The sequence below is a fragment of the Pseudomonas sp. GM84 genome (assembly GCF_000282535.1).
Lineage (GTDB): Bacteria > Pseudomonadota > Gammaproteobacteria > Pseudomonadales > Pseudomonadaceae > Aquipseudomonas.
The window spans coordinates 1-56,977 of sequence record NZ_AKJC01000070.1 but is presented as its reverse complement, the minus strand read 5'-3'; the positions used below and the strand labels follow the sequence as shown (position 1 = coordinate 56,977).

Annotated in this window: 53 protein-coding genes and 6 pseudogenes (1 of these 59 cut by a window edge); 32 read left to right on the top strand and 27 right to left on the bottom strand. The window is 54.0% G+C overall.

What is annotated here, in order from left to right; translation table 11 throughout:
* Positions 1–606: the 5' portion of a LysR family transcriptional regulator gene (locus PMI38_RS04130; protein WP_008091065.1), read on the bottom strand. 297 nt of this gene lie to the left of the window's left edge; only the first 606 of its 903 coding nucleotides appear in the window; its start codon is at positions 604–606; the stop codon falls past the left edge of the window.
* A 114-nt stretch (positions 607–720) separates the two neighbouring features.
* Between PMI38_RS04130 and PMI38_RS04125 the strand changes: the two genes are divergently transcribed.
* From PMI38_RS04125 to PMI38_RS04115, 3 genes are read left to right on the top strand one after another with little or no spacing between them, the layout of a single operon-like run.
* Positions 721–1,965: a CaiB/BaiF CoA transferase family protein gene (locus tag PMI38_RS04125; protein WP_008091062.1), complete on the top strand. Its 1,245-nt coding sequence runs from the start codon at positions 721–723 to the stop codon at positions 1,963–1,965.
* A gap of 24 nt (positions 1,966–1,989) precedes the next feature.
* Entirely contained in the window at positions 1,990–2,406 is a 417-nt protein-coding gene (locus tag PMI38_RS04120) for a PaaI family thioesterase (RefSeq protein WP_008091060.1), read from the top strand.
* Positions 2,407–2,435: 29 nt separating this feature from the next.
* Positions 2,436–3,266 carry an HpcH/HpaI aldolase/citrate lyase family protein gene (locus PMI38_RS04115; protein ID WP_008091058.1) on the top strand — a complete coding sequence of 277 codons (831 nt, stop codon included), beginning with the start codon at positions 2,436–2,438 and terminating at the stop codon, positions 3,264–3,266.
* A gap of 57 nt (positions 3,267–3,323) precedes the next feature.
* Here the strand turns inward: PMI38_RS04115 and PMI38_RS27855 are convergent, their stop codons facing one another.
* Entirely contained in the window at positions 3,324–4,376 is a 1,053-nt protein-coding gene (locus PMI38_RS27855; protein ID WP_008091057.1) for a zinc-dependent alcohol dehydrogenase family protein, read from the bottom strand.
* 109 nt (positions 4,377–4,485) lie between these two features.
* Positions 4,486–5,967 carry an aldehyde dehydrogenase gene (locus PMI38_RS04105; RefSeq protein WP_008091055.1) on the bottom strand — a complete coding sequence of 494 codons (1,482 nt, stop codon included), beginning with the start codon at positions 5,965–5,967 and terminating at the stop codon, positions 4,486–4,488.
* Between the two features lie 617 nt (positions 5,968–6,584).
* On the opposite strand from PMI38_RS04105, the gene PMI38_RS04100 reads away from it, so the two are divergent.
* From PMI38_RS04100 to PMI38_RS27440, 5 genes and pseudogenes are all read left to right on the top strand, one after another.
* The gene (locus tag PMI38_RS04100; protein ID WP_081502507.1) at positions 6,585–7,121 is read left to right on the top strand and encodes a PaaI family thioesterase; all 537 of its coding nucleotides are present in this window, start codon (positions 6,585–6,587) and stop codon (positions 7,119–7,121) included.
* Positions 7,111–7,971 carry a LysR family transcriptional regulator gene (locus PMI38_RS04095; protein WP_008091052.1) on the top strand — a complete coding sequence of 287 codons (861 nt, stop codon included), beginning with the start codon at positions 7,111–7,113 and terminating at the stop codon, positions 7,969–7,971. The genes PMI38_RS04100 and PMI38_RS04095 overlap by 11 nt, the downstream gene beginning before the upstream one ends.
* A gap of 136 nt (positions 7,972–8,107) precedes the next feature.
* The gene (locus PMI38_RS04090; RefSeq protein ID WP_008091051.1) at positions 8,108–8,818 is read left to right on the top strand and encodes an AzlC family ABC transporter permease; all 711 of its coding nucleotides are present in this window, start codon (positions 8,108–8,110) and stop codon (positions 8,816–8,818) included.
* Positions 8,815–9,111: an AzlD family protein gene (locus PMI38_RS04085; protein ID WP_008091049.1), complete on the top strand. Its 297-nt coding sequence runs from the start codon at positions 8,815–8,817 to the stop codon at positions 9,109–9,111. The genes PMI38_RS04090 and PMI38_RS04085 overlap by 4 nt, the downstream gene beginning before the upstream one ends.
* A 50-nt stretch (positions 9,112–9,161) precedes the next feature.
* Positions 9,162–9,277: pseudogene (locus PMI38_RS27440) on the top strand (hydrolase); the annotation flags it as partial.
* Positions 9,278–9,352: 75 nt separating this feature from the next.
* Here PMI38_RS27440 and PMI38_RS04080 read toward each other — a convergent pair.
* The 4 genes and pseudogenes from PMI38_RS04080 to PMI38_RS04065 all read right to left on the bottom strand — a co-directional run.
* Positions 9,353–10,252, bottom strand: a complete 900-nt coding sequence (locus PMI38_RS04080) for a LysR substrate-binding domain-containing protein (protein WP_008091046.1) — start codon at positions 10,250–10,252, stop codon at positions 9,353–9,355.
* Positions 10,253–10,339: 87 nt separating this feature from the next.
* Complete coding sequence (locus PMI38_RS04075) at positions 10,340–11,269, bottom strand: dihydrodipicolinate synthase family protein (RefSeq protein ID WP_008091045.1); 930 nt, start codon at positions 11,267–11,269, stop codon at positions 10,340–10,342.
* 21 nt (positions 11,270–11,290) lie between these two features.
* Complete coding sequence (locus tag PMI38_RS27000; RefSeq protein ID WP_238540161.1) at positions 11,291–12,004, bottom strand: ribonuclease activity regulator RraA; 714 nt, start codon at positions 12,002–12,004, stop codon at positions 11,291–11,293.
* Positions 12,005–12,038: 34 nt separating this feature from the next.
* A pseudogene (locus PMI38_RS04065) lies at positions 12,039–12,797 on the bottom strand (SDR family oxidoreductase); the annotation flags it as partial.
* 410 nt (positions 12,798–13,207) lie between these two features.
* On the opposite strand from PMI38_RS04065, the gene PMI38_RS04060 reads away from it, so the two are divergent.
* From PMI38_RS04060 to PMI38_RS04055, 4 genes are all read left to right on the top strand, one after another.
* On the top strand, positions 13,208–14,539 hold the full coding sequence (locus PMI38_RS04060; RefSeq protein WP_008091042.1) for an MFS transporter: 1,332 nt from the start codon (positions 13,208–13,210) through the stop codon (positions 14,537–14,539).
* Positions 14,540–14,638: 99 nt separating this feature from the next.
* Positions 14,639–15,328 carry a fumarylacetoacetate hydrolase family protein gene (locus tag PMI38_RS26375; protein WP_008091040.1) on the top strand — a complete coding sequence of 230 codons (690 nt, stop codon included), beginning with the start codon at positions 14,639–14,641 and terminating at the stop codon, positions 15,326–15,328.
* Positions 15,329–15,397: 69 nt separating this feature from the next.
* A complete protein-coding gene (locus PMI38_RS26370; protein WP_008091038.1) occupies positions 15,398–16,429 on the top strand; it encodes a hydroxyacid dehydrogenase in 1,032 nt (343 codons plus the stop codon).
* A gap of 670 nt (positions 16,430–17,099) precedes the next feature.
* A complete protein-coding gene (locus PMI38_RS04055) occupies positions 17,100–17,894 on the top strand; it encodes an OBAP family protein (protein WP_043272974.1) in 795 nt (264 codons plus the stop codon).
* Between the two features lie 201 nt (positions 17,895–18,095).
* Here PMI38_RS04055 and PMI38_RS04050 read toward each other — a convergent pair whose 3' ends face one another.
* The 3 genes from PMI38_RS04050 to PMI38_RS04040 form a co-directional block, all read right to left on the bottom strand.
* On the bottom strand, positions 18,096–18,659 hold the full coding sequence (locus tag PMI38_RS04050; RefSeq protein WP_008091034.1) for an isochorismatase family protein: 564 nt from the start codon (positions 18,657–18,659) through the stop codon (positions 18,096–18,098).
* Positions 18,660–18,861: 202 nt separating this feature from the next.
* On the bottom strand, positions 18,862–19,296 hold the full coding sequence (locus PMI38_RS04045) for an NUDIX domain-containing protein (protein ID WP_050548558.1): 435 nt from the start codon (positions 19,294–19,296) through the stop codon (positions 18,862–18,864).
* A 99-nt stretch (positions 19,297–19,395) separates the two neighbouring features.
* Positions 19,396–22,038, bottom strand: a complete 2,643-nt coding sequence (locus PMI38_RS04040) for an ATP-binding protein (protein ID WP_050548557.1) — start codon at positions 22,036–22,038, stop codon at positions 19,396–19,398.
* Positions 22,039–22,199: 161 nt separating this feature from the next.
* On the opposite strand from PMI38_RS04040, the gene PMI38_RS04035 reads away from it, so the two are divergent.
* Positions 22,200–22,580 carry an NUDIX domain-containing protein gene (locus tag PMI38_RS04035; protein WP_008091030.1) on the top strand — a complete coding sequence of 127 codons (381 nt, stop codon included), beginning with the start codon at positions 22,200–22,202 and terminating at the stop codon, positions 22,578–22,580.
* A gap of 122 nt (positions 22,581–22,702) precedes the next feature.
* Here the strand turns inward: PMI38_RS04035 and PMI38_RS27435 are convergent, their stop codons facing one another.
* Together PMI38_RS27435 and ligD are read right to left on the bottom strand one after the other, a co-directional pair.
* A complete protein-coding gene (locus PMI38_RS27435) occupies positions 22,703–22,993 on the bottom strand; it encodes a hypothetical protein (RefSeq protein ID WP_008091029.1) in 291 nt (96 codons plus the stop codon).
* A 361-nt stretch (positions 22,994–23,354) separates the two neighbouring features.
* Positions 23,355–26,138: a DNA ligase D gene (gene ligD / locus PMI38_RS04025; protein ID WP_238540160.1), complete on the bottom strand. Its 2,784-nt coding sequence runs from the start codon at positions 26,136–26,138 to the stop codon at positions 23,355–23,357.
* A gap of 198 nt (positions 26,139–26,336) precedes the next feature.
* Here ligD and PMI38_RS04020 point away from each other — a divergent pair.
* Together PMI38_RS04020 and PMI38_RS04015 are read left to right on the top strand one after the other, a co-directional pair.
* A pseudogene (locus tag PMI38_RS04020) lies at positions 26,337–27,539 on the top strand (zinc-dependent alcohol dehydrogenase).
* Between the two features lie 19 nt (positions 27,540–27,558).
* Positions 27,559–27,792, top strand: a complete 234-nt coding sequence (locus PMI38_RS04015; RefSeq protein WP_008091025.1) for a PLD nuclease N-terminal domain-containing protein — start codon at positions 27,559–27,561, stop codon at positions 27,790–27,792.
* A gap of 91 nt (positions 27,793–27,883) precedes the next feature.
* Here the strand turns inward: PMI38_RS04015 and PMI38_RS27430 are convergent, their stop codons facing one another.
* Positions 27,884–28,150, bottom strand: coding sequence for a hypothetical protein (locus PMI38_RS27430; RefSeq protein WP_008091023.1), 267 nt, complete (start codon positions 28,148–28,150; stop codon positions 27,884–27,886).
* 420 nt (positions 28,151–28,570) lie between these two features.
* On the opposite strand from PMI38_RS27430, the gene PMI38_RS04010 reads away from it, so the two are divergent.
* Positions 28,571–29,428 carry an SDR family oxidoreductase gene (locus PMI38_RS04010; protein WP_008091021.1) on the top strand — a complete coding sequence of 286 codons (858 nt, stop codon included), beginning with the start codon at positions 28,571–28,573 and terminating at the stop codon, positions 29,426–29,428.
* 30 nt (positions 29,429–29,458) lie between these two features.
* Here PMI38_RS04010 and PMI38_RS27265 read toward each other — a convergent pair whose 3' ends face one another.
* Positions 29,459–29,623 carry a hypothetical protein gene (locus tag PMI38_RS27265; protein ID WP_177324898.1) on the bottom strand — a complete coding sequence of 55 codons (165 nt, stop codon included), beginning with the start codon at positions 29,621–29,623 and terminating at the stop codon, positions 29,459–29,461.
* A 184-nt stretch (positions 29,624–29,807) separates the two neighbouring features.
* Here PMI38_RS27265 and PMI38_RS04005 point away from each other — a divergent pair, with 184 nt between their 5' ends.
* From PMI38_RS04005 to PMI38_RS27425, 5 genes are all read left to right on the top strand, one after another.
* Positions 29,808–30,311 (top strand): CinA family protein, encoded by a 504-nt coding sequence (locus PMI38_RS04005; protein WP_043272972.1) that lies wholly within the window; start codon positions 29,808–29,810, stop codon positions 30,309–30,311.
* 11 nt (positions 30,312–30,322) lie between these two features.
* Entirely contained in the window at positions 30,323–30,829 is a 507-nt protein-coding gene (locus PMI38_RS04000; protein ID WP_008091016.1) for a hypothetical protein, read from the top strand.
* A 9-nt stretch (positions 30,830–30,838) separates the two neighbouring features.
* Entirely contained in the window at positions 30,839–31,282 is a 444-nt protein-coding gene (locus PMI38_RS03995) for a DUF421 domain-containing protein (RefSeq protein ID WP_008091015.1), read from the top strand.
* Between the two features lie 536 nt (positions 31,283–31,818).
* Complete coding sequence (locus tag PMI38_RS03985; protein WP_043273008.1) at positions 31,819–33,573, top strand: glycoside hydrolase family 15 protein; 1,755 nt, start codon at positions 31,819–31,821, stop codon at positions 33,571–33,573.
* Between the two features lie 143 nt (positions 33,574–33,716).
* On the top strand, positions 33,717–33,965 hold the full coding sequence (locus PMI38_RS27425) for a hypothetical protein (RefSeq protein WP_081502506.1): 249 nt from the start codon (positions 33,717–33,719) through the stop codon (positions 33,963–33,965).
* A 19-nt stretch (positions 33,966–33,984) separates the two neighbouring features.
* Here the strand turns inward: PMI38_RS27425 and PMI38_RS03975 are convergent, their stop codons facing one another.
* On the bottom strand, positions 33,985–35,031 hold the full coding sequence (locus tag PMI38_RS03975) for a peptidase M42 (RefSeq protein ID WP_008091011.1): 1,047 nt from the start codon (positions 35,029–35,031) through the stop codon (positions 33,985–33,987).
* Between the two features lie 162 nt (positions 35,032–35,193).
* On the opposite strand from PMI38_RS03975, the gene PMI38_RS03970 reads away from it, so the two are divergent.
* Positions 35,194–35,607 carry a low affinity iron permease family protein gene (locus PMI38_RS03970; protein WP_008091010.1) on the top strand — a complete coding sequence of 138 codons (414 nt, stop codon included), beginning with the start codon at positions 35,194–35,196 and terminating at the stop codon, positions 35,605–35,607.
* 138 nt (positions 35,608–35,745) lie between these two features.
* The gene (locus tag PMI38_RS03965) at positions 35,746–36,150 is read left to right on the top strand and encodes a response regulator (protein ID WP_050548563.1); all 405 of its coding nucleotides are present in this window, start codon (positions 35,746–35,748) and stop codon (positions 36,148–36,150) included.
* Here the strand turns inward: PMI38_RS03965 and PMI38_RS03960 are convergent.
* From PMI38_RS03960 to PMI38_RS03935, 6 genes are all read right to left on the bottom strand, one after another.
* Positions 36,116–36,547, bottom strand: a complete 432-nt coding sequence (locus tag PMI38_RS03960) for a response regulator (protein WP_008091009.1) — start codon at positions 36,545–36,547, stop codon at positions 36,116–36,118. The genes PMI38_RS03965 and PMI38_RS03960 overlap by 35 nt on opposite strands.
* 288 nt (positions 36,548–36,835) lie before the next feature.
* On the bottom strand, positions 36,836–37,276 hold the full coding sequence (locus PMI38_RS03955; RefSeq protein ID WP_043272968.1) for a hypothetical protein: 441 nt from the start codon (positions 37,274–37,276) through the stop codon (positions 36,836–36,838).
* Complete coding sequence (locus PMI38_RS03950; RefSeq protein WP_008091008.1) at positions 37,273–37,497, bottom strand: DUF2188 domain-containing protein; 225 nt, start codon at positions 37,495–37,497, stop codon at positions 37,273–37,275. The genes PMI38_RS03955 and PMI38_RS03950 overlap by 4 nt, the downstream gene beginning before the upstream one ends.
* Positions 37,498–37,700: 203 nt before the next feature.
* Complete coding sequence (locus PMI38_RS03945; protein ID WP_008091005.1) at positions 37,701–37,994, bottom strand: DUF6555 family protein; 294 nt, start codon at positions 37,992–37,994, stop codon at positions 37,701–37,703.
* Positions 37,995–38,565: 571 nt separating this feature from the next.
* On the bottom strand, positions 38,566–39,861 hold the full coding sequence (locus PMI38_RS03940) for an NAD(P)/FAD-dependent oxidoreductase (protein WP_008091003.1): 1,296 nt from the start codon (positions 39,859–39,861) through the stop codon (positions 38,566–38,568).
* Positions 39,862–39,869: 8 nt separating this feature from the next.
* Entirely contained in the window at positions 39,870–40,958 is a 1,089-nt protein-coding gene (locus PMI38_RS03935) for a polyamine ABC transporter substrate-binding protein (RefSeq protein ID WP_008091001.1), read from the bottom strand.
* Positions 40,959–41,566: 608 nt separating this feature from the next.
* Here PMI38_RS03935 and PMI38_RS27850 point away from each other — a divergent pair.
* The 4 genes and pseudogenes from PMI38_RS27850 to PMI38_RS27420 all read left to right on the top strand — a co-directional run.
* Positions 41,567–41,881, top strand: a pseudogene (locus PMI38_RS27850) (DUF3732 domain-containing protein); the annotation flags it as partial.
* A 103-nt stretch (positions 41,882–41,984) separates the two neighbouring features.
* Complete coding sequence (locus PMI38_RS26355) at positions 41,985–43,718, top strand: caspase family protein (RefSeq protein WP_008091000.1); 1,734 nt, start codon at positions 41,985–41,987, stop codon at positions 43,716–43,718.
* Between the two features lie 78 nt (positions 43,719–43,796).
* Complete coding sequence (locus PMI38_RS03925; protein WP_157214841.1) at positions 43,797–44,585, top strand: hypothetical protein; 789 nt, start codon at positions 43,797–43,799, stop codon at positions 44,583–44,585.
* 247 nt (positions 44,586–44,832) lie between these two features.
* A pseudogene (locus PMI38_RS27420) lies at positions 44,833–45,074 on the top strand (IS5/IS1182 family transposase); the annotation flags it as partial.
* Positions 45,075–45,337: 263 nt separating this feature from the next.
* On the opposite strand, the gene PMI38_RS03920 reads toward PMI38_RS27420, so the two are convergent.
* Together PMI38_RS03920 and PMI38_RS26345 are read right to left on the bottom strand one after the other, a co-directional pair.
* The gene (locus tag PMI38_RS03920) at positions 45,338–48,277 is read right to left on the bottom strand and encodes a DEAD/DEAH box helicase (protein ID WP_043272965.1); all 2,940 of its coding nucleotides are present in this window, start codon (positions 48,275–48,277) and stop codon (positions 45,338–45,340) included.
* A gap of 384 nt (positions 48,278–48,661) precedes the next feature.
* On the bottom strand, positions 48,662–48,901 hold the full coding sequence (locus tag PMI38_RS26345) for a hypothetical protein (RefSeq protein ID WP_177324897.1): 240 nt from the start codon (positions 48,899–48,901) through the stop codon (positions 48,662–48,664).
* Positions 48,902–49,082: 181 nt separating this feature from the next.
* On the opposite strand from PMI38_RS26345, the gene PMI38_RS03915 reads away from it, so the two are divergent.
* A complete protein-coding gene (locus PMI38_RS03915) occupies positions 49,083–49,376 on the top strand; it encodes a hypothetical protein (RefSeq protein ID WP_050548555.1) in 294 nt (97 codons plus the stop codon).
* 17 nt (positions 49,377–49,393) lie between these two features.
* Here PMI38_RS03915 and PMI38_RS03910 read toward each other — a convergent pair whose 3' ends face one another.
* The 4 genes from PMI38_RS03910 to PMI38_RS03895 all read right to left on the bottom strand — a co-directional run bounded on the left by PMI38_RS03910 (position 49,394) and on the right by PMI38_RS03895 (position 51,455).
* A complete protein-coding gene (locus PMI38_RS03910) occupies positions 49,394–49,789 on the bottom strand; it encodes a hypothetical protein (protein ID WP_050548554.1) in 396 nt (131 codons plus the stop codon).
* Positions 49,790–49,852: 63 nt separating this feature from the next.
* The gene (locus tag PMI38_RS03905; RefSeq protein WP_043272963.1) at positions 49,853–50,584 is read right to left on the bottom strand and encodes a metallophosphoesterase; all 732 of its coding nucleotides are present in this window, start codon (positions 50,582–50,584) and stop codon (positions 49,853–49,855) included.
* Positions 50,585–50,670: 86 nt separating this feature from the next.
* Positions 50,671–51,075, bottom strand: a complete 405-nt coding sequence (locus PMI38_RS03900; RefSeq protein ID WP_008090990.1) for a DUF6957 family protein — start codon at positions 51,073–51,075, stop codon at positions 50,671–50,673.
* A gap of 2 nt (positions 51,076–51,077) precedes the next feature.
* Positions 51,078–51,455: a hypothetical protein gene (locus tag PMI38_RS03895; RefSeq protein ID WP_238540159.1), complete on the bottom strand. Its 378-nt coding sequence runs from the start codon at positions 51,453–51,455 to the stop codon at positions 51,078–51,080.
* Positions 51,456–51,713: 258 nt separating this feature from the next.
* Here PMI38_RS03895 and PMI38_RS03890 point away from each other — a divergent pair, with 258 nt between their 5' ends.
* The 4 genes and pseudogenes from PMI38_RS03890 to PMI38_RS03875 all read left to right on the top strand — a co-directional run bounded on the left by PMI38_RS03890 (position 51,714) and on the right by PMI38_RS03875 (position 56,820).
* Entirely contained in the window at positions 51,714–52,196 is a 483-nt protein-coding gene (locus PMI38_RS03890; protein ID WP_043272961.1) for a helix-turn-helix domain-containing protein, read from the top strand.
* A gap of 716 nt (positions 52,197–52,912) precedes the next feature.
* On the top strand, positions 52,913–53,572 hold the full coding sequence (locus PMI38_RS03885) for a hypothetical protein (RefSeq protein WP_008090987.1): 660 nt from the start codon (positions 52,913–52,915) through the stop codon (positions 53,570–53,572).
* Positions 53,573–54,505: 933 nt separating this feature from the next.
* A pseudogene (locus PMI38_RS03880) lies at positions 54,506–55,510 on the top strand (polyamine ABC transporter substrate-binding protein); the annotation flags it as partial.
* A gap of 14 nt (positions 55,511–55,524) precedes the next feature.
* Complete coding sequence (locus PMI38_RS03875; protein ID WP_008090985.1) at positions 55,525–56,820, top strand: NAD(P)/FAD-dependent oxidoreductase; 1,296 nt, start codon at positions 55,525–55,527, stop codon at positions 56,818–56,820.
* Positions 56,821–56,977 lie beyond the last annotated feature (157 nt).

Below are 56,977 nucleotides of genomic sequence, written 5' to 3'. Positions count from 1 at the left end.
GCTCATGGCGACGCGCAAGTGATCAGCCGCCAGGAAGTCGTTTAAGGTCAAATCCTTTTCGGCCAGCGGGTGGTCTGAACGCATGACGCAGACCATCTGATCTTCGAATAACTGCTCGCTGCAGATACTGTTGTTGTGCCTGAGTTGCATGCTGATCGCGAAATCCAGCTGATCTGTTTCTAGGGCCTTGATTGTTCGTTCAGGTGACATGTGCAGTATGTCGAGCGTGATTTTTGGTGCTTGGCTAGCCAATGCAGCAAGCATGTCGGGTAGCAGTAAATACCCGGTGAGGTCGGACATGCGCCCCGTAAACTCACGCTCAGTCGTTGCAGGGTCGAACGCCACGTCACTCGTCATAAGGCGCTCCGTTTGTCTAAGGATTTGCCGAACCGCCTCCCCAAGTTCTAATGCTCGAGGCGTCGGTTCCATCGTGCCACCGGAACGGATGAAGAGCTCATCTTTGAACACGTGCCTTAATCTGGCCAAGGCATTGCTCATCGCGGGCTGAGTCATGGGAATTCTCATCGCCGCCCGGGTGACGTGCCGCTCAGCCATCAGAGCATCGAAGATGACTAGCAAATTCAGATCGATCGATCGTAGATTCATGTACGCCTCCACAGGGAACGTTATCACTCAAAAAAATAGTAGCATCAGAACAATCGATCACGCCAATGAAGACCCTCCTGTATTCTGGAATCACTTATACCGGAGGAGCAAAAAATGAATCAACAACAAGCTCTTGATAGTAAAGGTAAAAAACTACTTTTAGGGGTGACGATCCTTGACCTTACCCGGGTCGTCAGTGGGCCCTTCGCGACCATGCAGCTCGGCGATCTCGGTGCACGAATCATCAAAATTGAAGAGCCACTGCGCGGCGACGATAGCCGCGCGTTTGGCCCTCCCTTCATCGAGGGCGAAAGCGCTTATTTTCTGTCTGTAAACCGCAATAAGCAGAGCGTGGCAATTGACCTGAAAACAGCTGAGGGTAAGCGGCTTTTACTACAGATTGCGGCCAAGGCAGACGTCATCATCGAGAATTTCAGGCCAGGAACTATGGAGCGCCTTGGACTGAGCAGCGATGTGCTCAAGACGGTAAATCCAGCACTGATTCATTGCTCCATTTCTGGCTTTGGTACATCGGGGCCCGATGCGCAGCGACCTGGATACGATCTTATTCTGCAGGGCGAGTCAGGCATCATGGATATCACGGGTGAATCCGACCGGCAGCCCACCAAGGTGGGGACTTCGATCGCCGACATGATCGCTGGCTTGTACGCGGCGCAGGCCATCACCGCGGCCCTCCACCATCGTTTGGTGAGCGGCGAAGCCCACAGCGTCCACATTTCAATGCTCGACTCACTGGCGTCACTGCTCACGTTCAATGCCGGCATCTATTACGCGACAGGTGAATCCCCTACCCGCCGCGGCAACGAACATCCAACCATTTGCCCTTACGAGACCTTCCCTACCGCTGATGGCTGGTTGAACCTTGCAGTTGCAAACGACAAGTTCTGGGCCCTGTTTTGTCAGGTGACGGATGCCCAGTCCTTGGCCAATGATCACCGCTTCAAAACAGCACCTGAGCGTGTCTCGAACCGAAACGAACTGCGTCCGTTGGTTGCAGAAATCCTCAAGCAGCATGATCGCGCCCACTGGATGGCCGTCTTCAGCAAAGCAGGTATTCCATGCGGTGAAATCAAAAGCGTGGGAGAAGTCTGTGAAGCCGAGCAGCTGCGGTCTCGGGGCATGATTATTGAGATGACCCACCCCACGGCAGGTACCGTGGTGAACATCGACAGCCCAATACGGGTTGATGATGTGAACGGTGATGGTGATATCGCTCCCCCCCTGCTGGGACAGCATACCCAAGACATCTTGCTTGAGATGACCGGGGTATCCCGAGAGGAGATCGAAGCACTCGAGCGCGATGGCATCGTGAAAACCTGGAAGCAGACCGCTCCCTGATTAAATTCGAATGAGGAAGTTATTGTGAACGAGAACCAGGCCAAGGACGCTTTCCAGCAAGCATTGAGCAGCTATTCCCAAGACTTCGGTACGTTCTTCTTGGCCCGCTTGCTGGCGCTGGAGGTTGAGTATGACGACCATACCTGCCGCGTGACCATGCCGGTGAAGGATTTTGAATTCAATCCCCAGGGCAGTCTTCACGGTGGTGTAATTGCTACCGTACTGGATATTTCGATGGGCCACCTGATCAACCGCCATGTAGGCCCAGGCGCCACACTGGACATGAATGTCCAGTATCTCAAGCCGGCACGTAGCGGGCAGGTTGTAGCAACTGCCACCTTCATTCGCCAGGGACGACAAATCTGCTTCGTACGGTCTGAGATGAAGGACGCCGACGGTGCGCTGATTGCAAGCGCTACGTCTACCTGGAAAGTACTCTAGAGCCTCAAATGCCCTATGGAGGCGAAGCCATGGCAAGCACCACCCAGGTTGATCAATGCATTACGAAAGCTCGATCGCTTTTGTTCGTACCGGGGGATCGCCCGGAAAAATTCCGCAAAGCGATGCTTAGCCAGGCCGACGTCGTAATCATTGACTGGGAAGCCTCAGTTATCCCAGAACGAAAGGCCTATGCAAGGGAAGCGACAAGTGCTTTCCTCAACTCAGCCTTCTGTTCCAAACGGCCCGTTGCCATCCGGGTCAACCCAGCCAGGGGGCCAGAGCTCGAACTTGATCTTGCGGTCGCATCGACCCTTGCAATAAGCGGGCTTTTTTTGACCATGGTCGAGACCTCCGCGGATGTCACGAAAGTTGGCAATTATGCTCCGGCGCACTGGGAGCTAGTGGCGATGGTGGAGACTGCAGTGGGAGTGTTCAATGTCTCGGCCATATCACTGACTCCAAGGGTCAGCCGCCTGGCATTCGGGAACATGGATTACCAAACTGATCTGCGGCTCGGCGACGTACACGAGGCAATGATCTACCCGAGTTCGGTGATCACCCTTGCATCTCGCTGTGCTGGACTACCCTCACCCATCGCCGGCGTGACCGCTGATTTTTCCAGCCCAGATCGATTCATTGCCGATGCCTCTTTTGAGCGATCGATGGGATTTGGTGCCAAGTTGTGCATCCATCCTAAGCAGATCGCCTGGTGCAATCGGTCTTTTGCCACCACCCAAGCCGATATCCAATGGGCAAAGACTGTAATTGAAGCGACACGGGACACCTACGCTACCCAGGTAGATGGCGTCATGATCGATCGTCCAGTCATCGAAAGAGCGCGTCGAATTCTTGAAGACTAATGTCCACCAGTGGGCCCCTGAGCGTTGTATGCCCTGAGTCAGGGGCCGCAGTGCGATTCAGACTGGGATCAGCACTCCCTTCCCCGTGGTCTGCGTATCGAAAATTTCATAGGCCTGCTCCGCTTGCTCGAGTGGCCAACTGTGAGTGAAGAGTCCGTCTACATCGACTTTTCGTTCAGCGATGAATCGTGCACATGAAGCTTGGCCAACTTTACTGAATGTCCAGCTCCCCATCACAGTGAGCTGCTTGCGATTCAGATCATTGCTCACGTCAATTGTGACCTCGCCCCCTTCCCCCACGAAGACTACCCGGCCCCATTTACGCGTTGAGCGTATAGCTTGCAGCCGAGCGCTGGCCACACCTGAGCAATCCATAGCACAGTCTGCGCCGTGGCCATTGGTGATATCGAAGATCGCATCCACAACGTCGAGGTCGCCGAGGGCATGTAGGCAGAATTTAGCTCCCAGCACGGCTGCCTGCTGCAGTCGTTCTTTGCTGACGTCGACAGCGATCACCTCAACGCCCATCGCTAGAGCCAGTTGGGTCGCGCTCAATCCGACCGGGCCTTGGCCAAACACGACCAGTGTCTCGCACCCGCGTATGCCAAGCCTGTCTAGCCCACCCCAGGCTGTCCCGGTACCGCATGAGATGGCCGCCCCCGCCTTGAATGAAAGGTCATCCGGGAGGGCTACCAGCGAGTTCGCCGGCACCTTCATGTACCTGGCGTGAGCTCCATCACCGTTCGCTCCAAATGTCGTCGCGCCTTCGTCGCACATCTGAGTCCAACCGGTACGACATTGGCCGCAGCAGCCGCAGCCAGCATAGTGATGGTTCATCACTCTGGCGCCTATACGTGCAACAGAATCTACGACCCCCTGGCCAACCTCCACTATCACGCCACAAGGTTCATGCCCAGCGATCACAAGAGCACCATCCGTACGGCCGAGGCCAATTGAATTTGCTCCATTGGCTGCCCGATAGTATTTGAGATCCGTGCCGCACATGCCTGATGCCCTAATCTCCAAGATAACCTCACCTGGGCCGGGGGATGGATCAGGCACATCCCTGAGCTCTAACTGCCTATTCCCGAGAAAATATACTGCTTTCATAGCGAACTTCCTTCGGTTGATGGTAGAAGCTTTAAAACCTCCAGGTGCGACAGAGCTGAGAGGCGGCGTGATTTCCGCCTCCCGGCAAGTGCTGAGCGATTTGAGTGCGTTAGCTAAGACGCATGATGAAAGGGTTAGTGACTGCTTCAGTGGAATTGTTGATCCAGACAGTCTTGGTTTGCATGTAAGACTTGATCATCTCCTGACCACTCTCACGTCCTAGCCCGCTGGCTTTCATGCCTCCGAAAGGTGCGATGTAGCTCAGGGCGCGGTAAGTGTTGACCCACACAGTTCCCGACTTGAGCTTTTGGCTGATGCGGAACGTCCTGGACATGTTTGTCGTCCATACGCCAGCAGCCAAGCCAAACGGCGTACCGTTCGCAATGGCGATGGCATCCTCTTCTGTGTCGAAAGGAATGACCGCGAGCACAGGGCCGAAAATCTCTTCTTGCGCGAGTCGCGATTCATTCGATACGTCTCGGAAAACGGTAGGTTGAATAAACAAGCCACCAGACGCATCCGTGTGCGGATTGCCGCCATATGCCAGCTCGGCACCGTCATCCATTGCCTGCGAAATCATGCCCAGCACCTTCTGATAGTGAGGGGCATTGGCAACCGGGCCCATCTGCGTGTCAGGGTCGACCGGATTGCCCAACTTGATACCTTCGGCAATCGTGCATATGGCTTGGAGAAACTCTTCATACACTTCCCGTTGAACCAGCAGTCGGGAACCTGCCATGCAGGTTTGGCCAGTCGCAGCGAAGATGCCCGAAGCTACACCTGCCGCAGCGGCCTGCAAGTCTGCATCGGCGAAGACGATATTGGCGGATTTGCCACCCAGCTCGAGTGTCGCGTGCTTGAGGTTGGCACCTGCACTGCTGCTTATTGCCCGGCCGGTAGCTTCAGAACCGGTGAACGCGACCTTGGCGACATCGGGGTGACTGACCAAGCGCTGGCCCGCACCACGGCCGGTACCCGTCAAGACGTTCACGACACCAGCAGGGAACCCTGCTTCCTCAAACAAATCAGCGAAGGCCAGAGTGGAAGCACTGGCAAACTCCGAAGGTTTGATGACAAACGTATTCCCTGCGGCCAGGCCAGGCGCCAACTTCCAGGTGAGTAACAACAATGGGGAATTCCAGGCCGTGATGGCTGCGATGACCCCGAGTGGTTCCCAGTTGGTGTACACGAAGTGGTCAGCCTTATCGATAGGCAGCACCCCACCCTCGATCTTGTCGGCCAAACCACCAAAGTAGTAGTACCACTGGGGAATGTATTTGAGCTGAGCGAGCATTTCGCTCAGCAACTTGCCGTTGTCCCGCACCTCCAGCTCGGCCAGACGCTCTGCGTTCTCGGCAATCAAGTCGCCGACGCGTCGGAGGAGTGCGCCACGAGCCGTGGGTGTTAGGCTACGCCAAGCGTCCGATTGGAATGCGTCGCGCGCCGCTTCGACAGCCCGATCGACATCGACCTCGTCACTGTCAGGGATCTCGCACCAATCCTCGTTCCGGTAAGGATCCAGGCTGCGAAGCCATTTACCAGAGGCCGCTGGGCATTTTTCCCCACCAATCAGATTTTCAAAACGCTTCATGCAACTAATCCCACTTTATTTACGAATACAATTAGGACGCCGCCAAGCGTTAGCATGTCCGACATAAAACTGTTCCAGCATAGTAGTTGGATTAGACAGGTGGTTGAAATCTGATTTGTGAATATAGCTATCATTCCAAAAAATGACCGACAACGAACTCAGTTGCTCAATCAACTATACCGTGAGGAGCATTGCCCCTCAGGCAGAACCGAGCGCCCTCAACCACCCGTCTCATGACGAGAAATGACGTCAGTCGAAACTCATTCGGCAGTTTTAACCTGACGTGAACTCATCCTGTGCTGAGAAAGTGAATGGCATGATCCCCTGCGCTCAGCTAAGTCAATCAATGTCATCTTTCGTCACGCTGCAGCTCACAAAGTCGATTTCGACGTCGCGCCACTCGCCTAAATCGTGGAGAATAAACCCATTTTCAAGAATCTATCGTGTATCTGTTCCAGGGAATAAGGCGGTGGCCGCGTCGAACTCAAGCTACTTGAAGGGAATATGCCTAGCTGGAATTGCGCAGGCGCCCCAATCGTTAGGCGTGCTGTACTTGTGGCAGACGAGCACCTAAATCCCTGGTTGGAGCGGGGAGACTATCAAACAAGGAAATCTACATGGATGAGTTGTGGGCACGTGTCAGCGAAAGTTTTGATCGGCAACCCTTGATGCGCACCCTCCAGGCGTACCTACATAAGGTCGAGCACGGTGAGGTTCAGATCGAGCTGGCGTACTCCGAGGACATAGTCCAACACAACGGGTTCGTCCATGCTGGCGCCGTCGCGAGCGTGTTGGATAGCGCATGCGGATATGCGGCCCTCACAGCGTTGCCTGATGGATATGATGTGGTGACTGCCGAGTATAAAATCAATTTGCTTCGACCTGCGTTGGGCCAGCGATTCGTTGCCATCGGCAAGGTTCAGAATTCAGGCAAAAGTCTGACTGTGTGTACCGGAGAGATACTAGCGTTCAAGGAAGACGGGAGCTCAAAGGTCGTTGCGCTGATGCAGTCCACCATCGCTAACATCCCGCCTTCTGCTGATGCTTCTGCGTCCCTTCCTGCATCAACTAGCAGGGCAGCAGTACGGCAGCCTGCAGTGGTAGCTGATGCGGTACACGTGAACCCTTCCAACAGGAAAACCGATGCAATCTAAAGATCTGCAGATCGACTGGCTGCAGGCATTTGTGGCCATTGTCGACTCTGGTTCAGTGACCGCTGCTGCGCGACAAATCCATCGATCGCAATCCGCTGTGAGCATGCAGCTGAAAAAGCTTGAGACGAGCGTTGGCCGCCAGCTTTTGGTGCGCGGCCCTCACAGCCTTTCGCTGACACCGGCAGGTTATGACCTACTGACACATGCCCGGCGCTTGCTGGAATACCATGCAGCAACATTGGCTGCGCTTCACGGCGGCCATCTTTCGGGGCGAGTTTCATTCGGCGTATCCGATGACTATGCAAGGCGTTATGCCATGCCTGTACTCGGCAGTTTCGCCGCGCGCCACAGCGAGGTTGAGATCACTGTCGTATGCGAGCAGAGCACTTCCCTGATCGCGAAGGTTGAACGGGGCCAGCTTGATCTAGCGCTAGTCTGCCGTGACCGGCCGCACAGAGGCACCTTCTTATTCAAAGAACCTCTGGTGTGGGCCGCATCACGGGATCACCAGGTCTGGCTGAAAGACCCAGTGCCCATTGCCCTGCATGAAGTGGGAGGACGGATCCGGACGGAGATCCTGAACGGGCTCTCATCACGGCAGCGAAATTATCGGGTTGTGTACAACAGTCCTAATATTGCTGGTCAGCTTACCGTCGCGTCTGCAGGATTGGCCGTCATCGCGATCACCCGCTGTGCGGTTGATCCAGAGCTCGAGATCCTTGGAGATGAGCATGGCTTACCTCCGCTGCAGGATATAGAGATGGCCATTCTGAGGAGTGAGGAGTCCGGCCATTCTCGTGCGGTCAGTGCGTTCTACAGCTTTGTCATAGACGTTCTAAGGGATTCGTAGCTGGTGACTTAACGCTATTATTCGTTTTTCGAATGCAGCCAATCCGCATAATGCGTTTTTATTGAACAAAAAATATTGTCAGGCTTGTCAGCGCTGTCGGGCAGTCTGCCTGGATGATGGTCATGAGAGTAGCGTGATGCTGGACAACCACACTAGATCAGAAATATCCCGCGGGCTAAGGGATGCCGGCCCGCTTTTGCTTGCCGTTGCGCCTTACGGAATGGTGCTGGGCGCTCAGGCTTCGCACATAGGCTTTGACCCACTTTCAATCGGCTTGATGACAGGGTTGAATTTCGCCGGAGGCTCGGAATTTGCTGCCTTACGTTTTTGGAGTGACAGCCCTCCTTTCTTCTTGTTGGTTCTCCTGACCTTTTTGATCAACAGCCGACACATCGTGATGGGGGCAGTACTGGCCCCCTACATGAAACACATCCCCTTACGAAAGGCGATTCCCGCTCTGTTCTTCATGGCTGACGAGGGGTGGGCGGTATCCTACGCCGACACACTGCGGCGCTCAGTAAATTCCAAGGAGCCTGCGTTTAGCTGGCCCTATTACTGGGGAGCATGTGTGCCGTTTTATCCAGTGTGGGTCGGGTTCTCCTGCCTGGGTGCCGCATTGGGCCCGATCCTGGGCGATGTGGAGCGCTTCGGGTTCGCTATGGCTCTGCCGGCAGTCTTCATCGTACTGTTGAAAGGCATGTGGAAAGGTTTCAGAAAAGCCAGGCCATGGGGCGTGAGCCTTGTCGTATCTGCTGGATGTTCTGTGCTTTTGCCTAGCGGTTGGTATGTATTGGTCGGCGCTCTCGCGGGGATCGCTACAGCCTACTACTGGAGCGCGTCTGAATGATAACGGCTAACGGAGTGATGGTGATCGCCGGCATGGCGGTTGCGACTTATTTGACCAGGGTTTTAGGTTTTCTTCTGCTACGCAATAGAAAGCTTAGCGCGAACACAAAATCTGTTCTTGAAGTAGCGCCAGGATGCGTGATTGTTTCGGTCATCGCGCCCTACTTCGTCTCGTCTGAACCTCAGATTTGGATCGCACTAGCCGTCACCATCGCGGCTGCTACGCGCTTTTCTATGTTAATCACAGCTGCAATAGGTGTCGCCACTCTGGGCATGCTCAACCAGTTACTTTAGGGTTGATACCGGCTGCCCGATCGACTTGACGGGTTGACCTGCTGCTACAAAAAGCTTTATCGGGACTCAGCGGTTTGGGCGTCGCCTACGCGTACACCATGGTGCACAAAGCGCCTGAGCGCGTTCAGCATGCCTGACCTTTGCGCCAGTTGCTGCACCTGTCTGATCGGGCAGCAGTCCCTGTTGGGGCTGCGCGTTCGGCATGTTGTAGGTTGCGTAGACGGGCTAAGCGTGGCCATTATCAGTCACTCGTTTCTAGCTGTCCCAGCAGCCAATCTCTGAACGCTACCATCGGCTTGTGATTGATTTTGTGTGGTGGAATGAGAAGGTAATAGCCGGTTCCTGTCGGCGGGGTAGACTCGAAAGGAATCCGGAGAGTACCGCTGGCTAACTCGTCTCTAATCAGGAAGCGAGGCATGAGCCCCACGCCAATCCCCGCAGAAACAGCTTGGATCAAGTGAGTTGTCAGCTCGAACTGGGGGCCAAGTTTTAGCTTGTCAGGTTTCTTGCCTTGGGTTTTGAACCATTCGATCCATAAATTCGGTCTTGCAGCAACCTGAAGAAGCTGTACAGAACGCAGGTCGTCAAGTTCTTCAAGATTTTTCGATGAGCTTTTCGCTCCTCCTGTAACAGGAACCAGCTCTTCGTCAAAAAGCTTGTAGGAAACGACATCGTGCCACAAGCCATCGCCTACAGAAATGGCCGCATCGAGCCCTGTGCTCGCAAACTCCACGGTGCCGACGCGAGAATGAATGTGAATGAGAACCTCGGGATGCTTGGCATAGAAGTCACTCATCCGAGGCAGGAGCCATTTCGTACCAAACGCAGGGAGAACTCCTAGGTGCAGAGAGCCACCACCGCTACGGTAGGCGAAAGCCTGAACGGTCGCATCACGAATCCGAGCTAATCCACCAGCGATCTCAACGGAGTAGATCTTCCCTACCTCGGTAAGGGTAATGTGACGTCCGATCCGATCAAACAACGGGACACCGATGAGCTCCTCAAGGGACTGCACCTGTCGACTCACCGCGCTCTGAGATAGGCTGAGTTCTTCAGCTGCTCGAGTAAAGCTGCCATGCCTGGCAGAGGCTTCGAATGCTAATAGAGACGACATGGAAGGGTTCAGCGTTCTGGGATTCATACTGACCTGATGGACATCTGTTCTCTCTCAATTCTAACCGCCAAAGAGATGGTCAGCCATCAAGGCTGACCAGTTCAAGCATCAGCTTCATACCTCAGCGCGTTTATCATGACGGGCAAGGCGTTTCAGCAGGAAGTCGACTTCACGTCGAGCAGTATCGGACATTGGGCTTGCAGGCCGACGTTGCGCAGCGCTCGAAATGATGCCCCGGCGCATCATGATGTACTTGCGCACGGCCAAACCTGCTCCGGGCTGTTGCTCATAGCGAAGCAACGGTAGATGGGCATCAAACAGATCATGCGCTTCGTCTACCTTGCCGGCAGCGGTGAGGTTGACCATGTCGCAAAGCATGTCTGGGAATGCGTAGCCAGTATTAGCTCCGTCGACGCCACGAGCCAGTTCAAAATCAAGGAATAGGCCATTGTTGCCTACCATGATGGAAATCGGTCGCATGCTGCCCTCTTCTTCGAACCGGCGGAGCGTCGAGATCTTTTCGAGCCCTGGCCAGTCTTCGTGCTTGAGCATCACGCAAGAAGGGAGGTCTGCAACAATCCTGCGGATAACAGAGTTTGACATCTGTACCGAGAAGGTCAGTGGATAGTCCTGCAAGACAAATGGGACGTCCGCGCCAATGGCTTCGACCGCCTGGGTATAATAATTGACGATCTGATCGTCAGTGCGAAGGGTATTGGGAGGCGCGATCATAACGCCGCCCGCGCCGAGCTCCATGACGTCTCGAGTCAAGCTTCGCATTGAGGCGAAGCCTGGAGCCGACACGCCTACAATCACTGGCAAATCACCTGCACGCTTGATCATGCGCTTGGCGATCTCTAGGGACTCATGCTGATCTAATTTTGGTGCTTCACCCAACTGCCCAAGTACGGTCAGCCCTGTGCAGCCGATTTCTTTGTAGAAGTCGACCATGCGATCAATCGATGTGTAATCAACAGCACCGTCATCGTGAAACGGCGTAGGGGCAATGGGGTACACGCCTTGGGCATCAGCTGTAAGTTTCATATTGTTCTCCATATCGAACTGTCAGGTGGCCTGGTGGGGGGCTTGTAACGTGGCGTGATACTCCTGCCTCGTCGCATCACTCGGTGGATAGAGGCCAGGCAGCGCTGCCCCCTCGCCTACACGTTTCATCACCCACTCTTCAAAGTGTTCTGTTTGAGTCGCTTGTTGGATCACCTCGGCGATCCTTTCAAATGGAATTACGACTACGCCATCTTCATCACAAACCAGTACGTCACCAGGGCTCACAGTCACGCCAGCACAATGAATCAGCTCTTGCACCCCGACCAGCATCAAGGCATCGATGGGTAATGGAGCCGCTACACATTTCGCCCAGACAGGGAATCCTGCTGCACGAATCCCGGCAGCGTCGCGAACCGCACCGGAGCTGACCAATCCATTCGCTCCTAGGTATTTCATACGAGAGCACAACACATCACCGACAACACCCACCCTCCCCAACAGGCCAGTGTCACAGACGACAATGCTTCCGGCTGGCATCTCTTCGATTGCAGTCCTGGTGTTCCCACCAGGAATCAGATCCGCTCTGATAGGAGTAAAACGAAGTGTGTAGGCTGTGCCGACAACCCTTTGAGCGTTCTGACCGGGAAGCGCAACCGGCCCTTCCAGCCAGGTATTGGGTATACCCATCTTCGATAACGTGGCAGACAGCGTTGCGGTCGGCAAACGCTTCAGTTGCGCCGTTTGCTCTGTGGACAATAATGGCGTAGTAGTCACGGCGTTCCCTCAAACTGGAGATCAGACCACCATCAATTCGAACGGTGGAGCCAGTGAGGTATCCGGCGAGACCACTTGCCAGAAACGCTACTACATCCCCGTATTCCTTCGGATCGCCGTATCGACCGACGGCAATGGCAGCAGTGCTCTCTTTACTGACTTCTTCGACCGAGCGGCCTTCGCGCTTAGCTTTGGCTTCGTCAAGGAAAGTGATTCGACCAGTCGCGATTCGACCAGGGAGGACGATGTTGACAGTCACACCATCGTTACCAACCTCTTTGGCCAAGGTCTTAGACCAGCCAACCAGCGAGAGACGCAGTGCGTTGGAGATCCCTAGGTTCGGGATCGGGGAAACCACGCCGGACGACGTGCTGGTGATCACGCGACCCCATTTACGCTCGCGCATACCTGGCAATACGCGGTCGGTGATTTTGATGACCGAAACCACCATGCTTTGGAAGTGAGTGCTCCAGACGCCTGCATCTTGACTGTGAGCAGTGGTCGGGGGTGGCCCACCGGTGTTGTTGACAAGGATATCGACTGGGCCCAGCTCAGCCTCAATCGTGGCAATTTTTGTTTCGATATCCTCAAGGCGTGCCAAGTCCCATTGGATTGCATACGCTTGAGCCCCATGCTCTTTGAGGAGGTTTACGGTTTTCTCAGCAGCATCAATGCTGATGTCAGCTACGGCTACCTTTACACCCTCTTTAGCCAGCGACAGGGCAATGGCTCCGCCAAGCCCACCGCCGCCGCCCAGCACCAAAGCGATCTTATTTTTGATCTGTAGATCCATGTCACACCTCCAGCATGCACCCACAGGGTATGAGTGCTCACAGGCTGCATGTTAGGTATGGATAATCATTAGGCTCAAACGGCAAAAACTCATGCAGTTCATGCGCTTTCAGAATGAATAGGCGTTTACACAGCTGTAGGAAGCAGATTTTTTGGGGTTTAGCCGAACGGTTTCGGCGTCGCAGCATGCGATTTAAGCATGAAAAAATAAACGCTTCAGTCAGGTCAGCATGCAGAAAGCGCATGCTTAGAAGCATAATTTTACGGTTTGGAACTGGTCATTCATGTGTCAGCCTGTGTCCATCGAGTCGCTATGGTGCCTCATTGGGTCTGCCTAATGCCTAGGTGTGGACTGAGGTGATAGCGCCGAGCAAGCGAGACAGTATCCAGATAAAAACAATAGGTACCGTTATGAATGATGAAACCGAGAAGCGAATTACTCGCAAAATTTTCCTTCGACTGCTACCACTGCTGGTAATGCTTTACATCATCTCCTACCTAGATAGAGTCAATGTGGGGTTCGCCGCCCTCACTATGAACGCGGACATTGGCCTCAGTGCCGCCATCTATGGCCTAGGGGCAGGCCTGTTCTTTGTTGGATACTGCCTGTTTGAGGTGCCGAGCAACCTGCTCATGACCAAAGTCGGTGCAAGGCGCTGGATCGCAAGGATTTTGTTTACTTGGGGATTGATTGCGACCTGTATGGCATTCGTGGAAGGCCCCAAAAGTTTCCTAGCCATGCGATTTTTGCTTGGTGTAGCTGAGGCAGGCTTCTTCCCTGCCGTTATCCTTTATCTTACCTACTGGTTCCCGGCACGCTACCGTGCTCGTATTATTTCGACGTTCATGCTTTCTATACCGATTGCCTTGGCAATTGGTGCCCCAATCTCTACAGCTCTTCTGAGCATGGATGGAATACTCGGCCTTAAAGGATGGCAATGGCTCTTCATAATTGAAGGCATTCCAGGTGTGCTTCTGGTCGGCGTCGTATTGAAGTATCTGCCAGACTCGCCAAAGCAAGCCGCTTGGCTTTCTGATGAGGAGCGCGCGTGGTTGAGTGATGAATTAGAGAAAGACATTAAGGCTCAGCCTCCAAAACTAGATGAGAAAGCCTCTATCTGGCGAGTATTTCGTGAACCGGCAGTCTTAGCTTTGTGTGCTATCTATTTTTGCGCCACCGCGACAAATCTCGGACTTTCAATGTTCATGCCGCAAATAATTAAGCAGCAAGGTTTCGCTGGGATGGAAATTGGATTTATTGCTGCACTCCCTTACATCGTAGGATGCCTGGGTATGGTCGGTATTGGGTATCTTTCCGACAGGTTCAACAAGCGAAAGATCTTCCTTGCGCTCTCACTCTTATTGATTGTTTGTGGATTAGGTACTGCAGGCTTAATGGCGAATAGCACCTTGGCAATCGTAGCAATGTGTGTGGCAACTATCGGAATTATGGGATGCAAGGGGCCTTTCTGGCCGCTACCGTCGCTGTACCTGAGTGGAACCAGTGCAGCTGCAGGTATTGCGCTTATAAATTCGGTGGGCAACTTGGGAGGCTTCTTTGGCCCAGGGATCGTAGGATTGGCCAAGGAAGTGTACGGCAATTTCGAAAGTGGCCTGTTTGCTTTGAGCGCGATGGCTCTCTTCGCCGTGGTTATCACTTGCATATTTGTGTCGGATCAAGGAAGGACTAAAAGGAAAAGTGATAGCGGAGTCTGCTCCGAGAAAGTAAACGTTCCCAGCTGAATGGGCGAGGCCGGGCAGGTCGCCAGCCTGCCCAAAGTAAACTATCGCTTCAGTTGCCAATTAAACTTAAACATGTCTAGACGTCCCGAGGAGTTGCTCATGGGTGAGTTCGTATTGCCAAAATTTCAGTTCCCAGCTTTGCAGGTTGCGGGTTCACAGGAGCAGTTTCCTATTCGGCGCGTCTTCTGTGTGGGTAGAAACTATTCTGAACATGCTCGTGAAATGGGGCATGACCCTGATCGTGAACCACCTTTCTTTTTCATGAAGCCCAACGATGCGATAGTTCCTGCATCAGGACAAATTCCTTATCCACCCTTGACTTCAGACCTGCATCATGAGGTGGAACTGGTTATCGCGATTGGCTTGGGGGGCAAGAATATAAAGAAGGAAGCGGCTCTGGATCACGTCTGGGGGTACAGTGTTGGAGTCGATCTCACTCGACGTGACCTCCAAGCCAAAGCTAAATCCATGGGGCGGCCTTGGGATTGGGCTAAGGGCTTCGACGCCAGTGGCCCTTGCGCATCTATTCACCCTGTTACGCAAACCGGTCACCCGTCCAAAGGCCGTATATGGCTAGAGGTGAATGGCGAATTGCGCCAAGAAGGCGATTTGTCTCAACAGATCTGGTCGGTGCCGGAAATTGTCGCTCACGCCTCTCAAGCCGTTCAGCTAAAACCAGGCGATCTTATTTTTACCGGTACTCCTGCAGGAGTAGGTTCCGTAAATAGTGGAGATCGGTTACGTGGGGGGATTGAGGGAGTCGCCCAATTCGAATTCGAGATTCTCTAGTAAACCTTTAGGTCAGACTAACAACTGTGGGCGTCGAACCGCACGCCCATGTATTATTTGAGAGTACACATGAAAACGCCTATTGCTATCGTCAGTCGATTGGATTTGTGGATTAATCCCGTATTTGATGAAGTTATGGACGCCGTACCCGGCATCATGCTACAGCGTCTCGCTCGTTCGAATCCTGACGGTGTTTGGGAGGGGCTGAGCCGTACTCACGCCTATCATATTTCACCAGCGAAAGATGAATTGCCGCGTCAATGGTTTGCTGGTCAGGAACTAATTAGTAAGTGCCCTGATTTGCTTTGCATCTCTTCTGGAGGCGCAGGATTTGACACGGTCGACGTTGCGGCCTGCACTCAAGCTGGGATCGCTGTGGTGAACCAGGCTGGGGCAAACGCAAACTCGGTAGCTGAACATACGTTCGGCCTTATTTTGGCCCTCAGCAAAAGGATACTCGAGGCCAACCGGCGCCTGCGTACCGATGTTGGATTCTCCCGAGAAGATCTCATGGGACATGAGATCTATGGATCGACTTTGGGCATCATCGGTCTGGGGGTAATTGGTGAGCGCGTTGCGCGTTTAGGTCGTGCGTTTGGCATGAACGTCCTGGCATATGACCCTCTCCTGGATGAACAGACGGTACGCTCGCGCAGTGCCGAGCCGGTTTCGCTTGATAAATTGCTTCACGAGTCGGACTACGTAACTCTTCATTGCCCACTGAATGATGAAACCAAAATCCTGATGGGGGCACCTGAGTTTTCGAAAATGAAACAAGGGGCAGTATTCATCTCTACTGCAAGGGGCGGGATTCATGACGAAGAGGCTCTGTATGAATCGCTGAAGTCGGGCCATCTTTCAGGGGCAGGACTGGATGTGTGGGTAGTGGAACCTCCACCCAGAGAGGCTAGTCTGCTCACGTTAGAGAATGTGATTGCGACACATCACACTGCTGGAGTTAGCCATGGCGGTCGACGCAACGTAGCGGCGTCCTCCGCGAATCAAATTAAGATGCTGCTGAGAGGCGAACGTCCACCGCACTTGATTAACCCTGAAGTATGGGATCACTTTAAAGATCGGCTGCATACCATTTTCGGTTAAAGCTCAACTTGGCGGTTACGTTCCAGACCCTAACTCAAAGACTAGGAGCAGTATAAATATCCATCTAAATTTTTAGTCCTTTGCCATTCGCAGCATACCCTTGCTGCGGCGGTTTTTTTGCAGACTTAACTGCTCACCTTGCTTGGAAGAAGTCCCCCACCCTAGTGGCATCCGCTTAGCATCATAAATGCGACCCAGAAGGTAGCCTCAGGCCTGTCTGAAGCTGCTTGATGTGGCATTCCCCTGAGCGTGCCCCTTAATGGGGGACGGCTGTCGTGAACCGATCCCTGGCGTCGCCAGGGGTCGGCCCTAACGGGCTTCCATCCTCACGCCTCTGACCCAGTGGGCCGGCGCGCTCCGCTTGCCATTTGACCACAAGATTGAACGACGTGAACCGTCGCAAATCTCTCTCGCAGACTCACGCAGATATGACTGGGCCTGCATTGAGGGAGTCCCGGTGACAATGTCGGGACTTTTTTTTCACCCAATTTTCACGACACCTAGGCAACACTCGTCCTATCCCTACGTGTGATAGAAGCTCCCATTAGCCCGCCTAGCAGCGGGCTTTCTTTTGCCTGGAATTCGTCATCGACCCAGGCCGTTTGTCTTCTGAATTGTCCGTTCTGCTGGCCCAGGCTGTCCCTTGAGGACACTAGCCAGAGCCACTCTCATGCCACAACTCATCAGATTCATAACCCTTCCCCTGGCCTGTAGTCTGCTGTGGGCTTGCGCTGCTCCTGAGACAAAGTCGCCAGTGGAGACACCTGGTAGGCCCGAATCAGCAAAGACTCAGCTGCTGGAAGCCGGAGCCGCGACCTTGCAGGCCAAGCCGCCCATTGAGGCTATTAACGCCTACCTGGATGGCTTCCACTTTTACAACGGACATCCTGATGTGCAGATGGAAGCGCATCACTACTGCTCCATCCTGAATGAGGATGTCATCCAGTGCGTCATCTTCGACGGTAACACCAAGGAAGCGAAGATCATGGGTGTCGAGTACATCATCGACGTAAAGCTGTTTGCTGGTCTGCCGGCCAAGGAGAAGGCGATGTGGCACAGTCATGGCTATGAGGTTTCATCCGGGCAGTTGATCGCGCCGGGTATCCCTGCAGCTGCAGAACATGCGCTGATGGAGCGGCTTGCCCATACCTATGGGAAGACCTGGCACACGTGGCACACCGACCAGGAAAAAGCCCTACCGGTGGGCGTCCCGCAGTTGATGATGGGGTTCACAGCGGATGGCCAGGCTGATCCAACGATGGTCGAGCAGCGGAATCGGCGTCTGAGAGTGGATGCGGCAAAGACCAAAGCTCAGCGGGCTGACATTCAAATTCCTGCGGCTGATCCGAAGGCGGATGGTTGGCAGCACGGCAACGTCATTCAGATCACCGATCCAACCGGTGCTCATCTGAATCAGCCCGCCAGACCGACAGCTGAGAAAGCGAACAGCCGATCAAGCCAGTAGCCTTAGAGCTTCGCCTCGAGGCACCGGCAGGAAAGACTGAACGTGCCCCTATCGGGGACGCTGTCGTAAACCGCAACCTGGCTTCGCTAAGTTGCGGCCCTCCGGGCTTCCATCCTCACAGGTTTTGGGCAGTTTAGCGGCGCTCAAGGCGAGCTGGCCACTGCAGTCGTGCTGTCGAATGAGTGGGTACCAGGCACTGCTTCACAAGCAGAATTGTGCGATCACATCTTCTGATGACATAACTTGGGCATATTCAGTGCCCAAGATTGCTAAGGTCAACTCATAAACGGTCAAGGCGTCCCAGCACGTTCCGTTTGACCTGTTGACGGGTACGGCAGTTGTGGCATCCGCTGGGAGAATAATTTCGTATCCAAGTGCCTTCCCCGCTCGGATAGTCGCATCCATGCTGTTATGAATCACAACGCCAGCCAGAACAATACGTTTTACTTGCATGCTTCTCAGAATGGCATCCAATCGGGTTCCTATGAAGGCACAGTTCTCATGCTTGATGATGACAGCCTCGCCCTCTATCGGAGCAACTTCTTTCTTGATTCCATTCCAGGGGCCGTGAACGTGATAGCTGGAGGTGGGATTCTTTTCATCATGTTTCACATGAAGTACGGGCCAGCCGTTTGATCGCCAGTGCCGCAGAAGGCGCTGGATGACGGACAGATAACCAGGGTGGCTCTTGCCATTCCAGATAGGCTGATCAATAGCATCTTGGACATCTAGGATAATCAGGGGGGTGTGAGGCGTAGCCTTCATATGCGGCCGTTTCCTTACGATGGATGATCAGTGTGCTGCAACGACCTCCCTTCAACAAGCAGTGCAGTCTCGCTAGGGAATCGGTGCCGACAAAAGACCAGTGATGAGCGGCTGCTACACGTACCTGGATTCCGGTCGTGCTCGCGCATGGCCTGTTTGGCGGACGCTTAGGTTAGAGCCACCGCAAACTCCATACGTCCGTTCAAATTTCAGCGGTTGCCAACGTCAGCGCTTCCACTTCATCGAGATGGATGAGTTGTGGCAGGCCCCGGGAAAGCAAGGCCGCGGCTGTAGGCTTTAGCATGGTGGAACTCAGCTCCTCCCAGCCGATCCACCTACACGCGACAATGCCTCTCCCCAGCGCAACGCTACAGCCATCAGCGAAGTCAGTGGTGAAGATATGGTGGAGCACATGGCCTACCTCAATGGTGCCCACGAGATGCAAGCCTGAGCAGTGTAACGATAGGGCATTCCAAAGCTCTCTAGCGGCAGCCACGGTTGGGGCCTCTCCTCTCTCAAGGAGACCGTTTGGAAACTTCCATTTGGCACCCTTCCTGCGAACAAGAAGAACCTGGTCATTTCGGGTACAGATGATCGTTACTTTTGCCCTTGCTGGACGATGCTTGATGACGCTCATGAGGGATCGCACCTAAAGAACGCGCGACATCCTGAACGCTGGGACGTACTCCCTTATGCTGATGACTGCCGGGGTGCAAGCTGAGTTCCGGCAACCTGCTCAAGTCTGGGGCTGGTGCAGCATTACGGTCACCTTGTTCAGGAGTACCTGAATGTCGAACGGTTTTGTGATCACTGCCGTGCTAGGTGTCAGGAATCCACCTTTCAAAACCGATGCCTCTGCAAAACCGGTCACGAATAGAACCAGAAGGTCTGGAAAAGCCTCACGAGCGGCATCTGCCACCTGCCGTCCATTCAGCGCACCTGGAAGCCCGACATCGGTGACGAGCAGATCATAAGGCGGGCACGAACGAAGCGTATGCATGGCGCTAGATCCATCTTCAGCCTCATCAACTTCATATCCGGCCTCCATCAAGGCTTCCACGATGGACATGCGCACGATTGGTTCGTCATCGACTACTAGAATTCTCCCGCCCCCTTGACCGCTAAGCGCACTCTGCCTGGCCTCGCCCTCGAGTAATTCCAGTTGCCCTTCGAATTTTGGCAGCAAGAGGCGGATCGTCGTGCCCACACCTTCTTGGGAATGCACATCAATCTGGCCACCGGACTGCAGTACAAAACCATGCACCATGGATAGCCCCAGTCCGGTGCCCTGGCCAAGTGGCTTAGTGGTGAAGAACGGGTCAAATATCCGCTTGATGTTCTCGGGAGAGATGCCGCTTCCCGAGTCAGTGACAGAAATCGCGATGTACTCGCCTGGAGGCAGCTCGGCACGAGCCGCCATCAGGTCGTCGAGTTCGATTGTCTGCGTAGTGATGGACATCGCACCGCGCCCCTCGGGCATGGCATCACGCGAGTTGATCGCCAGGTTGAGCAGCGAACTCTCCAACTGGGCAGGATCAATCCGGGACAACCCTAGATCCGGCTCCAGATGCGTGATGACAGTAATTGCCGGGCCCACCGAGCGATTGATCAGGTCGACCAGACCATCGATAAGTACGTTGACGTCCGTAGGCCGGGGATCGAGCGTCTGCCGTCGAGAGAATGCGAGCAGGCGCTGAGTCAGCGATGCTGCTCGCTTGGCGCTGACTTGAATTCCCTCCAACAGGCGCGCCGTAGCTTCCCCTTTCCCCTGTTTCAATCGCCGTGATAGTAAATCGGCGCTTCCCAGAATCGCCGCCAGGATGTTGTTGAAGTCGTGCGCAATTCCGCCCGTTAACTGCCCAAGAGCTTCCATTTTTTGAGCTTGGCGAAGGGCTTCGTTGGCCTGTGAAAGCTCGTCTGTGCGTTGAGCGACCCGCTCTTCAAGTGTGGCTTTCGCCTGCTGTACCTGCCGATAAAGCTGGGCGTTATCGATAGCCACTGCTGCCTGGGCGGCCAAGGCAACTACCAGCCGTTCGTGCCGCTCAGTGAATTTTCCCGGTTCAGGATGACCGAAAAACAACCCTCCCAGGACATCGCCTGTTCTCGATACCACCGAGATCGCCAAGTAACTGCGTACGGGCAGATGCCCCTTCGGCATTCCATGATGGGGCTCGAACTGGCCATAGCGAGGGTCAGCCAGGATGTCCAAGGATCGAACGACACCTTCATTCCGGAAAGTAGGTGCAAACACCGGAGTGGCGCGAGGATGACCCAACTTTTCGAAGGCCGAGCGATCAGCACCTGATAAGGTATAAAGCTTCAGATGCGCGCCGGCATCGTCGACCTCATTGGCAAAGTAAGAGCCAAAAGCTGCTCCTGTGAGCGACGTTGCTGCATCCGTGAGGTTTTGCACGATCCGTTCAAGATTCAGGTCACTGGCGAACGCCGCGTTGATGTCTCGAAGGATCTCAAGCGTGCGGCTTTCCTCTTTAAGCGCCCGCTCGGTTTCCACTCGTTTCGTGACATCGAAGCCTTCGCAGAAAATACCCGTCACTACACCGGCATCGTCGAATACAGGCTCATACACGAAATCGAGGTAGCGGATCTCGGCCCCCTCTGATTGCCAGAGCAGCGAAATAGGCGTGCCGGTAGCGACAAACCGCTCGCCCGATTTGAACACCTCATCCAGCCAGGAAAAATAACCCTGCCCTTCAAGATCGGGGAATACATCACGTACAGAGCGGTTGAGATAGCCTCGATCACCAAAGCTCCGCCTGAAGGCCTCGTTGACGAATTCAAAGATGTGGTCAGGGCCTCGGAATATGGTGATGAACCCCGGTGCCTGGTCGAACATACGGCGATCTCGACCCAGCATAATGTGCGACGGTACGGGTTCAAGGGCTGACGGCTGTACTTCTTGCCCTTGCACTAGGACAGCAACGATGTGCCCCTCAGGGGCTCTTAAAGGACTTAAGCTGAACGCCCAAGGCTTTTCTCGATCCAGGCGAACCGGAAACTCCGAATCGGAAAGTAATAACAGGCTTGCCTTTTCCATTACCGCTTCGAGCTGCAGACCGACCCGCCCCCACACAGCCGTCCAGACCTCGTGCGCGGGCCTGCCCAGCCCTAGGGGATGACGGGGCCCCATGGCAGGGATCCAGGTGTCGTTGTAGAGCAGTGTGCTGTCGGCCCCCCAAAGAAGTGCAGTGGGCAGATCCGAACTGAGCAAGAAACTCACGGCGTGGCGCAGCTGAACCGGCCAGCACCCTGGATCACCCAGAGAAGTGCCGGCCCAATCTACTCGACGCATCTGGGTGCCAATCTGGCCGTCGTTCGTCACGAACGATTCGATTGCTGAGCGCTGATCACCGTAATCCATAGGACAAAGCACCACCGGGGGAGACCTATAAATTTAACTCAAGATCCATGCATCGGCGTGCTGGTCTGACAAAAGCTGGCAGGCGCCAACGCTCACACCGTCGTTTAACGTGAACTTTTCCCGTGATTTTCAAGCCCTCCGTACATAGAGGAGGATTGAACATGACCAACCTAAGAGAGATGCATTCGACAGTAATCTGCTTGCAGGAGGGGAAGATTCTTCTTGTCCGCAAAGACGCTCCTGAATGGTCACTACCAGGCGGCAAGATTGATCCTGGCGAAGGGCATGTTGACGCGGCAAAACGAGAGCTGAAGGAGGAGACAAGCCTGCCCTTCACTGGCGCTCGGTTTCTGGGCCATTACATCTTCGATGACGAAGAACACTACCTCTATCAAATGTCTATCGAACCCACGATGCTGCCGAGCGCGGGTCACGAAATCGTGGAATGCCGCTGGTTCAGTGGTCATGAACTGACAGGAGCGATGGTGAAACAAACCAACATCAAGCTGCTGAAGCGAGAAGGCTTGATCTATCACGGGTAGTGAAGCGCTCCGAGGCTGGTGGCCGCTGTAGTGCCACGAAATGCAGCTGTATCGCCCTGCCTCAGGGTATGGGATCACCAGGGTGGCGGCCAGCAATGGCCGCCCCCCGCCTTACATAATTCTTATGCCACTTGCCGTTCAGCAGGCTGCTGATTGGTCGCAAGGCATCGTGCACGTCCGACGCCCCATGCCAGGGCCCGAGTCATCGACTCACCTGGACGCGAGTAGAAAGCCTCTTCATGGAGCGCCATCCCCGTCCCGGCATATACCCCGATGAACAATTGGGTACTGCCCGTGCGCGACAGTCGCACCTGGATGTCCATGGTCGTCCCATCGTCGAGCGTCTCATCGTGAGACCTGTGGTGAAGCGTTGGATCTGCCCATCTCCAGAAAACATCACCGCGAATCCGCATGCCGACCTCCTACGACTTTAGTCTTATTAGTGGGGTGCTCTCACCATAGCGCAGCGAAGCGGCAATGCAATCGCCGCCTGGCGGATTATGGGGGTTCAATATGACAGGACATGACGAGGGATGGTGTTGAGCTGAGACCTAGCCACGTACCGGCCAGTTATGGATTTTATAAGCCTTCAGTAGGTTGGTTCTGAGTGCCGACTTACCCACGTATCTATCTTGATGATTGCCCCATAGGATAGGAGCTGAGGCAAACCAGAACCCTCTGTCGCCTACTTTTCCTCATCACAATTTTTTGCACGGCGGCTTACGTTCCTCGTATACCGCCCGGCGCCGCATGCCGCTGAATCCTGTCACGCGCTCATGATTTCATCCCGATTCGTTGTTGCATCTCCATCGTGATGAGCTGGTCAACCTCAACCATATCACCCCATGGATCATCGCCACCAAGCTCATCCAGACGCTCCTGCAAATTTTTGATGTTCCATCTGGCTGCCGACTGCAGCTCTATGATTTCCTCCCGGAAGATCGGCACTGACACGGGCAACCCTTCCCTCGCCCGCGCCGAAAAGACGTTGGCGGTCGTAGCTCCCTTACCGTTCCGCAGGTAATCGATGAAGATCTTGCCAATGCGGTTCTTAGGGCCCATTACGGCCGCGAACCGATTAGGGATAAGCTTCGCGATGTACTTTACGATGGCCTGGCTGAAGGCTTTCACCTCTTCCCACGAAGCCTTAGGCGTGAGCGGCACCATGATGTGGATGCCCTTTCCTCCACTGGTTTTGAGAAACGACTGCAGACCCAACTCATCGAGCACTACCAAGGTTAACTGAGTGGCTTCGACCATGGCTTTCCAAGGCAGCGCGGGATCAGGATCGAGATCCAACACGAAGCGGTCTGGCTGTTCGATATGGTCAGTCGTACCGTTCCAGGAATGCAGTTCAATGGTGCTCATTTGCACAGCACCGACAAGAGCCTCGACGTTGTTGATGACCATGCCCGCTTTGCCGGCTTCGGCCTTGGCCACTGTGGTGATATTCGGGATGGCCAGGCGATCTGCATTCTTCTGGAAAAACAGCTCTCCGGTAATCCCCTCTGGTGTCCTGACCAGAGCAATGGGCCGGTCTTTCAGGTGAGGCAGGAGCCAAGGTGAGACCTGCGCGTAGTATTCGGCCAGGTCTCGTTTCGTGAGGCCGCTGCTGGGATCAATCACACGCTCAGGATGGGTGATCCGCACCATGGTCGCGGAGGTTTTGTCTTCCGACTTCGCTTTAGCTGACCCTCCCCCCTTCGGCGCAGGCGCCGGCTTCTCCTCCGTAATCTCCTGGACAGGCTTGTCCGTCCGGATACCTTGGAACACCGCGTGCCTGACCACACCGTCCGAGGTGATCTCGGCGAAGGTGACCTCGGCGAGCAGGGTAGGCCGCAACCAGTGAATGCCTTTGCCGTCGACACCTTTCGGTGGGTTCATCACCGGCACCTGTTTCTGCTCCAGCGGCAGTAGCGTTTCCAGGATGGTGGCGAGAGTCGATTCAGTAAAACCAGTGCCGACCTTGCCGGCGTACCGCAACTTCCCACTGTCTTCAACATTGAGGGCAAGGACGAGGGCGCCAAAGCCACTCCTTGCACCTTTCGGGTCGGTGTAGCCGACGATCACAAACTCTTGGCGATGTTGGCACTTGAGCTTGACCCACGTATCACTGCGCCGGGATACGTAGGGACTGCCCAAGCGTTTGCCGATCAACCCCTCCATGCGCATCTGGCAGGCACTGTTCATCAATGCGTCGACGTCTTCGGTGAAGTCTTCGGAGAACCTCAGCAGCGGGTCGGTCGAGTCATCGAAAATCTGCTTCAACAAACCTCGACGATTCTCTACCGGCACCTGCCGAAGATCCGCGCCATTGAGGTACGGCAAGTCGAACAGGTAGTAGACGATTCCTTGACTCCTGCCGGCGTCGAAAGCATTTTGTAGCATTTGGAAATTCGGTACGCCGTTCTCATCTAGGATGACGATCTCGCCGTCCAGCCAGGCCGTTGCAAGCCCAAGCGAGGCGATTGCAGCCGCCTGCTTGGGCAACTTCGCAGTCCAGTCGTGACCATTGCGGGTGAACAGCCGGACGTCATCTCCATCGACGCGGCACAGCATGCGGTAACCATCGAACTTGATTTCGTAGCGCCACGCTTCGCTTCGAGGGCTGGAGTCCACCAAGGTCGCTAGCTGCGGAGACAGCTTCTCTGGCAGTGCTGCAGCCACAGCGTCGTCTGTGCTCGGCCCGGTGACGGCTGTAGGAGGGGTCGGATTGGATGACGTTGCTTTCACCCGACCGCGCTTCTTGGGGATGATGGTACGGTCGCTCAGCACACTGTTGGGCAGATCGACCACAACGTCGAAATCGGCAAGCGGTTTAGCGGCCTCGTCTTGGTGCTTGATCAGAAACCATTGCTCCTGCTTTCCCTCTATGTTCGTTCGAACGAGGTTCCACTCACCACATAGCTTTTCACCCTGCAACTCGAACTTCATGCGGCCCTTCTTATAGGCCTCCGCTGGATTACCTCGAGGAAGCCAGACACCGCGATCCCAAACGATCACATCCCCAGCGCCGTAGTGCCCTTTGGGGATGGTGCCTTCGAACGAGGCGTAATCGAGTGGGTGATCTTCGACATGCACCGAGAGGCGCTTCACTTTTGGATCGAAGCACGGCCCCTTGGGTATGGCCCAGCTTTTAAGGGTGCCATCAAGCTCCAGACGGAAATCGTAGTGCAGCCGGGTGGCATCATGTTTGTGAACACAGAACTGTAAGGCTTGAGGAGCGGCACGCTTCGAACGCCTCGAAATTCTTGGCTCACCTGATGGTTCGGGTGTGGCATCGAAATTCCGCATTTGGTTGTATTTGTCAAGGCCAGGCAGGGTTGAGTCGTGAACTGATTCGTCAAGCCTTCCAATGAGCCCCTCTACGAGGGCTTCTAGCGAAATGCCTCGATGGGTGGCTTCCCCGGCAAGGATCTGATTGACCATCGTAGTGCGAAGCTCTGGCAACGGTTCACCTGCCTCCTGAGCCTCGGCTTCGCCTAATGCACGAATTTGCTGAAGCGCATCTGGGTGGTCAGCTGCAAAGATCATGAAAGCAAGCGAAGTGTCGTCCACTTGAGTTTCACTCCCCGGGATTAGCCTTCCTGATTTGATTCAAGCAACCGGATTATCGTTCAGATCAGAATCGGGGCTCGGTGAGAGCTCAGGTAATTAAGGGCAGCACCACTCGACAGGTTCAGCTGAACTTTGGCCCTCAATGAGGCTTCCCCTGCATACCTCTATCGAAATCCACGGTTGCAGGAGCTTGAGACAATGAGAGCATTGACTTACCACGGAGCTAACGATGTCAGAGTCGATACCGTCCCTGACCCCATTATTAAAGACCCCGACGACATCATCCTCAGGGTCACCGCGACTGCCATTTGTGGCTCTGATCTTCATCTGTACCGAGGAAAGATTCCGGAAACGGAGTCGGGCGATATCTTCGGCCACGAGTTCATGGGCATCGTCGAAGACATAGGGACGGACGTAACCAATCTGCAGGTAGGCGACCGTGTAGTGATCCCCTTTGTCATCGCTTGCGGCAGTTGCTTCTTCTGCCAGCACGATCTGTTCGCCGCCTGCGAAACCACTAACACTGGACGCGGTTCCATCATTAATAAGAAAGGCATTCCGCCAGGCGCCGCACTGTTTGGCTACAGCCATTTGTATGGTGGCATTCCAGGCGGCCAGGCCGATTACGTGCGTGTACCCAAAGCCAATGTCGGCCCCTTCAAGGTGCCCACCGCCCTAGCTGACGATAAAGTGCTTTTTCTTTCCGACATATTGCCGACCGCCTGGCAGGCCGTCATAAACGCCGAGATCGGCCAAGGTTCCTCAGTCGCCATTTACGGCGCGGGGCCAGTGGGTCTACTCAGCGCGGCGTGCGCGCGAATGCTCGGCGCGCAGACCATCTTCATGGTGGATGACAACGACTACCGTCTAGCCTACGCCCGCGACGCCTAGGGCGTAATTCCAATCAACTTTGAGCAGGATGATGATCCCGCCGACAGCATCATTCGACAAACATCGGGTATGCGGGGCGTCGACGCCGTGATCGACGCCGTTGGCTTCGAGGCCAAGGGCAGCACTGCAGAAACAGTCATGACGGCACTCAAGATCGAGGGCAGCAGCGGCAAGGCCCTGCGCCAAAGCATTGCCGCCGTGCGGCGCGGGGGCGTAGTCAGTGTGCCGGGCGTGTATGCCGGCTTCATTCACGCCTTCATGTTTGGCGATGCGTTCGACAAGGGGGTGACGTTCAAAATGGGCCAGACCCATGTGCAGAAATACCTACCGGAGTTGCTCGAACACATAGAAACCGGGCGTCTGCAACCGGAACTGATCGTTACTCACCGCCTAGCCCTGGAAGAGGCTGCCATGGGCTACAAAATGTTCGATCAAAAACAGGATAACTGCCGGAAAGTCATCCTCGTTCCAGGGGCGGCCTCTGGAACGTTAGGGAGTGATTACGTGTAAGCCACCGGAGGACAAACTCATGAACGACCTTGGTACGTACTTCTGGATCGCGGTAGCAACCATTCTTTTGTTGATCGACCTGTGGGCAATTGTCAGCGTGTTCCGAAGCGACAAGACCGATGCGACCAAAGCCATGTGGGCCTTGCTGATCCTGGCTCTACCGCTGGTTGGACTGGCCGTTTGGGGAATAGCTGGGCCGCGTGGGATTAAACGCGGGACTGGGCCGACGTCAGACGAACACAGCAAGGGCTGACATTCTCGTTCAAACCGAGCTGCCCGGATACCTGCGCGGCGCCTATGGGCCCTGCCCTGCCTCAGGGCGCAGCGTTGCGGCATTCCCTAACTCAGCTCCTGAGAAACCCTGAGGGATAATCGTCCCCTGCTACGGCTCTAAGGTAAGCAGCGTCAGCCTCTCGACGTAAATCACGCCACTCCTGCCAGGAGATGATTCCTCGACGATCCATCTCATCCGCCCGGCGAAGCAGTTCCTCGTGATAGTCGTCCGGCGAATCCATACGCAATGCTCTGTCCTCTAGCACCCGAAACCATCCGGCCAAACAGTTGAGCTTTAACAGTTGAGGTGCAGAGAGGTCTTTCTCAAAGGTGCGCATCAATAGCCCTCTCACGTCGGATGCCCGGTTGAGTCGTCAATGCCTCAAAGGTTCAGAGGAGCAGTGTCAGTGGCCTGGACGAGGTTCTCGAGACGAATGGGTAAAGATGATTGGGCACTCTGTGACGTTGGGATCAGAGGTTTGCTGATTGTTCTGGGTTTGGACTGGGTCGCTCACCACCAATATCCCAGACTCATATGACGATGATGACGGGGTACTTTGAGTAGTCCTACCGGAGGGCTGTTCCTGGTTAAGCCCTGCCCGTGACTCAGTGAGACTGATAGCGATTGTTAGATTCAAGTGAGTCATCGGCGATGGCAAGCTGACCGTCCGTCGTACTATTCCTGAATTCACCTCAACACCAGCCTCTCGTACGTTTCGAACGGTAATGAGCGTTCTTAACTGCAGGAGCTTCCCCCCATGAGCGACTACCCCACCCCCCCGTTTCCCTCTCAGCCGCAAAGCGTACCAGGCTCACAACGCAAGATGGAGCCGTATCCAGACTGCGGTGAGCAGACATACAGCGGCAACAACCGGCTCGAAGGCAAAATCGCCCTGATCACCGGCGCCGACAGCGGCATCGGGCGCGCAGTGGCCATTGCCTACGCCCGCGAGGGCGCCGACCTTGCCATTGCCTACCTGAATGAGCACGAAGATGCGCAGGAAACAGCGCGTTGGGTGGAAGCTGCTGGCCGGCAGTGCCTGCTGCTACCAGGTGACCTGGCGCAAAAGCAGCACTGCTACGACATCGTCGACAAGACGGTGGCGCAGTTCGGTCGCATCGATATTCTGGTCAACAATGCCGCGTTCCAGATGGCTCATGAGGGCCTGGACGAGATTGACGATGATGAATGGGTGAAGACCTTCGATACCAACATCACCGCCATTTTCCGGATTTGCCAGCGCGCATTGCCGTCGATGCCCAAAGGCGGGTCGATCATCAACACCAGCTCGGTCAACTCTGACGACCCATCACCCAGCCTGTTGGCGTATGCCGCCACCAAAGGTGCGATTGCAAATTTCACCGCCGGCCTCGCCCAACTGCTCGGCAAGCAAGGCATACGGGTCAACAGCGTAGCCCCCGGCCCGATCTGGACACCGCTGATACCTGCCACCATGCCGGATGAAGCCGTGAAGAACTTCGGTTCGAGTTACCCAATGGGGCGACCAGGGCAACCGGTGGAGGTCGCGCCGATTTATGTCTTGCTGGGTTCTGATGAGGCCAGCTACATCTCGGGTTCACGCTACGGGATAACCGGCGGCAAACCCATCCTCTGATGAAAGCACTGAGGCCAGCTGTTGCTGGCCTCAGTGCTTTTTCTCCCCTTCATTACGCGCTGCTTTCTGAGCGGTCGAATCATGATCGGTGCCTGATGAGCCATCCGGTCGATGAGCATCGTTGTCGCGTTCTTCTTCACCCTGGGATTTTGACGGGGCCTTTGGCCTATGCCCGGTGTCGGTGTGCTTTTTCATGGCTACCCTACCCTTATCTCTCTCATTCAAATAACACTTCGGAGCCCAGCTCCGTGCTATCTAAATTGATGCTGACGCGGGGAATGAAGTTCAAGTCAAGAACCCAAGCGAACCTACGCTGAACCGGTGAACCATTTACATAGCTGACACGTCCACCACAAAAGAACAACGAGTCGACATCAAAATGGCAAGTGATCCTGTACTGGCCGTGCTTGGCTACCTCAAAGACCACCATCTGGTACTTAGCACTGCCGAGTCCTGTACAGCAGGCTGCATGGTCGCTCTGCTAGCGGCATTCCCAGGTACGGGCGAGGTGCTCGAAAGCGGCTACGTAGTGTATTCCCCCTCCGCCAAGAAGCGTCTGCTAGGTGTAAGCGCGGAGACCATCGAACGATATGGGCTCACTAGCGAACCAGTCGCCTGGGAGATGGCTCTAGGGGCTTTGAAGGACAGCGATGCCAACGTCGTTATTGCAACTACCGGTGTAGCCGGGCCTAGCCCAGCATCTGGGGTTCTACCCGGCACGCTGTGCTTTGCGTGGGCATTTGCCGGGGAACCAATTGCCGTATTTACCCGTACCCAGCGTTTTTTTGGAGAGCGAGCGCAAGTCATGCATGACGGGGCCGTCTACGGACTGACCCGCCTGATCCAATATCACGAGCGCTGGCTTCGTGGGGAGCGCGCCTGAGGATTAGGGCTATGGCGGATGATGAACTGGTGTCGAGACAGCAGCCTGTCCAGGAAGACATGACCATGCAGCAGCGCGTCTGGCGCTTCGAACGCGTGGGTTGGTACCTGTTGGTCGTCATTGTCTTACTTGGATTGGCCGGCGTATTCGGTAATGGCCCACTCAGCAATGCTCAGGTCACGAGCGCTGATGGCCGTCTGCATGTGGAGTATCAACGCCTCAGCCGCAGTGGCACAACTGACAGCTTGCGCATCACTGTACGCGGCAGCGCCCGAGAACCCATCATGGTGCAGCTCGATGGTTCACTACTGCGCGAAGCCAGCATCGAAACCTTACAACCTCAACCACAAGCCTCGCTCTCACAGGGCAAGGCCATCTTGCTGCAACTGGGAACCAGCGAGGATGGAATTGCCACGCTCTATCTGACCTTACGCAGCGAGTATGTTGGAACACTGGAATGCGCGGTGCGCACAGGCCCATCCAGTGCAGTCCACTTCTCTACCTTCCTATTCCCTTAGGAGCGAGTAATGGATTCAATCCTTCGCGCAGCCGGCATGTACATCGCCCTCATGCTGTTGTTTCGCGTTGCAGGCAGACGTTCCTTAGCTGACTTGACGACCTTTGATTTTGTGCTGCTGTTAATCATCGGCGAAGCGACCCAACAGGCTTTGCTGGGCGATGATTTTTCCTTCACCAATGCCATGTTGGTCATCGCGACGCTGATCGTCCTGGATGTCGGACTGTCGCTCGCGAAACTCAATTCCAAGCCTTTGGCGCGACTGCTGGATGGCCACGCTACGCTGGTCGTTGAGCATGGCCGTTTTCTGCACCACCGTATGCACCGAGCGCGGCTAACTGAAGACGATATTCTTGAATCTGCGCGCGATAGCCAGGGAATCGAAAAAGTGGAGCAGATCAAATTTGCCATTGTCGAGCGCAACGGCAAGATCTCGATCATTCCCAACGAGTGACATTCTCTAGGAGCCTCGGGCAGGCCACGGCGCCCCGCCTATTTAACTAAGGAGAATGGCGTGGTGAGGCTCAATTATTGGAGTAGGCATCAGACTCCGCTGGGTGGTCAGCCATTCTCGCATTTTGCTGGTGTCGAAGATCTGCCCCTGATCCATCATCGCCAAAATGAGTAATTGGGAGATGCGATAGCCTCCGCACTCCGAACAATGCCGCTCTTCCCACCCCGTCGCACATTCCACGGAGTGCGCATGCCCTGCGCAAATCAGACAAGTCATAAAACCCTCTGTTGGTCTGGTTGGTTGGGAGGATTGGAGCCGAGAAAAAGATGCACCTACCGTCGACTGAGAGTTCAGCGGCAACTCGAAATTCCGATTTTTAAATAATCTGAGAAAAGACTTCCAGCTGAAAGTCGGAGCGAACCATCAGCTCGACAAGCCTGTCCCAACTGGACAATTCAGCAGGGTAACGGCTCGTGGAAAAACAATTCGCCGATGGCATGCAGCACGCTGAACCCCAACGCGACGACGGCGGATGGTTGCTGCTGGAGCAATACGGTGCTCTGGGTGATGGGCGCTCGGTGGCGTTGATAGGCTTGGACGGCTCTATTGATTGGTGGTGCGTTCCGCAGATGGACTCTCCACCACTGTTCGACCGGTTGTTGGCACCTCACCCAGGTGGGTTCTTTTCCATCACCCCTCGCGAAAAGTATCGTGCTGAACGTCGTTATCTCCCAGGCAGCAACGTACTGGAGACGTGCTTTGTCACTTCGAGCGGGAAAGCGCGAGTGACCGAATCGCTCAACAGTGGCCCAGCTGGTCGTTTACCTTGGGCTGAACTCGCGAGGCGTATAGAGGGGATGGACGGTTTTGTCGATTTCGACATCGCCATTGATTTCGGTACACAGGCCGATACCGTAAGCCCTTATCTGACGCCGAATGACAACGGCTGCGTGTTTCATGCCGGTCGCATCCTAGGAATGTTTATGCACGACGCCCAGTTGCAGATTGATCGCAAGGATGACATGGGCGTCCGGGCATTCATCAGGGTAAGCCGGGGGCAACGGACTGTTTTGGCGATCGTGGCTGGGCGAGATGAGCCACTGGTGCTCCCACCACTGGAGCTCATCGACGAGCGTATTGACGGTTCGCATCGAGAGTGGTGCCAATGGTCGAAGAGCCTTATCTATGACGGCCCACTCAAACCACTGGTTGTGCGGAATGCACTCGCCCTAAAGCTTCTTTTATCCTCACCGAGCGGCGCGATCATGGCTGCAGGCACCTCGTCCCTGCCCGAGCGGATAGGTGGTACAAAGAACTTCGACTACCGCTTCGCCTGGATCCGGGACGCTGGATATACCATCGAGGCATTCCTGGCTATCGGGGCACAGCCCGAAGCCAAGGCAGCTTTCACCTGGCTTTTGAATCGACTGGGCGAGCATGGCCCAAGGGTGTTGTATACGCTGGATGGGGCGCTCGGTGATTGCACGCGCAGGGTTAACCTCCCTGGCTACAAGAATTCACCTCCAGTAGTGGGAAACGACGCGCGTGACCAACTCCAACATGGTGTCTTCGGCGACATTTTCGAGACCGCTCGCTGTTTCATCGACAGCGGCAATATCCTCGACTCCCCCAGCGCAATGATCCTCGCGGGTCTTGCTGATCAATGCGCCGATAGCTGGAGGCAGGCTGACGCAGGGATATGGGAATTGCAGGAGACGCGCCACTACACGATGTCCAAGATCAGTTGCTGGCAGGCTTTGAGTCGCGCCATCGAACTTGCTGATGGTGGTCACCTCCCGACCACATGCCGAGAACGGTGGGATCGAGAACGGCAACGCATCCAGGCATGGATCGAGCAACACTGTTGGAGTGAGCGACGTCAGGCCTACGTTTTTTATCCTGGGACAGATCGACTCGATGCGTCAGTAGCACTTGCTGTGCGCATAGGCTATCCCTCACCAAAACGTCTGCGTTGCACCCTGGAAGCTGTCCAAGCCGAGCTGGGCGCTGGGGCTTTCCACTACCGATATAGCCAAGCCTATGAGGAAGAAGGCTGCTTCCTGGCTTGTACCTTCTGGATCATTGAAGCTTGGGCGCTTCTTGGGGAGTGCGAGCGGGGCGAGTCAGCGTTCCACGCTGCCGTGAAAGGCCTCGAACATGGCGTGGGGATCTACTCAGAAATGATCGATCCTAGTACAGGAAACTTCCTCGGAAACCTGCCGCAAGGGCTTACGCATCTTGCTGCGATGCGCGCCGCCCTGGCAATCAGCGGCTACGGCCCAGAGCGTTAAATGGGCCGCCTCACCTGCCTTGTCGTATGCGGAACCCAGCCCTTTAGGGTGTACTCCAAATCCAAAGGGAGCCGGATTACTCACAAGCGGCTTGACCGACGGAAAATGGCTCTAGGTTTATGGAAACGGTCTGGAATGGTTTGATGGAAAGTTGGGTTGAGCTGCTGGAATGGCCAGCGATGGCGGTCACAGTGCTGGCAGCCTGGTGTATTGGATCGCATCGCCCTGGGCGGCGCAAAGTGGGCTTCTGTTGCTTTATCGCAAGCAACATTTTATGGACGGTCTGGGGATGGCATGCACAAGCGTGGGCATTGATTGTGCTTCAGGTAGTGCTGTGTCTTATGAACCTCAGGGGTTGGAGGAAGAACACAACAGCCGAGCTGCGGTCATGACCAGCTTGAAACAGGTAGTCTAAGGGTCGATCAGATACTCGACGAGCGTCGCGGCGCAGGCTGAAATCCCCTGCGAATGGATCAACTCGAACCCATGCGTGTTTTCAGTTGGAATGGCAATGCAGCCCGCACGCGCGCAGACTCCTGCGCTCATTACAGCACTGGCATCCGAGGCGAAGTCCAACAGTAAAGCTGCCTGGGGCTCGTAACCGGCACGACGGGAAGCCTCCAGCAAGCCATGGATCACCGTCCGGCTGTAATAGCCCTTCTGATCGCCGGCATTGATAATCGGGCCTGCGCATAGCCGCGTGTCGTACTCAGTCAGTACGGGCCCTACTTCAACCGCGATGGTGGTATCCCCCGGTAGCGTGCGGGCTGCATACATTGCACCAGCGTTGGACTCCTCCTCGAGTGTGGTCAACACCACCCAGACATCCTGCTTGAGCAAATGCCGACGCTTGCTGAGCAAGGCAGCGGAATGAATCACGGCGGTGACAGGCGCTCGATCATCAAGGAAATGCGCGGCAATGCAGTCGTTGACGATGAATGGCCTGCGCCAGTGCTGACTCAGCACCACGCGCGACCCTGGTCGAATACCCGCTTCTTCCAAGGCGGCTTTGGTTAGACGAGTAACCACATGAACATCATTCCAGTGAACGTCGCCAGCCAATACGTCCCGGCCTGTGGGGGTGCTGCCACTGTTGTGCATCGAGCCGTAAGAGAGAACGCCCGGAATTGTCGTTCGGTCGCCCAGCATGTCGACTGGGCAAGCGCCAAAGCAGATCGGCTGAGCTCCACCAAGCGCGACAACCTTAAGCGTCCCGTCAGCCTCGACCGTTTTTACGATCATGGCGATCTCATCCAGGTGCGCCATAACCCTGATCGCCTCGCCAGGATCACTGTCATGCGCAGCCTTGATCAGGCCTATGACGTTCCCCGCCCTGTCGACTTTCAAGTCATCACAGAATGCAGTGAGCTCTCGCAGACAAATCGAACGTACCTCATCTTCCTGACCACCTGGGCCACGCGCCATCAAGAGCTCTGTCAACAGCGGCTCGACTTCCATGACTACCCTCCAAAGCAAAGTCGTAGCGGTTGACCCTGCTTGCGCCGCTGCTGTTCAAAGTGATCGTGCCCACCTTTCGCTGCATCCGCCAAATGTAAAAAATGATTTCTGATCACGCGGGCGGTCAACTGAGTAAGCGCAACGTATCAGAGGGAGAGCATCATGAAATTCGCGCAATTCTGCCAACGGCTGTCAGACCACGCAGGCAGGCCAAGCACCTTTCTCATCGCCATCGTACTAATCACGATGTGGGCAGCCTCCGGGCCTTGGTTTCATTACAACGATACGTGGCAGCTCATTATCAACACTTCTACCACGATCATCACATTCCTGATGGTCTTCCTAATTCAGAACACTCAAAACCGGGACAACGACATCATCCATCTCAAGCTGGACGAGCTGATCCGGGCGACAAAGTCTGCCGAGCGTTCCGTCCTTGACCTCGAAGCGCTGGACAACAAGCAGTTGCATGCGCTGCGAAAGGAGTACCGGGCGATGGGCGAGAAATGTGATCAGGAAGTACCTAGGGCCGACGCCGATCCCGCTCAAGCCCCCAGCGAAGACGCTATAAAATGAGGTGAAATTTCTTTCAGATAGTGCGAGTGAATTTTCCCGGCGAAAGCGATGTCGGAATGATATCGCGCGTCGCCATGCCGTTGCGGCGGTTCAAGGATGGATGGCTTTATTCACGTGCGCTTGGATAAGAGTACCCTGATGATTGAGCCAAAACTCCCCGATATGCCTCCCTCTGTTCTTCTGGTGGAGGATGAACCCGCCCTCCGAGAAATGATCACGATGCTGCTGGAAGATCTAGGCGCAGCCGTGACTGCGCTGGCGACTGCCGATGAAGGCATTGCGATGCTGGGACTGCAACCATGGTCACTGGTGATTACCGATGTCCGGACTCCGGGAGTCTCGACAGGATTGAACCTGGCTTGGATCGCACGTAAGGAACTGCCAGACACCGACGTCATCGTATCCAGCGGCTATCATCCTGAAATGAGTGAGGCACTACCTCAAGACATCCACTTCCTCCAAAAACCCTGGCCGCTAGAACGCTTCATAGAGTGCGTGAAGCCTTATCTCATGCAGGATGTTGATCAACGTCCTGCTGCGTAATACCGGGCTTGCGAACCAAGGCCTTGGCGATTGTCGCAGTCAGCTCTTCGACCGACCATGGTTTGAATAAGAATTCACTGGATAGACCTTCACCTAAGCTCTCCAACTGGAAACCGGAAGTCAGAATAGTGGGAATGTCGGGCCACTTTTCCCCCACCATCTGCAGGAACTCCACTCCCTTGAGTGTGCCAGGCACACCGTGGTCGGCGATTATCAACGAACAGTTGCCGTGGTTTTCAAGAAGATGGATGAGGGCATCCTCCGCATTACCAAAACCACACGCATGAGCACCGAGCTCAATCAGGATGTCTACGAGCAGCGTTCTGAGTGTTACATCGTCTTCAACGACCAGCACTGTGTGTCCGCGTAGCGATAGTCCTTTGGCCTCGAGCTTCATGGAACCTCCCGTCCTGAGATCTTCCAGTGTTCCATGCTAAAGGCATCGGGTCGATGAAGGCATATGGCCATCCGCACACAATCAGGAGCATACGCCGCTCGAAACGCACCTCCGCACTGCGGAAACGCCGTAGTGCTCTGCCGTTGGGTCTGTTCACCTTGAGGATAGTATCGGCCGGGCTCGCCCTGGAGGTGGCAGTTGATTGCGTAAAGTTCCAACGCTGGCATGCACTTAGGCTCGCACTGATAGCCTAGGGCGGCGGTCTCAGTCGTGCCCTTCCAAGAGTCCTTACAGCCTCTCGTTATCGAGCAGTGCGGCAGCTTCTCGCATGAAAATCTCCAAAGTTTTAATGCCAATTCCCTCAAAACTTAAAAGCCAGCGTTGGAATGTGGGCAGGTCAATGAGACCCTGGCGTAAAAAGCTGAGCTGAGCATCCAAATCACTGGACAGCCCCGTCCCCAACGCATGCAGTCGTCTCGCAGTGGACTGGTCATATCTGGCATAACCCGCTTGGCCAAGCCATACGACCAGCTGTTGGTGAGAGCATCGGGCGAGCTTGGCGGGGGTGTCCAGGCCATGCCGATCAACCAAGCTCCGATAGGTCTCCACCGCGACAGTTGAGCGAATCCTTTTACCGATGAGAAAGCTTGCGAGCAGCCACTTGTACAAACCGTGACTGCTCGTGTCGCTGAGCTCAATTCCAAGGTCACTAGCGGTGACTGGGATCACCCCTTTGAACGCCTCGGATCAGCAGAACGCGGGTAGGTGCGTTCTTCTTCGATGGTGCCATCCGCCTTGTGGATCTTCACCGATACTGTTGTGCCGTTAAAGAAGTCGGACAGTGAGCTAACCAGTTCTTGCTTGGTGGCGGCACGCTTCGAAGCACGTTCAGCGCCGGCTTTTTTGAGTTCCCAGCCATCGGCGGTTGGGCTCAGGTGATAGGTATCCATGCGTAGCTCCTCGGATCTAGATCGACTCTGCGTCGTCTTGAATGTCTTCCTCCGCCTCTGCTGCGTCCGTAGCATCGGCATCATTCAAAGGCGGCGACGTGGGCTTTTCCGGGTCGTTGATAAATGGGACATCGCTTGGCCCTTTTTCTTCCGGGCCCTCAGTCATAGGTTGCATAGCTACCTCCAGTTTGATCTCCCTGGCGCTACGCGCCACCTGCCCCTTCCGAAAACTTCTTAAAATCAACAGGGGTAGGTATGAACTCCGGCCCCTGCCCCGCTAACCTCCATCTCACTTCGGAAATGCCATAGCGCTCGGCCAAAGGCCGGCTCACCAGCTTGACGTTGTGCTGACCAAACCTCGGAATAATGCCGACACCAGCATCGCAGCTCGCCCAGTGCCAAGCAGTAGCGTTATCCATCTTCTCGAGACGGATGATGAATGTCCGGTGATCGCCGTGCAGTTCATACTCGATCACGTACAGTTGTAGTGCTGACACAAGAATCCCTCCCTATAGGTCATTCCCTATGGAGGTGTCGAACGCGAGAAAAATTCAGTTGAGAAACGGAGCGGCTCGGTGCTGCCCTATCTGTCAAATCTCATCGATGGCAGGCTCATCACGCTCAATCAATTCAGAGCGTCGCATTTCCGCGAAGCGGCTGAGCAAGCGGTGCGCGCAGGCGTGAGGATGGAAGCCCGCAGGGCCGAGACTAGGTTAACCTGGGCTCGGTTCACGGCAGCCGTGCCGTAGGTCACGCACTATTCCCCTCAAGCTCCCGGCCCGGCGATTGCCCCACAGCCCAAAATTTGGACAAATTATTCCTCAGCGATAATTATTGCCAAGCCATAATTTGTCCTAAACGGGAACGGCTTAACGGTTAGCTACGCTTGCCATCACCATCTCGAGTACCTCCTGTGACGCGACCGTAAGCCTCATCACTTAAAATCGTATCACCTTGCTCATCGAACATCGCAGCGAGCCACCGCGTCCGCTTCATCTCCGCCACTTGAGTAAAAAAGCAGTTCTCGCACAGATGAAGCTCGTATTCTTCGCCAAAATGAGCTGCCCCTCAACCGAGGCTTTCACGCAACCTATGCCAAAGCATGCCTAGCGCCAGTAACGGCGAACGAAAGGCTTTTCCTCCTGGGAAAGTAAAGTGCGGAACTGTGCTAAACACCTCGAATCCTTTTGAGGTGTCACGCGAAATTACTTCTGCAAGTAGCTTCGCAGTCCAGTGAGTGACGTTCAACCCATGACCCGAGTAGCCCTGCGCGTAGAAGACATTAGGGTGATCTTGCAAACACCCTACCTGAGGGAAACGATTCGAAGTGATGCCGATCATTCCTCCCCACTCGTAATCGATGCGCGCATTTTTTAGTTGAGGGAACACTTTCAACATTTTGGGACGCATGTAGCCAGTAATGTCCTTTGGGTCACGCCCAGTGTAGTGGCATGCGCCCCCAAATAGCAGTCGCCTATCAGCAGTCAACCGATAGTAATCCAGACCGACTTTCTGGTCGCACATCGCCATATTTTGGGGAATCACACTGCGCGCTAGGTCTTCTGACAGAGGCTCCGTCGTAATGATGTAGCTCCCGGCTGGCAGCACTTTTCCGCTCAATCTTGGTTCAAGCTCGTCCAAATGAGCATTGCAGCCCAAGACGAGTGCATCTGCCCTCACCTGACCTTGTGCAGTTTTTACAGTCACAGTCTTACCATGTCCGATACTCAGGACAGGGCTATTTTCAAAAATCGCTACACCTAAGCGACTGGCCGCACTTGCCTCTCCCTGGACGAGGTCTAAAGGATGCAGATGCCCTGAGCCCATATCCACCATAGCGCCGGCGTAGATCGTACTGCCGACTACCTCGCCAATGCGCTCAGGGGGCACAATCCGCGTTTCATGCTTGTAGCCGAGATCCTGAAGGTCGTTGCGCTCGTCTTCAAAGGCCTCAAACTGCGACCTAGTGTTGGCAAGGTCGCAAAATCCCCATCGCAGATCGCATTTGATCGCGTATTGCTCAATCCGACGAGCAACTAGGGCTACTGAATCCAGGCCAGCCTGCTTGAGGTATCGCACGCCTTCAGTTCCGACAAAGCGTGAGAAGCCCGACACATCATGCCCGATACCTCGGATCAACTGACCACCGTTTCGTCCACTAGCCCCCCATCCAATCTGCCTGCCTTCGAGCAAGATGACTGAGAGTCCACGTTCGGCTAACTCCAGGGCGGTGTTTACTCCCGTGAGCCCCCCACCAATGACGCATACGTTTACGGTGTGACTACCATCAAGCGTTGGGTAGCGTGTTTGCTTCCGTGCTGTGGCAGCGTAGTAGGAAGGTGCGTGTTGACTATTAGACGTCATGAGTGAACCTATCGATTAGACTTGATTTTCGTCCAAGAGCGAGTCATGACGCGCATAATTTTTGGACTAGGTGTCGTCGAGATATAAAGCTTGTCGAGTACATCCTGAGGTGGATAAACCTCTTCATTATTTACCACGGCTTGATCCATATATTGTTTGGCATCAACGTTGCCATTGGCATAGCCGATTTCATCACTTACCTTTGCGATTACCTGCGGATCCATCAGATAGTTGATAAAAGCATAGGCCTGATCCGGATTACTTGAATCCTTTGGAACCGCCAGCAAGTCAAACCAAATGTTCGCACCCTCTTTCGGGATAGAGTAAGCGATTTTCACTCCATTTTTGGCCTCCTGCGCACGCGACGCAGCTTGGAATACGTCACCCGAATAACCGAATGCGACGCAGATATTTCCGTTGGCGAGGTCAGAAATATACTTAGAGGAATGGAAGTAGGTGACACTAGGCCGTAGTTCCATAAGGCGAGCCTCTGCCTTAGCATAGTCAGCCAGGTTTTCACTACGTGGGTTCATGCCTAGATAATTCAGCATTGCGGGGAAAAGCTCGTCCGGTGAGTCCATGAACGCCACACCACACTGCTTCAGCTTTTCCAAATTCTTCGGTTCGAAAAGCACCGCCCACGAATCAACTTTATCTATGCCCAGCACTGCCTTGACTTTTTCTACGTTGTATCCAATACCGTTCGTACCCCAGAGGTAAGGAACAGCGTATTTGTTGCCAGGGTCATTTTCTTCAAGCCGCTGCAGCAGCTTGGGATCAACATGCTTCCAATTAGGAATTTTACTACGATCAAGCTCAAGAAATGCTCCAGCCTGAGCCTGACGCGCCAAGAAGTGGTTTGATGGAACCACCACGTCGTATCCGGTACGACCTGCGAGCAGCTTTCCTTCCAGAGTTTCATTTGAGTCAAAAACGTCATACACAGGTGTAATGCCCGTGCTTGCCTGGAAATCTGCGAGCGTGGTGCTGCCGATATAGTCTGTCCAGTTGTAAATACTTACAGTGGGCTTGGCCTGAAGGCTGCTACTGAATGCAAGAGCTAGCGTGGACGAAATCAGAAAACCGAATTTATGCATGACAACCCCTTCTTAGACTTATTTTGTAGGCAGCTTTGATGTGAATTCCTGAACAATGAGGCCCTGTACTCCGCTCAGAGGATTGGAGATTGCTCCTCTGCTGCTTCTGGTGCAGGTCTATCTTGAGCTGAACCCTCGTATGTAATCTATCCACTTTCTCACCCGCCATGCGCACCATATTGGTGCAAGCAGGCTGCGAGAATTGGGAAGGCGACGGTGAGAGCTCTCACTCGGCTCCCCCAAAAAATGTTGATGCTTCTGCCCCCAGGCTTTTCGTGCCTACGCACAGCGACTAGGAAAAATCGTCTGCTATTGGGAAGAATGCAGCAGTCGATTAAAACGTACACAGAAGCACGTGTCGACGCGACACTGACAGAACAGGTCAAGGCTCTTGAAGACCGCATCAAGAGCCTGGAAACAGAGGCTTCAGATGCAGCTGTGAAGCTGAATTTCATCAATACTCTGGAGGAAATCAGCAAGATTTGCGCACTGATCCCCCTCATCTTGATGCGGAATGGGCCGAAGCGAAGATTAGACTCTCCATTCCTGACATCGCGATCAAGATGAAATGCGATGGGCGCGATCACTTCCTATGAGAAGTTGGCAGCGGAGCCAACTGGCTGGCCTACCACATTACGACGCTACTTGCGCTTCAGCCTTACTTCCTGAAAAATGCTGATCATGCACCTTCCTCCTGCTTTGACCAACCAAACCAAGTCTACTGCCCAGTGAAAAGTGCTGTGAGGAGAGTCCATCTCGAAAAATCAGCTGGGAATGAACCCGTGCTGGATGATGAAGATCGCGTTGCAGTTCGAGAAGTATTCAGTGTGCTCGCCAGGGGTGTGACGCGTGCAAGGCCACTTATGAATTATCATCCTAGACCACGTCGGCAGCGAAGTATGGGTTGGCATCGAAGAGGTTAGTCTTGCCGAAGAGTAGTGGGATGGAGAAAATTCGTACCGCCTCGCTTCGAAGCCTTGGCGCTTTAGCGGATTATGATTCCAGATACTTAAAGGAACTGCATCAGTGAAACGACAGGCAATAGTAATCGGGATTAATAGTTACGACTTCAGCCCATTAGATAATGCTATTAACGACGCCCAGGTAGTGAGTAGATCTTTGGGCGCGCGAGGTTTTGCAGTCAAGTTACTAACCAATGCTACATACCAGGAAATTGATGATCTAGTTACACTGGTTGCCCAGGAGCTTTCTGAAAAAGATTTACTCATATTTTTCTTCGCGGGGCATGCCATTGAGCATTTGGGATATGGATATATTTTCCCTATCGACATGCCATCGGGTTCACCAAACGCAGTCAGCCAGTATGCGTACCCGATTAGTAAATTATTACAAGCTACATCTGGCAGTCGAGCGGCGCGAATAGTGATAATAGATGCTTGCCGCACATCATATGATATGAGTAACTTTGAGTCACGAATCTTAACTGAGCACATACACCACCAAAAAGCCGAAACAGAACATCATCAAGATAATTTATTGCTCGCCTACTCTACAAGTTACGGAATGAAAGCAAAAGATGGAAGTGGTGATAACAGTCACTATTCCGAGGCACTATCAAAGCTTTTAATTCGCCACGACATGCTTGTAGAACACATGCTCAAAGAAGTAGCTCAAGAAGTACTAACAAAGTCCAGCCTTTCACAGCGACCATGGTTCTACTCCAGCCTAGAATCAAATATATCAATCTCAGACTTACCTCACTACAGCCTTTACCATAGCTTTATCTCCCCTACTCATAACAGCATGCACGCACTATGCGCTTCCCCTCAAGATGGCACTCTTCTACTGTTAGGAAACAGTAGCACCATCTACAACTTGAATGACTCTGGTTGCGCGCCTGCTTACAAACTACAAGGCGGGGCTGTTTCCGCCGCTTACCATGACGGCGACCTGTTTGTCCTAGGCCTTGATGGCAACCTGTACACTGACTCTGCAACGATTGACCTAAGTCATATGGAGCCAACATACATTTGCGCTCGCGAAGGCTATCTAGTAGTACTGGGACTCAACAAGTACAAGATATTTTCGATCCTAGATAACACAATAACTCTGCTACGATCAAGATCTATCAAAGCCAATCAGTGCTACTATTCGGCTGAAATTCTAGATGGAGAGCTTTGGATTGGGGGTTCATATGGACGCTTTGAGGTGACAAAGCTAAAAGGGAAAAGGTCAAAAACGAAGAAGCTGAATTTAGCAAGGCAAGAGAACATCTACTCTATATCCGACCTGAATTCCGTCGAGGTAATATTCACCTGCTCATCAGGCAGAGTTTATACAATCGACAAGCTAACTAAAAGTCCAACGTTGCGAGTTAGTCTCGGGGACTCCGTAAGAAAGCCTACCAGCAGAAGGTCAAGCATCTTGGATGTTACTGGCTGTGACGACATAATAAATGACTTTTTATTCCACCCCGAAAAATTACCAACTGATATCATAGAGACTCTCTCTGAGCATCTTATGTCAAATGATCTTATGTACTCCGTCAAGTCCAGAAGCCATCCTCTCGTCGCCATTGGAAGCGCAGAGGGTTATATCTACATAATTGATACAAGAAACTGGGATCCTTATCAGATAATTGACGCAAGTGGGGGAAGGAGCACCGAGCTAGTCGGAATGAAATTTACGCACTCTGAAACACTCGTCTCTGTAACAAAAGACAAAAATGTGATGTACTACAGCCCTGCACGCGTAGACTTTGAACACTCGCTCAAGCAAGTTGACTCCATCACCCACTAAAGCAAAACTTCAAAGCACCTATTAAGCTTATTCACTCAGACGGTTAACAACCCTTAAAAATTCTACCGAATCTATAACATGTCGAACCAGGCAAATACAGAATACCTTTTCCTGCCAGGGCTTGCGCGAAGCACAGCCAGAATGCAGATAAGAGACATGAAGTCTTACCTTAGACGAGTCGAGCACTTTTTTGCACGCGATGACTTTAAACTGCAATCCGAAGAGGACAAGCATTACTGGGAGCATTTGGACAGCCCTAATAATGACGGTGAAGACTGGTTATTAAAAATGCGAAGAGCGAAGCATGAGTCTGACTATAACTTATTTCTGAAGTCTTCGCTTGGCATGCTCTATTCCTCACTAGATATTGCACTATTCAACATAGCGCGCTTAGTTTCAGAGATTACTAAGCTCGACTTAAACCCTAAGAAATACGAACCCAAAAGAAAAGAGGCGATGTTTTCAGGTGATATCGGTACATATGCAAAATACCTGATCGATTTTCACAATATAAATTGGGACGAATTACTCCACGATTGGATGCGCATCGACAGGTTTCGAATCACAAGAAACTACATCATTCATCAAGGTGGCGAACTGGAACCTGAGCAAATCAAACGATTTGATAAAATTGCTATGACTGAGGAAGGCTTGAGCAGGGAGAGCTCCTCAATCACTATTAGCGCTTTCTACTTAAATGCAATGTCTGATCATATCAATTTTTTCTTTGATAAACTCTGCAAAAGGCTCGATCATCGCGTGATTCCAAAACCGCAAATAAGCATAATAAACAATGAAAAAACTCGAAAATTCATACTTTGCTATACCGACAACGGCAAGCACCAACAAAAATTTAAGAAACCATGAACAGATGAAAACTCTAAGCACGAATACGAGCCCTACCTGACTCCGTACTAAAAGTGTCATAGCAAATATTGATGCCAAAAGATGGCGAGACCGTTGCGACCTAGGCTTTGTGCGAAATCCCGAGAAACCCAATCGCCCCATTAACGCTGAGATTTTGTAGAGTCCCCCGCCACTACGCAAAGGAATTCTCTTCTGGGAAAGCGTTACCAACTCTTGGACAAGGCCTAGGAAGTACTCTCCGATCTCTTCATCGTGGCGAGATATGCCGAAGCGCTTCGACCCATGATCAACGGTGTGTCAACGGTTTCGGGGCTGGCCGAATCACCTGCACCTTAGATTGAATGAGCAAGACTTGATCGACCTGCAAACCTGGATGATCGACTCAACCGCAGTACGCTCAACCCGAGCCTTATCTAGCTCTCGGAAAAAGGGCCCTACGAGACTACCAATCACGCTCTATGCCGAAGTCGCAGTGGCCTGAATACCGAATACAGCCCGTAACTCCCGCTGCGGTCGATGAAGCGCAATCCAAAGCTAGGCTTACCCTGACTGTTTATTCGGGCTGAGTACCGACAGCGGAACAACATCAAGTGTCAGGTCGTCTTTCAACGATCTTGGAGGTACCCGCCCGGCGATATTCGAGGCTTGTCAGCTGAGGGAATATGAGGCCAGCCCTTTATGTAAAGGTGACGAAACAGATCAAGGTTCAGTGGAGAACTTCCCCCACTGAGCCTAGACTTTGCAACCCACTCTTACTGATTAGTTATGACTCTCACTTCAGAACCAGACACACTTTTGATGTATGAATAGCTTGTACCAAGGACAGCCAACTGATCCGCGGATACCTTTTCTTTAGAAATGGCGGGCTGCACGATCACAAACTTGAAGATCATCTCGTGATCGTGGCACTTGTTACGGAGCAGCTCTAAATCCATTGGGGTACCCTTCAGAATTCGGTCAAACTTTGTCGGCAATCCCTTTTGGTAGCGTTCCATCATTCGATCGAAGAATTTTTTCTCGGTATGCAGCCATTTTACTGACCGTGAAGCTTGCCCGCAGACTTCATAGACATCGTCCACTCGAGCACCCGCTTGAGCCTTACCGTCCTTCTGCGGGCAGTACTTGCAATGATATAGGTCGACGTAGATTGCGTCTTTGCTTTCTCTGATCGCCACCAGATCCGCGATCTCACCTTTGCCATCGTCATTAAAAATGAATGTGTAATCATCCTTGATACGGCTGTAGGTGAAACCTTGAACGGTATTCAAGTCACCAGCGGCCTTCATGGACTCTTTATGGATCGGGGTGTCGCCCCACTCCCAAGCCTCTAGAAGCCCTATCGGCAGCTTCAAGTCCAAGCTCTTGGTAGAGTAGAAGCGGTAATTGCCCTCAACCATCGAGCCGTCAACCGCCAAAAATACCAGAGGATTTGCGTCCAAGTACTGCTCGAAGGAGTTCGCTTCAGAGAAGATAATCTTAACCCCAGGGCAAGAGAATTTGTAGCTGTCCTCCAGTAACCGTACAGTGATATCTGGAAGCTCACGCTCAGCCCCATCTTCGGCTATGGCAATGACAGCCACGTCCAGCGTCAGATCATTGGTTCGCCGAGGTTTACCAAGCTCGACATCGAGTAGGTTGAAGACCTCACCCTCAAACTCAAGTGAAATCCTTTGCTCGTTTTCAATCTCAATAGACTCAGGCCAATCGGCATAGAAAAGCCCAGTTGGCCAAGCAGCTTCGATCTTATCGGCGCGCATTACATCCTTGAGAATATCTGCTGGAGTAATGTCTTTATTGTTCAGCTTGCTAGAGGCGCGCTTGCACCACTCGATCCAGTAGCTCACCGTGGAAGAGTTCATCTCCCAAATTTTTCCCTTGTGTGAACACCCAACAGTGGCCCGCTGCCCATCCTCGTATCCAGTCGCGAAGATATTGGATTTCTTCGCTGCTCCGGTCTCAATTTCGCGGATGATCGTGTTGACGTCCCGTCCGACGTGCATCGTAAATTTCAGATCTTTACGCGCCCTAGAAAGCCCCACATTCTGCAGCCTCATGAGCTTGATATCATGTAGAGTACGGAAGACAGGCTCGCCGTTGATTCTTTTGGGATCCTTTGCAATTAACTTCAAAAATCGAGTCGCCTCCTTTTCATCAGCAGACGTGTGTACAAAAAGCGTTCTATCGGGGACATGGTAGTAGGCCATGTAGATAACCCAGTTGGTATCCACAATCGCTGACGTCTTAGCCCAACTGACGGGTGTCTCTTGTTGCGCTACCACGATAATGGTGTCTGACGCTTCGTTGATGGAGACAAAATCCCGTTGTTTCTTGCTTTGAGCGAAGAAATGGGCTTTCTCCGGACGCCAGTTCTCGCGCTCGACATGGTAGGCCACCGCGCTGACCTTGGGGTTGGGGTTCAACCCAAAAATGTCTTCGGCATCTGCATCATCGGAAAATTGCTCCGTGAATGCTTCCTTCTCGATTTCGCGAGCAATTTTATCTTGGCTCACATCTCTAATCACTGCACTCCAGTCAGCACTCTCCTTATAGAGCGCGGCCATCTGGGAGTCGACTCTCTGATTCGCAATGTTCGAGACGAATTTCGCATCGCCCAACTCCTTACTAACCCGGGTCAACCGCCCAATAAACTGAAGCGTGACAGCTGGGCTCTGATGCTGATCGTGAATAGCCGCAATCTTCAGCTCTGGCAGGTCAAAACCCTCGCCCAACATGTCCACGCATACGATGATTTTGTGCTTCTTCGCGACGATTTCATCCAGTAGTCTGTCTCGGTTCGGTACCTTGCTATGGATGAGTACGGGCGAGAGATCTTCGTGCTTTTCGTAAAGTGGGAACAGCTTTATAGCACGCGCCTGAGTTCGTGCTCGTACCAGCAGAAGATGGTTGAAACCCTGCCCACGATCTTTCCGCAACAGCTCAACAGCCTTATCTGCAACTGCTTGGTCAGCGAGCTCTAGGTCGTACTCGCGCACCGGGTGGAACTCGATTTGCTTGAAATAGCCATCGTTCTGCGCATCTTTCAGCGGATAGTTATAGATGATTTTGCCATCAAGTGGCTGGCTGTCCTCCCGGAAAGGTGTAGCAGTGAACTGCAAGCAGGGCCTTTCCTTAAATGCTGTTTTCACCCTGCTCCAAGTCATTGCAGCTACGTGGTGCGCTTCGTCTACGACTAGATGAGTACAAAGCCCAGCCAACGCCTCCAAGGCTTCATTGCTAAAAAAAAGCAGTGCTTGAGGGGTAGCCACGATCACGTTTGCTTCGGCGAGCTGTTGAATTTCCTCAACCTGCATACCTGAGCTGATCACTCTTACGACTGGGTTCAATGCCGTGTCCGACACAGCACCGATTTCCCTCAGTTTCTTCAACTCAACGCACTTTTCAGAAAACTGCGAGCGCAGGGGATCAGTCGGAACTAGCACCAATGTTCTAGCCAACCGCCCAGCAATTAGCAGTCCCAGCATGGTATCCGTCTTGCCTGTCCCTGTTGGCATCACGATCGTCGCGGTCGTGCCTGGGGACATCACGAGGTGGCCCAGCGATGCATACAGAGCGGCAAGCTGCGGTTTACGCAAGCCTGGCGTCTCTGTCTCTCTGTCATCCAGGTTGAAGTTAAAGAGGTGCTGCTGCCAGCTCCGATAGACGTCTAAATACTTCCCTGCAGCGTCGGCCATTGCATTTACCCAATCATGATGAATGTGAGTACAGCGGAGATAATGGCCTTATGGTATCAGCGGTTCACCCTCCAAGTGCACCTGCAGGTTGCTCAGTTCTGATCACAGCAGCATCCCCAAGGGTTGGCTTGGTGATCGCGCATAGCAACGCGTCCACCGATTGCCCCCGAACACAAGGTTGAGTGTGCAATGGCGCACCTAAAGTTTTCTCAGATGGTCGAGTGTCCGCTACACGCGCTAACAACAGGAGCATGCGGACGCTAGCATCGAAACCCTTAAGGTCAAAACCGGTCACGGCAGATTGCCCACAGTAAGGGGAAATTATTCCTCAGTCATAATTATTGCTGAGCCATAATTTGACATAAATTGAGATCTGCGTAGCGGTCAGCTATCGAACATCACAGCGAGCCACCGCGTCCGCTTCATCTCCGCCACTTGAGCGAAAAAGCAGTTCTCGCACAGATGAATTTCATACTCTTCGCCACAATGCGCTGAGCCTTTGCCCCATGAGGCATGCATCGATCCGTACTGAAGCTCTGCATCTGCGTTTCGTGTGGATATCCCACAAACATCGCACACCACGTCTACGACCACATCGTGCTGACCTGCTTGTGTGACCTTCATTCAGTACCTCCGCCACCTTCCAACGCATGCGGAATTGTCCTGGTCTCGATCTAGCGACACTCCGCAGTTCAGTGCTCAGGTTCGAGTACCCCTAGAGGAGCCAGCCCCTGCCGGGGTAGTAACAGGCGAATGAGTGTACGCATGATAACCTTGCCTCAGGTTTATCTCTGGAGCATCCCATTTGAGCACGCAACCTGCTACCGGCTACTACGATTCGCTGCTTCTCGCTCCGGCGTTCTCCTGCGACCCAGTCGGCAAACGCCAAGCCGAGCGTTGGAAACGGCTTGTTGATGACATTCACAAGTGCACGACAGAGCAAGATCTGCGCGAAGCCCGAGGGAAGGCTGAGGGTTACATCATCGGTCTAATCGAATGTGGTCACCTACGACCAGATGGCGAACGCGACTACGCGATTCTGAGCTCGATTCATCGCCGTCAGGTTTTTTTGCGCACACTTCTCACGACGCTCAACTGATCCGTATATTCGCCCCTTCAGGCGCCCGCAAAGGCGCCTGGCTCGCGCTCCGAAGATGCGTCAGGTTGGTCAGAGGTTGCCATCAGTGCTCGAAGACTCTTCCGGCCCGCTCCGCGCTTGAATGAAGTCAGTACAAAATTCCCAGCCTTTGTACCGACCACCCAGAAGCGCTCTACTCTGTCCAACGAGAAGATCGGCGTCGTCGTCAGCAAATATGCCCCTGTGTGCCTCTCAATGAGCCCTGGAACGATTTGACCAACCACAACCCCGACTGCGCAATCGTTCGAAATTTCTACGTCGCTCAGATAGGCAGTAATCGGCATGGGATACAGCTGACCCATCGCTTGTATGATGCGCGTGAGCTGAAGAATCGATGGCTCTTCACCTGGGTAACTAATGATCTCATCTGTCATGTGTTCTTGCGCTCCTGCGTCCAAATCAACAACCTTCCTGATAGCCTGCGCTCCAGGAGGCGCTTAGATCTCAATGATGAATTCCGGTGAAAAGCCCGTCTTTTCACCTGGATACCCTTTCGGGTTCGAAACGAGCCGACATCCCGAAACGACCGTGTCGACCGCGTGATGGGTATGGCCGAAGATCCAGGCATCAGCCTGCGAAATTAGGGCATGCCATTGGTTGAAATACGCAGCACCGAGATGGCCCACATGTCCATCACCAGCCACTTCCTGGATCGGGCAGTGATGAGTGATCACAACCGTTTTTCCGTCAAAGTGCTTAGCGAGCTCGGTGGCGAGAAAATCGCGAGCGGTAATGTTCCGAGCGATGAGATCGACGGGGCGAAGCTTCCTGAACCCCTCCCCGCTCCGGATAACCCTGAAGTCATTCATCCACTCCCAACACTCGTACATGGCTTTTTTGTAATCGCCGGTTGAGGTGAAGTCTGTCCAAGCGGTGGTCACCAAAAATCGGGTATCACCAATGACCAGGCGTTCGTTTTCGAGGACATGCACATGCTCCTCCGCAGCCACCTTCATCTTGGCAAGCGTACGATCCAGGTGTCCGCCTTTGTAGTACTCGTGATTACCGGGCACGTAGATGACTGGACATCTGAAGGTTTGGTTCGCCCAAGTCACACCCTGACCGCGCACAGATATGTCTCCAGCGAGCACCACCAAATCGGCGTCGACCTGGGGCGGTTCGAAGCCCCGAAATTCCAAATGCAAATCTGAATACACCAAAACCTTCATCAGCTCTCTCACGCTCCGAGCGGCATTGTATGGATCGCTTCTCCAAGGCTTCACCGAAGGGAAGCCGGGCTAGCTGTCGCATTGAGCTAGGGACGCAGTGAAAAAACCGTGTCGAGGGTAGAGCGCTTCCTGCAGCCATCACCTAGCAGAAGGTAAACCGTGCTCCTGGTTTCGAACATGCATGGCTGGCGGTGCGAGATTCCGAAGTTGCTACGCACCCAGTGCCCAGGGGCAAATCGATTGCGACTGTCTCGGACAACTTCATGAGCAAAGAGCACCAAAGGCTGTACCCCCTCAGATTTCAATCGTTCCAGCTCTGCCTGTGAGAGTTGCAGGTCGGCAACGATCCACTTACGCACCAAGCAATACGGCTTACCTGGGTGATACACCTCAGCGAGTTCTATCAGCGCGCCATCGTCACCCACCCATCCCGAGACGACCTCGCCCTTCCCGTAGAAAAACTCACTCACCTCTCCCAGCGTGGCAGTCATGGTCAGACCTCATCGCTACTGAAAACACGGCCTGTGTCTGTGACGAACTCATAGATAGGAAAGCTCTCGCTACCACCGCTGATACGGATCTCAGACAGCGGCTCCATGTAGCAACCGGCCTTGCGTAGGGCTAGTGGAGGAATCACGTACACCCTGTGCACGTTCAGGAGCTCCGCTGATCCGTTTTCCCAGAGTGACTTGATCATTGCTACGTCAGACACAAGCTGTGATGTAGGGCCAAGTACTCCTGCATCGAAGCCTACCCCTTCGACCAGAAACAGATAGGTGCAGCGGCTCAGATTGATGGATTTCCAGAACAGGACTTCTGAGTCCTCGATCCTGAATCTCCCGTGGAGCTCATCGCTCTTCGTCAAAAACACATGTTTTCCTAGCATTACGGGTCGCTCACGCGCTGAAGCCAACTCATGGCGCTGCGCAAGAACAAAGGTCACCGAAGGCCGTATTCTCGACCGTCATCGTCAATTTGTGCCAATCAATGGCAAGAGTCGGCTCAAGCCGACCCTAGATTCCACGCGGGCTACAGCCACCTGAACAAGCAATTCCATGCGTGCCATCCAATATATTCTATGGCGTGCATATGATCAATATGGCCTTATCCTCGCTTTTGAGGAACCGACATGGTGTCGAGGAAATCCCTCGCAGCAGTCCTACGTTTGGCGCGCGCGAGTCGGGGCCTATCGCGGGATCAATTGCACGAGAAAGCGAAGATCTACCCCAGCCAGCTCCATGGCCTTGAGAACGGCAAAGGGGGTGTGACACTGGAGATGTTTGGAACCATAGCCGAGGCCCTGGGTTACGACCCACTAGCATTGCTGATAGTCGCGTCTAGCTACGATGCACAGATAACCGTTGCGGATCGTTTGGCGGTCATTAAGAAGCAGCTAGAGAATCTTGACGCCTTACGTATCGCATCTGAAATGCCAAAGCATTTCGCTGAAGGTAAGCTTATCGCTGAGCGGGCAGGACGCAGCTTGAGTGAGGACGTGATTCGAGAGGCGCTGGCGTGCCGTGATCAAGGTCTGAATCAACCCGAAACAGCAGAGAGGCTTGGAATTCATCAATCGACAGTCAGTAGAATTTGGCGAAGAAAATCGATCTAGGGTGTTAGCATTCATATAGCCACTCTGATCAATCGTGCTCCCTGCGCCTGCGGTACACTGAAGAAAATCTGCCAATCATCAATTGCTTTGAACTATCTGGCAATCCGACTCAAGCGTGGCTTTCGCACACCAATACTGATCAAGCACCAGCCCTTATGAGTTCTGCTTATAAAACTATGATCTGTTGACAGGTAGTCTGCCGCCCTCTCAGTCCGTTCGGCTTAAAACAAGGAAATACCATCCTGCTCAGCCACACGCCCTTATATCCAGTGTTCGATTCGCACGAGAGAGCCTGAGAACTGACTTATTGAGCCGAGCGCCTCGAAGCCTGCCAGTCTTTCAAGCTATGTTAGCTCTACTCTGACCTTTATATCACGCCGCAAGAAACTAGCCTCCGGAGATTTTACTGGCGCCATCTCAACAATGTCGAACGATCGGAAATCCAGATCAAAGAACACCGCATCCTGACAACCTTAAACTACCAAGCGCCCCATTGACCGCTGAAGATAAATTACAAATCATCTAGAGCCTTCTCAATCAACACCTGTGAACACTGTCAATTTATTCATAAAAATTAAACAATCCTTATCAAATGACATTATGCCAAATACCTCGACAGAACACTGCGCTTCGTAGCTAAACGTCATTGACTCTCAGCTTGAAAAAGCTACACAACCGATTAACCTCGATGAATGCCCCTCATCGAGTTCAGAAACATGTCCAATGTGGAGTCTGTCAGCCTGCAACGCAAAAATCCCGAGATTTGCCGATGCTCGCGCCTATTCTTCGCTGAGCATGACCTCATAGATCGAAAGGACGGCAAACTTGTCGCCTCGATTTACTCCACACCTCAATCTCTGGAGCCAAATTTTGGGTATCGAGAGCAACTCGGAATCCAGACGTTTGGAGTGCTTTGGGGGCAAAACGGATTTGACAGCCGTATTATTAACATAATTGAAGAAGGCATAGTTGAGTCAGCTTTATCGCCTATCCAGTTATTCCACCATGACCATGGCACCCTAACCATCATCCTCAACCCTAGGTTTCGTCGATGCCCAAGTGATTTCATAGATGCATGGCAAGGAATTGCATTCAACTCCGTCTTCGACCACCTAGAGTTGCGCTGCCTTTATGAAAAAGATAATAGACTATACAAAGATGGCCGCCAATTTTGCGATTTAGTGAAAACTGTTATTTCGTCCGAGATGCTTGGCATCGAGAACTACAACAGTGCACACTCTCTTTTTGATGAGGATTGGGATGAATATAATCAAGAAGACCCTAGAGAAAAGTATGACAACTTATCCCGATTAGATGAACAGTCTCAAATGACTATTTTCGATATCGACTCTCTGGATGACGACCCGCAGATCTAGGCCCTCTCGCAATCACACCCAGCCGCACAAGAAGATGAATATTAAAATCACGATTGCAGCACCCAGCCCTTGAAAGCCATATCAAGCGAGAAACAACAAAACAACAAAACAACAAAACAACAAAACAACAAGCGTACAAATAATTATATTAGCTTGTACGCTACAAGACCACCTAGAGTTCGCGCAATCTAAATTCAGATTAGTCCAGAGCCGTGCTTCACCTCAAGGAGGCTTGAGGTGAAGGCAGCCAGCACTTCTGGTATCGCCCACTAAAAACGCAACAACTGAAAAATACCCCAGCATCTTAGACCAACCTGCTTATGAGCCAACTCGACAAGTCGTGCCGGAATCGTCTATCAGAATGTTCCAATCACCCTACTGCCATACAAACGTGCCTTCAACCAACGAACAACGTCGGATGGTAGGGATGGTTGTAGAAAAAGGTTTATCTTCTCAGCGCTAGGCTGGTGAGTCGAGCCCAGGGATGAGCCTCACCAGGACGTTGCGATCACGTGGTAGGTTTACTTGGGCACTCGACGATATGCATAAAGTGGACTGTTTTTAGGCCCACAATGGGCCATCTGGCGCTCCGGATGCCCTGCGCATCTGTAGATGGCGCCTCACCGCTGAATCATGTGGATTCTCCAGCCACATGGCGACCGCTTAGGCTTCGGCAACAATGCTAGGGGCCTACGTTTCCCACCATCGGAGCAATGCGTTGAGATTTAGCATCGATAAATCGTCAAGAAACCTTCTTTCCACTCCCCTTCAGGATCGCACCTTTGTTCCTTCTGACTAGAGCTTGACTGAGCCAAGGCAGGCTGAGGTGGGAATGGGGTTCTGGACAACAGGCTAAAGTAGGTGGATACGATTCTTTCCAAGGGCTTACCCTGGCTTCCAATTTGATACCGCAGGGGTCACTGTCTAGAAAAGTACAACTGGACCGACTACATCGGTGACACGACGCTGGCCGACTTCCAGGCCAGCAGTGGGATCAAGGTGGTGTATGACGTGTTCGATTCCAACGAAACCCTGGAGGGCAAGCTGCTCGCCGGCCGCACCGGCTACGACGTGGTCGTGCCCTCCAACCACTTCCTCGCCCGCCAGGCCCAGGCCGGCGCCTTCCTGCCGCTGGACCGCAGCAAGCTGCCGAACTGGAAGCACCTGGACCCGAAACTGCTGCAGCAGCTTGAACAGAACGACCCCGGCAACCAGTACGCTGTCCCTTACCTGTGGGGTACCAATGGCATCGGTTACAACGTCGACAAGGTCAAGGCCGCGCTGGGCGTCGACCATATCGATTCCTGGGCGGTGCTGTTCGAGCCCGAGAACCTGAAAAAGCTCAAGCAATGCGGCGTCGCCTTCATGGACTCGCCCGACGAACTGTTCCCCGCCATCCTCAACTACATGGGCATGGACCCGCGCAGCGAGAAGGCAGGCGACTACGCCAAGGCCGAAGCACGCCTGCTCGAACTGCGCCCCTACATCACCTACTTCCACTCTTCCAAGTACGTCTCCGACCTTGCCAACGGCGATGTCTGCGTGGCCTTCGGCTACTCCGGCGACGTGTTCCAGGCAGCCAACCGCGCGATCGAAGCCAAGAACGGCGTGAAAGTCGCCTACAGCATCCCGAAGGAAGGCAGCAATCTGTGGTTCGACCTGCTGGCCATTCCCAAGGATGCGCAAAACCCTGATCAGGCCCTGGCCTTCATCAACTACCTCCTGCAGCCGCAAGTGATCGCCAAGGTCAGCGCCACCGTCGGCTACGCCAACGCCAACCCCGACGCCAACGCGTACATGGACCAGGCACTGGTCGACAACCCCGAGATCTACCCGCCCCAGGCGGTGCTGGACAAGCTGTACATCTCCAGTACCCCGAGCCCGAAGATCATGCGCGTCATGACCCGCTCCTGGAGCAAGATCAAGTCCAACCGCTGAGCCGAGAACGCGCCATGCCTTTCGATACCCAACACACCGCGTCGTACTATGCCGCCACGGCGCGCAACACGGCGCCCTACCCCAGCCTCGACGGCGAACTCTCGGCCGACGTGTGCGTGGTCGGCGGCGGCCTGACTGGCGTCAATACTGCCCTGGAGCTGGCCGAGCGGGGCCTTTCGGTGGTCCTGCTGGAAGGCCGGCGCATCGGCTGGGGCGCCAGCGGGCGCAACGGCGGCCAGCTGATTCGCGGCATCGGCCATGACGTCAGCGGCTTTGCCCGCTACGTCGGCGATGACGGCGTGCGCTACCTGAAGCAGGCCGGCATCGATTCGGTGGCCCTGGTGGCCAGCCGCATCGAGCGATACGGCATCGCCTGCGACCTGCGCTGGGGCTTCTGCGAGCTGGCCAACACCCCTGCCCAGTTCGCTGCCTTCAAAGAGGAACAGGATGACCTTGCCGCACTGGGTTACCGCCATGAAACCCGCCTGATTCCGGCCGCGCGCATGCAAGAGGTGGTGGCCAGCGACCAGTATGCCGGCGGCCTGGTGGACATGGGCTCGGGCCACCTGCACCCGCTGGACCTGGTGCAGGGCGAAGCACGCGCGGCGCAGGGACTGGGTGTGCGCATCTTCGAGCAGAGCCCGGTGCTGCGCATCGAGCACGGCCCGACGGTTACCCTGCACACCGCGCGTGGCAAGGTCCGGGCGCAAAGCCTGGTACTGGGCTGCAACGCCCACCTGGATGAACTGGAGCCGCGCCTGAGCGGCAAGGTGCTGCCGGCCGGCAGCTACGTGGTGGCGACCGAACCCCTGCCCGAGGCGCTCGCCCGCACGCTGATCCCGCAGAACATGGCGCTGTGCGACCAGAAAGTCGGCCTGGACTACTACCGCCTGACCGCCGACCGCCGCCTGCTGTTCGGCGGTGCCTGCCACTATTCAGGGCGCGATCCCAAGGACATCGCGGCGTACATGCGGCCGAAGGTGATCAAGGTCTTCCCACAGTTGGCGGATATCCGCATCGATTTCCAGTGGGGTGGCATGATCGGCATCACCGCCAACCGCTTCCCCCAAGTGGGCAGGCTGAGTCAGCACCCGAATGTCTACTATGCCCAAGGCTACTCCGGGCATGGGCTGAACGTGACCCACTGGACGGCGAAGCTGCTGGCAGAAGGTATCGCACTCGGCCAGAGCAAGGGGCTGGATGTGTTCAGCGCCGTGCCGCACCTGACCTTCCCGGGGGGCAAGGCGTTGCGCTCGCCGCTGCTGGCGATGGGGATGTTGTGGTATCGGTTGCGGGAAGCGCTGGGGTAGAGCTCTGCGGGGGCTGTGAAGCGTACGCGTTGGGGCGGTGGTGGTATTGAGATCGCGCGCCGCCCGCGCGGCGCATCGCGAGCAAGCTCGCTCCTACATTTGTTGCAACGTACCTATGCCTGATAGGCCATGGTTGGCAGCCTGGTGGGTACGACAC

Excerpts from the sequence above, each read along its gene's own strand:
- PMI38_RS04125 (WP_008091062.1), top strand. The coding sequence starts at position 721 with ATGAATCAACAACAAGCTCTTGATAGTAAAGGTAAAAAACTACTTTTA.
- PMI38_RS04115 (WP_008091058.1), top strand. The coding sequence starts at position 2,436 with ATGGCAAGCACCACCCAGGTTGATCAATGCATTACGAAAGCTCGATCG.
- PMI38_RS27855 (WP_008091057.1), bottom strand. The coding sequence starts at position 4,376 with ATGAAAGCAGTATATTTTCTCGGGAATAGGCAGTTAGAGCTCAGGGAT.
- PMI38_RS04105 (WP_008091055.1), bottom strand. The coding sequence starts at position 5,967 with ATGAAGCGTTTTGAAAATCTGATTGGTGGGGAAAAATGCCCAGCGGCC.
- PMI38_RS04100 (WP_081502507.1), top strand. The coding sequence starts at position 6,585 with ATGGATGAGTTGTGGGCACGTGTCAGCGAAAGTTTTGATCGGCAACCC.
- PMI38_RS04095 (WP_008091052.1), top strand. The coding sequence starts at position 7,111 with ATGCAATCTAAAGATCTGCAGATCGACTGGCTGCAGGCATTTGTGGCC.
- PMI38_RS04090 (WP_008091051.1), top strand. The coding sequence starts at position 8,108 with ATGCTGGACAACCACACTAGATCAGAAATATCCCGCGGGCTAAGGGAT.
- PMI38_RS04085 (WP_008091049.1), top strand. The coding sequence starts at position 8,815 with ATGATAACGGCTAACGGAGTGATGGTGATCGCCGGCATGGCGGTTGCG.
- PMI38_RS04080 (WP_008091046.1), bottom strand. The coding sequence starts at position 10,252 with ATGAATCCCAGAACGCTGAACCCTTCCATGTCGTCTCTATTAGCATTC.
- PMI38_RS04075 (WP_008091045.1), bottom strand. The coding sequence starts at position 11,269 with ATGAAACTTACAGCTGATGCCCAAGGCGTGTACCCCATTGCCCCTACG.
- PMI38_RS04060 (WP_008091042.1), top strand. The coding sequence starts at position 13,208 with ATGAATGATGAAACCGAGAAGCGAATTACTCGCAAAATTTTCCTTCGA.
- PMI38_RS26375 (WP_008091040.1), top strand. The coding sequence starts at position 14,639 with ATGGGTGAGTTCGTATTGCCAAAATTTCAGTTCCCAGCTTTGCAGGTT.
- PMI38_RS26370 (WP_008091038.1), top strand. The coding sequence starts at position 15,398 with ATGAAAACGCCTATTGCTATCGTCAGTCGATTGGATTTGTGGATTAAT.
- PMI38_RS04055 (WP_043272974.1), top strand. The coding sequence starts at position 17,100 with ATGCCACAACTCATCAGATTCATAACCCTTCCCCTGGCCTGTAGTCTG.
- PMI38_RS04050 (WP_008091034.1), bottom strand. The coding sequence starts at position 18,659 with ATGAAGGCTACGCCTCACACCCCCCTGATTATCCTAGATGTCCAAGAT.
- PMI38_RS04045 (WP_050548558.1), bottom strand. The coding sequence starts at position 19,296 with ATGAGCGTCATCAAGCATCGTCCAGCAAGGGCAAAAGTAACGATCATC.
- PMI38_RS04040 (WP_050548557.1), bottom strand. The coding sequence starts at position 22,038 with ATGGATTACGGTGATCAGCGCTCAGCAATCGAATCGTTCGTGACGAAC.
- PMI38_RS04035 (WP_008091030.1), top strand. The coding sequence starts at position 22,200 with ATGACCAACCTAAGAGAGATGCATTCGACAGTAATCTGCTTGCAGGAG.
- PMI38_RS27435 (WP_008091029.1), bottom strand. The coding sequence starts at position 22,993 with ATGCGGATTCGCGGTGATGTTTTCTGGAGATGGGCAGATCCAACGCTT.
- PMI38_RS04015 (WP_008091025.1), top strand. The coding sequence starts at position 27,559 with ATGAACGACCTTGGTACGTACTTCTGGATCGCGGTAGCAACCATTCTT.
- PMI38_RS27430 (WP_008091023.1), bottom strand. The coding sequence starts at position 28,150 with ATGCGCACCTTTGAGAAAGACCTCTCTGCACCTCAACTGTTAAAGCTC.
- PMI38_RS04010 (WP_008091021.1), top strand. The coding sequence starts at position 28,571 with ATGAGCGACTACCCCACCCCCCCGTTTCCCTCTCAGCCGCAAAGCGTA.
- PMI38_RS27265 (WP_177324898.1), bottom strand. The coding sequence starts at position 29,623 with ATGAAAAAGCACACCGACACCGGGCATAGGCCAAAGGCCCCGTCAAAA.
- PMI38_RS04005 (WP_043272972.1), top strand. The coding sequence starts at position 29,808 with ATGGCAAGTGATCCTGTACTGGCCGTGCTTGGCTACCTCAAAGACCAC.
- PMI38_RS04000 (WP_008091016.1), top strand. The coding sequence starts at position 30,323 with ATGGCGGATGATGAACTGGTGTCGAGACAGCAGCCTGTCCAGGAAGAC.
- PMI38_RS03995 (WP_008091015.1), top strand. The coding sequence starts at position 30,839 with ATGGATTCAATCCTTCGCGCAGCCGGCATGTACATCGCCCTCATGCTG.
- PMI38_RS27425 (WP_081502506.1), top strand. The coding sequence starts at position 33,717 with ATGGAAAGTTGGGTTGAGCTGCTGGAATGGCCAGCGATGGCGGTCACA.
- PMI38_RS03975 (WP_008091011.1), bottom strand. The coding sequence starts at position 35,031 with ATGGAAGTCGAGCCGCTGTTGACAGAGCTCTTGATGGCGCGTGGCCCA.
- PMI38_RS03970 (WP_008091010.1), top strand. The coding sequence starts at position 35,194 with ATGAAATTCGCGCAATTCTGCCAACGGCTGTCAGACCACGCAGGCAGG.
- PMI38_RS03965 (WP_050548563.1), top strand. The coding sequence starts at position 35,746 with ATGATTGAGCCAAAACTCCCCGATATGCCTCCCTCTGTTCTTCTGGTG.
- PMI38_RS03960 (WP_008091009.1), bottom strand. The coding sequence starts at position 36,547 with ATGAAGCTCGAGGCCAAAGGACTATCGCTACGCGGACACACAGTGCTG.
- PMI38_RS03950 (WP_008091008.1), bottom strand. The coding sequence starts at position 37,497 with ATGGATACCTATCACCTGAGCCCAACCGCCGATGGCTGGGAACTCAAA.
- PMI38_RS03940 (WP_008091003.1), bottom strand. The coding sequence starts at position 39,861 with ATGACGTCTAATAGTCAACACGCACCTTCCTACTACGCTGCCACAGCA.
- PMI38_RS03935 (WP_008091001.1), bottom strand. The coding sequence starts at position 40,958 with ATGCATAAATTCGGTTTTCTGATTTCGTCCACGCTAGCTCTTGCATTC.
- PMI38_RS03925 (WP_157214841.1), top strand. The coding sequence starts at position 43,797 with ATGTCGAACCAGGCAAATACAGAATACCTTTTCCTGCCAGGGCTTGCG.
- PMI38_RS03920 (WP_043272965.1), bottom strand. The coding sequence starts at position 48,277 with ATGGCCGACGCTGCAGGGAAGTATTTAGACGTCTATCGGAGCTGGCAG.
- PMI38_RS26345 (WP_177324897.1), bottom strand. The coding sequence starts at position 48,901 with ATGAAGGTCACACAAGCAGGTCAGCACGATGTGGTCGTAGACGTGGTG.
- PMI38_RS03910 (WP_050548554.1), bottom strand. The coding sequence starts at position 49,789 with ATGACAGATGAGATCATTAGTTACCCAGGTGAAGAGCCATCGATTCTT.
- PMI38_RS03905 (WP_043272963.1), bottom strand. The coding sequence starts at position 50,584 with ATGAAGGTTTTGGTGTATTCAGATTTGCATTTGGAATTTCGGGGCTTC.
- PMI38_RS03900 (WP_008090990.1), bottom strand. The coding sequence starts at position 51,075 with ATGACTGCCACGCTGGGAGAGGTGAGTGAGTTTTTCTACGGGAAGGGC.
- PMI38_RS03890 (WP_043272961.1), top strand. The coding sequence starts at position 51,714 with ATGGTGTCGAGGAAATCCCTCGCAGCAGTCCTACGTTTGGCGCGCGCG.
- PMI38_RS03885 (WP_008090987.1), top strand. The coding sequence starts at position 52,913 with ATGTCCAATGTGGAGTCTGTCAGCCTGCAACGCAAAAATCCCGAGATT.
- PMI38_RS03875 (WP_008090985.1), top strand. The coding sequence starts at position 55,525 with ATGCCTTTCGATACCCAACACACCGCGTCGTACTATGCCGCCACGGCG.